This is a genomic window from Acinetobacter sp. UNC436CL71CviS28 (assembly GCF_000620525.1).
GTDB classification, from domain to species: domain Bacteria; phylum Pseudomonadota; class Gammaproteobacteria; order Pseudomonadales; family Moraxellaceae; genus Acinetobacter; species Acinetobacter radioresistens.
The window spans coordinates 115,001-163,237 of sequence record NZ_JIBB01000003.1 but is presented as its reverse complement, the minus strand read 5'-3'; the positions used below and the strand labels follow the sequence as shown (position 1 = coordinate 163,237).

General features: G+C 42.6%; 37 protein-coding genes and 1 tRNA gene (1 of these 38 running past the window's edge). 32 read left to right on the top strand and 6 right to left on the bottom strand.

What is annotated here, in order from left to right; genetic code table 11:
• On the top strand, positions 1-436 hold a 436-nt coding region (locus tag N518_RS0102860; protein WP_026443961.1), incomplete at its 5' end, for a diguanylate cyclase.
• Positions 437-497: 61 nt separating this feature from the next.
• Here N518_RS0102860 and argG read toward each other — a convergent pair.
• On the bottom strand, positions 498-1,841 hold the full coding sequence (gene argG / locus N518_RS0102855; protein ID WP_005027172.1) for an argininosuccinate synthase: 1,344 nt from the start codon (positions 1,839-1,841) through the stop codon (positions 498-500).
• A 583-nt stretch (positions 1,842-2,424) separates the two neighbouring features.
• On the opposite strand from argG, the gene lldP reads away from it, so the two are divergent.
• The 6 genes from lldP (at position 2,425) to N518_RS0102825 (ending at position 10,141) form a co-directional block, all read left to right on the top strand.
• The gene (lldP, locus tag N518_RS0102850) at positions 2,425-4,092 is read left to right on the top strand and encodes an L-lactate permease (protein ID WP_005027170.1); all 1,668 of its coding nucleotides are present in this window, start codon (positions 2,425-2,427) and stop codon (positions 4,090-4,092) included.
• Between the two features lie 21 nt (positions 4,093-4,113).
• A complete protein-coding gene (gene lldR, locus N518_RS0102845; protein ID WP_005019193.1) occupies positions 4,114-4,857 on the top strand; it encodes a transcriptional regulator LldR in 744 nt (247 codons plus the stop codon).
• Position 4,858: 1 nt separating this feature from the next.
• Complete coding sequence (gene lldD, locus N518_RS0102840) at positions 4,859-6,004, top strand: FMN-dependent L-lactate dehydrogenase LldD (RefSeq protein WP_005406852.1); 1,146 nt, start codon at positions 4,859-4,861, stop codon at positions 6,002-6,004.
• Between the two features lie 4 nt (positions 6,005-6,008).
• Positions 6,009-7,700: a D-lactate dehydrogenase gene (gene dld / locus N518_RS0102835; RefSeq protein ID WP_005027165.1), complete on the top strand. Its 1,692-nt coding sequence runs from the start codon at positions 6,009-6,011 to the stop codon at positions 7,698-7,700.
• A gap of 233 nt (positions 7,701-7,933) precedes the next feature.
• Positions 7,934-9,964: an NADPH-dependent 2,4-dienoyl-CoA reductase gene (locus tag N518_RS0102830; RefSeq protein ID WP_005027163.1), complete on the top strand. Its 2,031-nt coding sequence runs from the start codon at positions 7,934-7,936 to the stop codon at positions 9,962-9,964.
• An 87-nt stretch (positions 9,965-10,051) separates the two neighbouring features.
• Positions 10,052-10,141: transfer RNA gene (locus N518_RS0102825), tRNA-Ser, on the top strand.
• Between the two features lie 270 nt (positions 10,142-10,411).
• On the opposite strand, the gene N518_RS0102820 is transcribed toward N518_RS0102825, so the two are convergent.
• On the bottom strand, positions 10,412-10,834 hold the full coding sequence (locus N518_RS0102820; protein ID WP_005027161.1) for an Lrp/AsnC family transcriptional regulator: 423 nt from the start codon (positions 10,832-10,834) through the stop codon (positions 10,412-10,414).
• A 229-nt stretch (positions 10,835-11,063) separates the two neighbouring features.
• On the opposite strand from N518_RS0102820, the gene N518_RS0102815 reads away from it, so the two are divergent.
• From N518_RS0102815 to N518_RS0102750, 13 genes are all read left to right on the top strand, one after another.
• Positions 11,064-12,338 (top strand): Glu/Leu/Phe/Val family dehydrogenase, encoded by a 1,275-nt coding sequence (locus tag N518_RS0102815; protein WP_026055441.1) that lies wholly within the window; start codon positions 11,064-11,066, stop codon positions 12,336-12,338.
• A 52-nt stretch (positions 12,339-12,390) separates the two neighbouring features.
• Complete coding sequence (locus tag N518_RS0102810; RefSeq protein ID WP_026443960.1) at positions 12,391-13,596, top strand: aspartate aminotransferase family protein; 1,206 nt, start codon at positions 12,391-12,393, stop codon at positions 13,594-13,596.
• Between the two features lie 21 nt (positions 13,597-13,617).
• On the top strand, positions 13,618-14,661 hold the full coding sequence (gene astA / locus N518_RS0102805) for an arginine N-succinyltransferase (protein ID WP_017400829.1): 1,044 nt from the start codon (positions 13,618-13,620) through the stop codon (positions 14,659-14,661).
• A complete protein-coding gene (gene astD, locus N518_RS0102800) occupies positions 14,661-16,130 on the top strand; it encodes a succinylglutamate-semialdehyde dehydrogenase (RefSeq protein WP_005027151.1) in 1,470 nt (489 codons plus the stop codon). The genes astA and astD overlap by 1 nt, the downstream gene beginning before the upstream one ends.
• Before the next feature lie 32 nt (positions 16,131-16,162).
• Positions 16,163-17,503, top strand: coding sequence for an N-succinylarginine dihydrolase (gene astB / locus N518_RS0102795; protein ID WP_005027149.1), 1,341 nt, complete (start codon positions 16,163-16,165; stop codon positions 17,501-17,503).
• A gap of 32 nt (positions 17,504-17,535) precedes the next feature.
• Positions 17,536-18,510 (top strand): succinylglutamate desuccinylase, encoded by a 975-nt coding sequence (gene astE / locus N518_RS0102790; protein WP_005027147.1) that lies wholly within the window; start codon positions 17,536-17,538, stop codon positions 18,508-18,510.
• A 175-nt stretch (positions 18,511-18,685) separates the two neighbouring features.
• A complete protein-coding gene (locus N518_RS0102785; protein ID WP_005027143.1) occupies positions 18,686-20,173 on the top strand; it encodes an amino acid permease in 1,488 nt (495 codons plus the stop codon).
• Between the two features lie 380 nt (positions 20,174-20,553).
• Positions 20,554-21,342 carry a TorF family putative porin gene (locus N518_RS0102780; protein ID WP_005027141.1) on the top strand — a complete coding sequence of 263 codons (789 nt, stop codon included), beginning with the start codon at positions 20,554-20,556 and terminating at the stop codon, positions 21,340-21,342.
• A 414-nt stretch (positions 21,343-21,756) separates the two neighbouring features.
• The gene (kdpA, locus tag N518_RS0102770) at positions 21,757-23,469 is read left to right on the top strand and encodes a potassium-transporting ATPase subunit KdpA (RefSeq protein WP_005027140.1); all 1,713 of its coding nucleotides are present in this window, start codon (positions 21,757-21,759) and stop codon (positions 23,467-23,469) included.
• Between the two features lie 10 nt (positions 23,470-23,479).
• Positions 23,480-25,504 (top strand): potassium-transporting ATPase subunit KdpB, encoded by a 2,025-nt coding sequence (gene kdpB / locus N518_RS0102765; RefSeq protein ID WP_017400831.1) that lies wholly within the window; start codon positions 23,480-23,482, stop codon positions 25,502-25,504.
• Positions 25,505-25,514: 10 nt separating this feature from the next.
• Positions 25,515-26,120, top strand: a complete 606-nt coding sequence (gene kdpC, locus N518_RS0102760) for a potassium-transporting ATPase subunit KdpC (RefSeq protein ID WP_017400832.1) — start codon at positions 25,515-25,517, stop codon at positions 26,118-26,120.
• Positions 26,121-26,214: 94 nt separating this feature from the next.
• A complete protein-coding gene (locus tag N518_RS0102755) occupies positions 26,215-28,875 on the top strand; it encodes a sensor histidine kinase (RefSeq protein ID WP_017400833.1) in 2,661 nt (886 codons plus the stop codon).
• Between the two features lie 12 nt (positions 28,876-28,887).
• On the top strand, positions 28,888-29,583 hold the full coding sequence (locus N518_RS0102750) for a response regulator (RefSeq protein WP_017400834.1): 696 nt from the start codon (positions 28,888-28,890) through the stop codon (positions 29,581-29,583).
• A 112-nt stretch (positions 29,584-29,695) separates the two neighbouring features.
• Here the strand turns inward: N518_RS0102750 and N518_RS0102745 are convergent, their stop codons facing one another.
• The gene (locus N518_RS0102745) at positions 29,696-31,123 is read right to left on the bottom strand and encodes a glutamine synthetase family protein (RefSeq protein ID WP_017400835.1); all 1,428 of its coding nucleotides are present in this window, start codon (positions 31,121-31,123) and stop codon (positions 29,696-29,698) included.
• Between the two features lie 376 nt (positions 31,124-31,499).
• Here N518_RS0102745 and N518_RS0102740 point away from each other — a divergent pair, with 376 nt between their 5' ends.
• Complete coding sequence (locus N518_RS0102740; protein ID WP_017400836.1) at positions 31,500-32,570, top strand: 4-phosphoerythronate dehydrogenase; 1,071 nt, start codon at positions 31,500-31,502, stop codon at positions 32,568-32,570.
• Positions 32,567-33,541, top strand: a complete 975-nt coding sequence (gene epmA / locus N518_RS0102735; RefSeq protein ID WP_017400837.1) for an EF-P lysine aminoacylase EpmA — start codon at positions 32,567-32,569, stop codon at positions 33,539-33,541. Before N518_RS0102740 ends, epmA begins: the two co-directional genes overlap by 4 nt.
• 53 nt (positions 33,542-33,594) lie before the next feature.
• Here the strand turns inward: epmA and N518_RS0102730 are convergent, their stop codons facing one another.
• Entirely contained in the window at positions 33,595-34,596 is a 1,002-nt protein-coding gene (locus N518_RS0102730; protein WP_017400838.1) for a Tim44 domain-containing protein, read from the bottom strand.
• A gap of 106 nt (positions 34,597-34,702) precedes the next feature.
• Positions 34,703-36,094 carry a DNA repair protein RadA gene (radA, locus tag N518_RS0102725; RefSeq protein WP_017400839.1) on the bottom strand — a complete coding sequence of 464 codons (1,392 nt, stop codon included), beginning with the start codon at positions 36,092-36,094 and terminating at the stop codon, positions 34,703-34,705.
• A 499-nt stretch (positions 36,095-36,593) separates the two neighbouring features.
• Between radA and N518_RS0102720 the strand changes: the two genes are divergently transcribed.
• The 6 genes from N518_RS0102720 (at position 36,594) to N518_RS0102695 (ending at position 42,036) form a co-directional block, all read left to right on the top strand.
• Positions 36,594-37,997, top strand: a complete 1,404-nt coding sequence (locus N518_RS0102720) for an amino acid permease (protein WP_005019232.1) — start codon at positions 36,594-36,596, stop codon at positions 37,995-37,997.
• A gap of 137 nt (positions 37,998-38,134) precedes the next feature.
• Entirely contained in the window at positions 38,135-38,386 is a 252-nt protein-coding gene (lptM, locus tag N518_RS0102715; RefSeq protein WP_005027117.1) for an LPS translocon maturation chaperone LptM, read from the top strand.
• Between the two features lie 23 nt (positions 38,387-38,409).
• Complete coding sequence (lysA, locus tag N518_RS0102710; protein WP_026443959.1) at positions 38,410-39,660, top strand: diaminopimelate decarboxylase; 1,251 nt, start codon at positions 38,410-38,412, stop codon at positions 39,658-39,660.
• 9 nt (positions 39,661-39,669) lie between these two features.
• The gene (dapF, locus tag N518_RS0102705) at positions 39,670-40,515 is read left to right on the top strand and encodes a diaminopimelate epimerase (protein ID WP_026443958.1); all 846 of its coding nucleotides are present in this window, start codon (positions 39,670-39,672) and stop codon (positions 40,513-40,515) included.
• A gap of 80 nt (positions 40,516-40,595) precedes the next feature.
• Positions 40,596-41,486: a site-specific tyrosine recombinase/integron integrase gene (gene xerA / locus N518_RS0102700; RefSeq protein ID WP_169332038.1), complete on the top strand. Its 891-nt coding sequence runs from the start codon at positions 40,596-40,598 to the stop codon at positions 41,484-41,486.
• A 178-nt stretch (positions 41,487-41,664) separates the two neighbouring features.
• Complete coding sequence (locus N518_RS0102695) at positions 41,665-42,036, top strand: hypothetical protein (protein WP_005027111.1); 372 nt, start codon at positions 41,665-41,667, stop codon at positions 42,034-42,036.
• 324 nt (positions 42,037-42,360) lie between these two features.
• On the opposite strand, the gene N518_RS0102690 is transcribed toward N518_RS0102695, so the two are convergent.
• Positions 42,361-42,855 carry an Lrp/AsnC family transcriptional regulator gene (locus tag N518_RS0102690; RefSeq protein ID WP_005019243.1) on the bottom strand — a complete coding sequence of 165 codons (495 nt, stop codon included), beginning with the start codon at positions 42,853-42,855 and terminating at the stop codon, positions 42,361-42,363.
• A 115-nt stretch (positions 42,856-42,970) separates the two neighbouring features.
• On the opposite strand from N518_RS0102690, the gene N518_RS0102685 reads away from it, so the two are divergent.
• The 4 genes from N518_RS0102685 to gyrA all read left to right on the top strand — a co-directional run.
• A complete protein-coding gene (locus N518_RS0102685) occupies positions 42,971-43,576 on the top strand; it encodes a LysE family translocator (protein WP_005027109.1) in 606 nt (201 codons plus the stop codon).
• Between the two features lie 499 nt (positions 43,577-44,075).
• A complete protein-coding gene (locus tag N518_RS0102680) occupies positions 44,076-44,828 on the top strand; it encodes an electron transfer flavoprotein subunit beta/FixA family protein (RefSeq protein ID WP_005027106.1) in 753 nt (250 codons plus the stop codon).
• A gap of 18 nt (positions 44,829-44,846) precedes the next feature.
• Positions 44,847-45,779, top strand: coding sequence for an FAD-binding protein (locus N518_RS0102675; protein WP_005027104.1), 933 nt, complete (start codon positions 44,847-44,849; stop codon positions 45,777-45,779).
• Positions 45,780-46,153: 374 nt separating this feature from the next.
• Positions 46,154-48,237, top strand: partial view of a DNA gyrase subunit A gene (gyrA, locus tag N518_RS0102670; RefSeq protein ID WP_010699842.1) — the 5' portion only. Its footprint extends 874 nt past the window's final position; the window shows 2,084 of its 2,958 coding nt (coding positions 1-2,084); it begins with the start codon at positions 46,154-46,156; its stop codon lies beyond the right edge, outside the window.

Below are 48,237 nucleotides of genomic sequence, written 5' to 3'. Positions count from 1 at the left end.
TGACATTATTTCAATGAGTTATCTATTTTTGTCGTGTACAGAGAAAAATTATAATGATTTTTATGGTCACCAGATGGGCGATAAAGTGATTTATAGTATTGCCAGAGCAATTAAAAATTCGATTCGGCACAGGGATTTTGTGGCGCGTTATGGTGGAGAGGAGTTTGTAGTGCTTCTTCCTGAAACCGAGGCGCATGGTGCTTATGCGGTTGCGTCCAATATTTATAGGGAAATTGAGCGGCTTGCTATTCCTCATGAACGTTCATGTATTGCCAGCTATATCACTGTAAGCCTGGGTATTACAATTTATAGGGGAGAAGCGGCTGTAACACAGGAGGCTTTGCTTGAGTCTGCTGATCAGGCACTCTATCGAGCCAAACAGTTGGGCCGTAACCAGATTTTCTATCAGTCAGTCGGTTCAACAAAAGTTGCATAACCATTAATTCTTGTAAAAATAAAAGCCGCCAGAATCAGGCGGCTTTTAAACAGATTAAAAATTACTTCTTGTTATTTTTAAGCTGGGGTAAAGCTGAACCCTGGCCCAATGATAGCAGGCCAGAGTCAGTATAAAGACCCAGTTTGGCGCGTGTATCTGTAATATCCAGATTACGCATAGTCAGCTGTCCAATACGGTCCATTGGTGTAAACATTGAATCACCTTTTTCCATAGTCAAGCGTTCAGCTTCATAGGTCAGGTTCGGAGATTCAGTGTTCATGATGGTGTAGTCATTACCACGACGCAGCTCTAACGTGACTGTACCCGTAATTGCTTTAGCAACCCAACGTTGGGCAGTTTCACGCAACATCAGTGCCTGAGAGTCAAACCAGCGGCCTTGATAAAGAAGACGACCTAAACGCAGACCATTGATACGGTATTGTTCAATGGTATCTTCATTATGAATACCCGTTACCAGACGTTCATAAGTGATATGCAGCAACGCCATGCCAGGTGCTTCATAAATACCACGAGACTTGGCTTCAATAATACGGTTTTCAATCTGGTCGGACATTCCCAGACCATGACGTCCACCAATACGGTTCGCTTCAAGAATAAGTTCCACCGGATTATCAAAACGTTGGCCATTTAATGCAACTGGCATACCTTCTTCAAAAGTCACGGAAACTTCTTCAGCTTTAACTTCGACTTCATCTTTCCAGAACGCTACCCCCATAATTGGCTCGACAATCTTGATGCCGGCATTCAGGTATTCAAGATCTTTGGCTTCATGAGTTGCACCCAGCATATTTGAGTCGGTCGAGTAGGCCTTTTCTTTTGACATTTTGTAGTCAAAACCGTTATCGATGAGGAACTGTGACATTTCAGCACGGCCACCAAGTTCATCAATAAAGGTCTGGTCTAGCCAAGGTTTATAAATTTTCAGGTTAGGATTGGTAAGCAGACCATAACGATAAAAACGCTCAATATCGTTGCCTTTATAAGTTGAGCCATCACCCCAGATGTTGACATCATCTTCTTTCATGGCCGTTACCAGCATAGTACCGGTGACTGCACGACCTAATGGAGTGGTATTAAAATAAGGCATACCGCCTGTACTGATATGGAATGCGCCACATTGAATTGCAGCAATACCTTCAAGTGCAAGTTGCAGGCGGCAGTCGATCAAGCGAGCTTTTACCGCACCATAATTTTCAGCTTTCTTTGGAATGGCATCATAGTCATCTTCATCAGGCTGACCAAGATTTGCAGTATACGCATAAGGCTCTGCACCTTTTTGTTTCATCCACAATAAAGCAGCAGAAGTATCCAGGCCACCAGAGAAGGCAATTCCGACTTTTTTGCCTACTGGTACATGCTGCAAAATGGTTGCATTATCAGTCATTGCTAGTCCTAACTATAAAACAGGCACCACGAATTGGCTGCCATTGAAAAATCTATAAACATTTTATTGTAACACTTTTAAACGAACATGTTTTCTTAAAAAAAAGACAAACTTTAAAAATTATAGGGGCGCTAAATTTATAATTACGCTTTTATGAGTTAACTCAGTTCATAGAAATTAATAAGGAGGTTTTATTTAGAGCAGAAAATAATACGGGCTTTTCTTGACTCTATTTCATCATATTTTAAGTTTTAAAAAATCTATAAGACTAAAGTTTTACAAGAGCATTAAAAGTACAGTTTTTAATACTTTGAATTTAAATATTCTATTTATTAAACAATATATTAAGAAAAAATAGAGAATTTTTATTTTAAATTGACTTTGCCAGAAATTAAACATTTTCTAATTTAAATTGGTATGACCAATTTTATAGATAAAATTTTATATTGATCTTTAAATAAGCAAAATTTAGGATAATTAAAGTAATTAAAAGATTTATTGTTCTTTAAAGTAAATATTGGTCTGACCAATTATTGTAGGGTTAGACTAGTTAATATCTCGTGAGCATATCAAGGAGAAGAATGTGCTTTCACAATGGCAACAGATTTATGATCCGATGGGGAATTTATGGATTTCCAGCTTGGTCGCCCTGATTCCAATTATTTTCTTTTTTCTGGCATTGGCAGTTTTCCGTTTAAAAGGAAGTGTAGCGGGAACAATTACGGTGGTACTGGCTTTGCTGGTTTCACTTTTTGCTTATGGCATGCCGACCGATATGGCATTTGCCTCGGTAATTTATGGTTTCTTCTATGGTTTATGGCCAATATCCTGGATCATCATTGGTGCAGTATTCCTGTATAAAGTTTCTGTTAAAACAGGCCAGTTCGATGTAATCCGTTCTTCAATTTTATCTATTACTGAAGACCAGCGTTTGCAAATGCTGTTGGTCGGATTTGCTTTTGGTACCTTTCTTGAGGGAGCAGCAGGTTTTGGTGCACCGGTTGCGATTACTGCGGCATTACTGGTCGGTTTGGGCTTTAAGCCATTGTATGCTGCCGGTCTGTGCCTGATTGTGAATACCGCACCCGTTGCCTTTGGCGCAATGGGTATTCCAATTATCGTAGCGGGGCAGGTGTCTGGTGTAGATACCATGGAAATCAGCCAGATGGTAGGCCGCCAGTTACCGTTTATGGTGCCAATCGTACTGTTCTGGATTATGGCCATTATGGATGGCTGGCGCGGAATTAAAGAGACCTGGCCGGCTGTAATTGTAGCAGGCGGTGCATTTTCACTGGCACAGTATTTGACCTCAAACTTTGTAGGGCCTGAATTACCAGATATTACTGCGGCCATTGCGTCACTGGTGAGCCTGACAATCTTATTAAAATACTGGAAGCCTAAGCATATCTTTCGTTTTAAAGATGAAAATGACAGTCAGGTCGATGCCGAGCTGCTGGCTTCACAGAAGCAGAAATTCAGTATAGGCCAGATTGCCAAAGCCTGGTCACCATTTGTGATTTTGACAGCGATGGTAACTCTATGGAGTATCAAGCCTTTTAAAGATCTATTTGCTAAAGATGGTCCAATGCAGGATTGGGTGATTTCGATCAAGGTTCCTTATTTGCATCAGCTGGTTCAGAAAGTGCCTCCAGTGGTGCCCGAAGTTAAGGACTATGATGCTATCTTCAAATTTGACTGGCTCTCAGCAACCGGTACAGCAATTATTATTGCGGCGCTTATTACGATTGTTTATCTGAAAATGAAGCCACGTGAAGCACTGGTGACTTTTGGCGAGACAGTAAATGAACTAAAGACCCCGATTTACTCGATAGGCATGGTTCTGGCCTTTGCATTCATTGCGAATTACTCAGGAATGTCAGCAACATTGGCATTAGCCTTGGCGCATACTGGTAATGCTTTTACCTTCTTCTCGCCATTCTTGGGCTGGTTGGGCGTGTTCCTCACAGGTTCAGATACTTCTGCCAATGCACTGTTTGCAGCATTACAGGCAACTACTGCCCAGCAGATTGGTGTGCCAGAAGTTTTACTGGTAGCTGCCAATACCAGCGGTGGAGTCACCGGCAAGATGATTTCTCCGCAGTCGATTGCCATTGCCTGTGCAGCAGCAGGACTGGTAGGTAAAGAGTCCGATCTGTTCCGCTTTACGGTTAAACACAGTATAACCTTTACCGTAATGATTGGTATCATTATCACTCTACAGGCATATGTGTTCCCATGGATGATTCCATAGGATAGAAAGAGGAAGTGCAGGGTGAAGGTCTCCGATAAAGTTATACAAAGTTTGTATCAGCTGATTGAACAGCAAGGAATGAAAGTCGGAGATCGCCTCGCTTCTGAGCGTAAGCTATGTGAACAGCTTGGTGTATCGCGCTCCTCATTACGGGAGGCCCTACAGCAGTTAAATACTCAAGGTATAGTGCAGAGCCGGTTAGGAGATGGTACTTATATTTGCCAACTGCCTGTTACCTGGTCACAGCATAAAATTGTTCAGCCTCTAAGCGGCCTGATTGACCAGGATCCACTTTACCGCTTCGATGTGCAGGAAGCACGGTTGGTACTGGAAGGGGGAACAGCCTGGTATGCAGCTTTACGCTCTACTGCTGAGGACCGTGTCAAGATTCATCACTTTTATGACCAGATCAGCCATTTCCAGTCAATTGGTGATCCGGATCAGGCTTCGGTAGCAGACGCCAAGTTTCATCTGGCAATTGCTGAAGCATCTCATAACCTGGTCCTGATACAGACCATGCGTGGCCTGTTTGATCTGTTGCAATACAACGTGGTGCTGGGTCGCCGTAAAGTCTATTCAGAGTCAGACCGCTTTGACCAGTTGCATTTACAGCATTTCAAGGTCATGGATGCAATTGACCGTAAAGATCCGCAGGCAGCCCGCATGGCAGTTTGTGGCCATATCGAATTTGTTATACAACAGGTACGCTCGATTGATGAGGAAGAAGCCCGTCATCAGCGTGCCAGTCGCTTAAACAGGATTTAAAATGATTATTTCATCTTCTAATGATTATCGTGAAGCAGCGCGACGCCGTTTACCTCCATTTCTGTTTCATTATATTGATGGCGGGGCATATGCGGAATATACCCTGCAACGAAATGTAGAAGACCTTTCCAAAATCGCTTTGCGGCAGCGTGTCTTAAATGATATGTCCGAACTGAGTCTGGAAACCAAGCTGTTTAATGAAACCCTGTCGATGCCAGTTGCTCTGGCACCAGTTGGCCTGACCGGAATGTACGCTCGCCGTGGGGAGGTTCAGGCCGCGGTTGCTGCAGAGAAAAATGGCATACCTTTTACTCTGTCAACGGTATCAGTCTGCCCAATTGAAGAAGTTGCACCAGCCATCCAGCGCCCGATGTGGTTTCAGCTTTATGTATTGCGTGACCGGGGCTTTATGAAAAATGCATTGGAGCGTGCCAAGGCTGCAGGCTGTTCGACTCTGGTCTTCACCGTAGATATGCCGGTACCAGGTGCACGTTACCGTGATGTTCATTCAGGCATGAGCGGACCTAATGCTGCCATGCGCCGCTATATGCAGTCCTTTATGCATCCACACTGGGCATGGAATGTTGGACTGATGGGACGTCCACATGATCTGGGCAATATTTCTAAATACTTGGGTAAACCAACCGGCCTAGAAGATTATATTGGCTGGTTAGGGGCAAACTTTGACCCGTCCATTTCCTGGAAAGATCTGGAATGGATCCGTGAATACTGGGATGGTCCAATGGTCATTAAAGGTATTCTGGACCCTGAAGATGCCAAAGATGCGGTGCGTTTTGGCGCTGATGGAATTGTGGTATCTAATCATGGTGGACGTCAGCTAGATGGCGTATTGTCTACTACCCGTGCATTACCGGCTATTGCAGATGCTGTTAAAGGCGATCTGAAAATTATGGTCGATTCGGGAGTCCGTAACGGACTTGATGTAGTACGTATGATTGCGCTTGGGGCTGATTTATGTCTGTTGGGTCGTGCTTTTGTCTATGCATTAGGTGCTGCCGGCGGTGAAGGTGTAAATCACCTGCTTGAGCTGATTAACAAGGAAATGCGAGTTGCCATGACACTAACTGGCGCTAAAACTATTCAGGATATTTCTTCTGAATGTCTGGTCAAGCGCATCATGGAGTAAAACTGTGTCTATCACCGCCTCTAAAGTCATACAGCAGTTTCAGCAAGTGGTCGGAGAAAAATTTGTACTTACCGATGAGCAGGAAACCCGTCTTTACCGGCAGGGTCGACGTTTTGGTGAAGGACAGGTTCTAGCCGTAGTAGCTCCCGGTAGCCTGATTGAACAATGGCGTATTTTACAGATTGCAGTGGCTGCGGATTGTATTGTAATTATGCAGGCCGCCAATACTGGCCTGACTGGAGGCTCTACACCTTATGGTCATGATTATGACCGTCCAGTAGTACTGATCAGTACCCGTCGGTTAGCCGGTATACAGGTTATCAATTCAGGAAAGCAAGTTATATGCTTGCCGGGAGCAACTTTAGATGCATTAGAAAAAGCCCTGTTACCCTTTAACCGGGAACCGCATTCAGTGATTGGTTCCTCCTGTATAGGTGCCTCTGTATTAGGGGGAGTGTGTAATAACTCTGGCGGTGCACTGGTAAGACGTGGGCCGGCGTACACCGAACTGGCCTTATATGCTCAGGTTGATGAACAGGGACAACTGCATCTGGTTAATCACTTGGGAGTAAGTTTAGGTACCCAGCCAGAACAGATTCTGATACGTCTGCAAAATGGTGAGTATCAGGAAAAGGATATTGATTACAGTCCGCAGCACCGCGCTTCTGATCCTCATTATGGTCATGACGTGCGTCAGGTTGATCTTGATACACCGGCGCGTTTTAATGCTGACCCTAACCGGTTGTTTGAAACTTCAGGTTCTGCCGGCAAGGTCTGTGTTTTCGCAGTGCGGCTGGATACTTTTGAAAAATTACCAAGTCAGGTGTTTTATATTGGAACCAATAGTCAGGATGATCTGACTGCAATTCGACGCTATTTACTGACACAATTGCCGCGTCTGCCGATTGCAGGTGAGTATATTCATCGGGTAGCGTATGACATTGGCGAGAAATATGGAAAGGATACCTTTCTGTTTATCGAAAAATTTGGAACTGCGCGGGTCCCTAAAGCTTTTGCCATGAAAGACAAAATTGATGGCATGCTGGAAAAAGTCAAAATCAGAGGATTAACCGACAAGGTTTTACAGCTGTTAACCGGCGTTTTGCCACCCCATTTACCGCAGCGTATGGCCGAGTTCCGTAACCGCTATGAACATCATTTACTACTTCGTATCGAAGATCAGGATATAGCACAGGTAGAAAGTTACTTGCAGGAGTATTTTAAAATACACTCTACAGGTAACTATTTTCTGTGTAATGAAGAAGAAGGCCGTAAAGCTTTTTTACACCGATTTGCCATTGCAGGAGCAGCTATACGTTATCGTGATGTACATCGCCGGGAGGTCGAAGACATTGTGGCGCTCGATATTGCCCTAAAACGCAATGACCGGGAGTGGCTGGAAACCTTGCCTGAGTCAATGGAAGAGCAGATTATACATAAACTCTACTACGGTCATTTCTTGTGCCATGTTTTTCATCAGGATTACATCGTCAAGAAAGGGGTTGATCCATTGGCTATGGAGCATGCCATGTGGAAACTGCTAGATCAGCGTGGTGCCGAATATCCGGCCGAACATAATGTTGGACATTTATATGTAGCCAAGCCTGCTTTAAAACAACACTATCAAAAGCTTGATCCAACCAACAGTTTCAATGTGGGCATTGGTTATACTTCCAGAAAAAAATATTGGTCATAAACCAAATTCTTTTAACTGTGCTTTTAAGAACTATTTATTAAAAGCACAGTTAAATTCTTCCCCGCAATACTCTTAAAGCCACCCTATATTTATATTTAAATTTTTTAAATAGCCTAAGCTTAAAATTGACGTTCAAGTCTTTATCCTTCAAATAAACAGCCATAAACAATATAAAAAAATCAGTTAAAGTAGATGCAACAAATTGCAAAGCCCACTAATTACAAGGATATCCTATGACCAGCTATGCAAATATTTTAAAGCCATTAGATTTGGGATTTACTACAATTAAAAACCGGATAGTAATGGGGTCTATGCATACCGGGCTGGAAGACCGTTTTTATCATTATCCGAAGCTTGCGGCCTATTTTGCCGAGCGTGCCAAAGGTGGAGTTGGACTCATTATTACCGGAGGTATAGCACCTAATCGAGAGGGCTGGCTATCGCCAATGGGAGGCACCATGAACAGTCTGGCCGACATTCCCCATCACCGGTTGGTCACTCATGCTGTACACAAACATGGCGCTAAAATTTTGCTTCAGATTCTGCATTCTGGGCGTTACGGTTATCAGCCACTGGTCGTTTCTGCCAGTCCGGTTAAATCACCTATTTCCCTGTTTAAACCACGAGAAATGAGTGAGCGTAATATCCTGACTACTATTAAGGATTATGCACATGCTGCCAGCCTTTCAAAAAAGGCGGGCTATGATGGGGTTGAAATTATGGGCTCGGAAGGGTATCTGTTAAACCAGTTTATGAGTCGGCATGTCAACCAGCGTCAAGACCGATGGGGCGGCACACTGGAAAACCGGATGCGGTTTTCACTTGAAATTGTAAAAGCTATCCGTGAGGCAGTGGGGGAGAAATTTATTATCTGTTTTCGTTTATCAATGCTGGATCTGGTTGATAACGGTAATACCATGGATGAAGTCATCCAGATTGCCCAGGCGTTAGAAAAAGCAGGTGTAACTTTGCTAAATACCGGGATTGGCTGGCACGAAGCGCGTATTCCGACCATTGTTACCTCTGTACCGCGTGCTGCTTTCGTCGATTATACCGCTGAAGTGAAGCAGTATGTGAATATACCGGTCATTGCCTCAAACCGTATTAATATGCCGGAGACTGCCGAAATCATTCTGGCTGAAGGAAAAGCCGATATGGTACAAATGGCACGCCCATTTCTGGCTGACCCTTTTTGGGTAGATAAAACTGCTACAGACCGTGTCAATGAAATTAACACTTGTATCGCCTGTAATCAGGCCTGCTTGGACCATACATTTAAATGGCAGCGTGCAACCTGTCTGGTCAATCCGCGGGCAGCTTATGAAACAGAACTGGTCTACGTGCGTACAAAAAAACCTAAGCGGATTGCTGTAGTGGGGGCTGGGGTTGCCGGAATGTCTGCGGCTACAGTTGCTGCGGGACGAGGGCACCAAGTGACTTTATTTGAAGCAAGTGATGAAGTCGGGGGACAGTTTAATTTAGCCAAAGTTGTGCCAGGCAAAGAAGAGTTTCATGAAACCATTCGCTACTTTAAGGTTCAAATTGAGAAAACCGGCGTAGAGCTTCGCTTAAATACCCGCATTAATCGGGAGCAGTTAGAGCGTGAAGGATATGATGAAATTGTGGTTGCCACAGGTGTTATACCGCGTCAGCTTAAAATTGCTGGCAGTGAAGCGCCGCAGGTTTTGTCTTATGCAGAAGTGCTTAAGGGCGCAAAAGTGGGATACAGGGTTGCAGTGATAGGAGCAGGAGGAATTGGTTTTGATGTTTCTGAATTTTTACTCAAACCTGTCTCACAGCCTCAGCCACAACCTTTAACTGAATGGCAACGTGAGTGGGGCGTAGATTTAGAATCTCATTACCATACGGAAGGTGGAATGGTTTCGGCCGAATTGGAAACACCCGTTCGGGAAATTTATTTACTGCAGCGCAAACCTACGCCCTTAGGTGCAGGGCTTGGTAAGACAACAGGCTGGGTGCATCGTGCACAACTGAAAAAGCATCAGGTACGTATGTTGTGCGGTGTAAATTATAAAGCAATTACTGATGAAGGCTTATGGATTTCTCACGATGGGCATGACCAGCTGCTCCGTGTCGATACGATTGTAGTATGCGCTGGACAGGAATCCGTTAAAGATTTGATGCCACAGGGTGGAAAGAAAGTGCTGGCCAACTATCACATTATTGGAGGAGCAAAGCTGGCAGCAGAGCTTGATGCCAAGCGTGCTATTCGTGAAGGAGCTGAATTGGCTGCAAAGCTTTAACTAAATGATGAAACAATAGACATTTGACTATAAAGCACTAAAATTTTTCTTGAATAAAATGAAGAGGCTTTGTATTCTTAGCGGCATGGAAGCGTGGCAGAGCGGTTTAATGCACCGGTCTTGAAAACCGACGAGGGTTCACGCCCTCCGTGAGTTCGAATCTCACCGCTTCCGCCAGATATCTAAATAAGCCCTTGTATTTACAAGGGCTTATTTTTTTAACTATAGTTTCTTTACGTGTCTCTATAAAAAGTTAAAGCAGGCATACTTTTTTGCGTCATATTTGGAGCATAAAAGATGTGGTTTAAAAATTTTACCTAAAGCATTAACTTTTAAAGCTGATGCAATTTATAAAAGTTTCAACACTAAGCACTCTAATAAAGTTATTAAACTTTCTTTATAGATTTAAGAGTAAAAATAACGTAACTTTTTTAAATAAAGTCATATTTAGGTTTTATAGGTGGAGAGTAAAATACTCGTTTCACTATTATAGATACCTGAAATATTACGAATCCGTTCCAGTACTTTATCAAAATTCTCAAGAGTATCTGACTGTAATTCGACCAATATATCCCACTTTCCATTGGTTGTATGAAGACGTTGCACTGCTGACTCTAAACGTAATTCGCGAATGACCGCCTGAGCCTTAGTTCCTTCAACCATAATATTCATCCATGCACGGATCACATTTTTCTCTGCATTTGGGCGAAAACGTACCGTGTAGCCTGTGATAGTGCCTGAAGCCTCCATATATTCAATTCGCTTTTGAACAGTAGCTCTAGAAACACGCGCTTTTAGGGCTAAATCTGTAATAGACATTCTCGCATTATCTTTAAGTAAACCTAAAATAATATGGTCAATATTGTTCATTTTGATATTGGGTATTAGCAAATTGATAAAAATTAAATCATTTTAATATTTATAAATAATTTTTTGAATCAATTTGTTTATTAATAATAGTGCAAACATAAAGTCCCGAAGAGTTTTAGCTAGATCACTTGAAGTATTAAGCGTTCTTAAAAGGGTGCTGAATTACAAATAAGTTCTCAAGTACCGGGAATCTAGAGACAACAGGGACAATGGATTAATTAAGGAACAGATGATGTCTTTATCGTATACGGATCAGAATAATGGTGCTTGGCAAACTTACCTTACTCAAATTGACCGGGTAGCGCCCTATTTAGATGCTGATTTAAGTAATTTTATTAATACTCTTAAAAGACCAAAGCGTACTCTGATTGTTGATGTTCCAATTGTTATGGATGATGGGACAATTCGTCATTTTGAAGGTTACCGTGTACAGCACAATCTGTCACGTGGACCAGGTAAAGGTGGTATTCGTTATCATCAGGATGTTGAATTAAATGAAGTTATGGCCTTATCTGCCTGGATGACGATTAAAACTGCGGTATTGAATCTTCCATTTGGAGGTGCTAAAGGGGGAATTCGAGTCAATCCTAAAGAACTTTCACTACGTGAACTGGAACGTTTAACTCGTCGCTTCACCAGTGAGATCAGTTCAATTATTGGTCCTCAAATTGATATTCCTGCTCCAGATGTAGGTACGAATCCTAACATCATGGGCTGGATGATGGACACCTACTCAAGCATTAAAGGGCACACTGTAACAGGTGTCGTAACAGGCAAACCTGTACATTTAGGCGGTTCTCTCGGACGTGTACGGGCTACCGGTCGGGGCGTATTTGTAACGGGGCTGGAAGTAGCCAAGAAAATTCAGCTGCCTGTTGCAGGTAGCAAAGTCGCTGTGCAAGGCTTTGGTAATGTAGGAAATGAAGCAGCTTATCTGTTTAGTCATGCTCAAGCCAAAATTGTTTGTGTTCAAGACCATACAGGCACAATTTTTAATCCCGAAGGTTTAAGTGTTAAAGCATTACAAAAACATGTCACAGAGCATGGAGGCGTAATGGGCTTTGCTGAAGCTCAGGTGATTGCAGATGAAGATTTCTGGGATGTCGATATGGATATTCTTATTCCTGCGGCACTAGAAGGTCAGATTACAGTTGAACGGGCACAACGGCTTAAAGCTAAAATTGTTCTGGAAGGCGCTAATGGCCCGACCTATCCCGAAGCAGATGATGTTTTCGTGAGTCGTAATATTGTAGTGGTGCCAGATGTCATCTGTAATGCAGGTGGTGTAACGGTAAGCTATTTCGAATGGGTTCAGGATATGGCGAGTTACTTCTGGAGCGAGGAAGAGATTAACGAGCGTCTTGATAAATTAATGATTCAGGCCATCGCTGATGTCTGGAATACAGCAGAAAATAAAGCATGTAGCTTGCGTACAGCAGCTTATATTCTCGCATGTGAACGTATTTTAAAAGCACGTAAAGAACGCGGTATTTTCCCTGGATAAGTCAGTTTCATAAAGTCAGAGCCAAATATAAAACAGGAAGTGGGTAAATAAAATGAATGACGTAGCGATTACACGTAGCAACTTTAATGATTGGATGGTTCCAGTTTTTGCTCCAGCAAATTTTATTTTAGTTCGTGGGGAAGGTTCTCGTATTTGGGATCAAGACGATAAAGAATATATTGATTTTGCCGGTGGCATTGCAGTGAATGCTTTGGGGCATGCACATCCTGTTGCAGTAAATGCCCTGACTGAGCAGGCACAAAAACTTTGGCACATTGGCAATGGTTATACCAACGAGCCTGTTTTACGTCTCGCCAAGCAATTGGTAGAAAGTACTTTTGCCGACAAAGTGTTTTTCTGCAACTCGGGGGCAGAAGCGAATGAAGCTGCATTAAAACTGGCACGTAAGGTAGGCCTGCTAAGCGGTAATTCTGAAAAAAATCATATTGTAGCATTCAAAAATGCTTTTCATGGCCGTACTTTATTTACAGTGACAGCAGGTGGACAGCCAAAATATTCTCAAGATTTTGCACCATTACCAGGTGGGATTGAGCACACTGTATTCAACGATCTTGAAGCAGCTAAAGCGGTAATTACTGAAAATACCTGTGCTGTTATTGTAGAACCGATTCAGGGCGAAGGCGGTGTTCTGCCAGCAGATATCGAATTCCTGAAAGGCTTACGCGCACTATGTGATGAAAAAGGTGCTGTACTGATTTTTGATGAAGTACAAACGGGCGTTGGCCGTACCGGTTCGCTTTATGCTTATATGAATACAGGCGTAACGCCTGATATTCTCACCACAGCAAAAGCATTAGGCGGTGGTTTCCCGATTGGTGCCATGATCACCACAGATCATTATGCCAACATGTATGCAGTGGGTGATCACGGTACCACCTATGGCGGCAACCCATTGGCCTGTGCAGTGGCGGGTGCGGTATTTGAATTTATCAATACACCAGAAGTGTTAGACGGCGTAAAACAACGTCATCAATATTTCATTGATGCCTTAAATAAAATCAATGCGCAATATGGCCTGTTCAAAGAGATTCGTGGTCAAGGTTTATTAATTGGCTGCGTGCTGAAAGATGAACACGCAGGTAAAGCCAAAAATATTGTGACACTGGCCGGTGAGGAAGGATTACTGGCTTTGGTTGCTGGAGCAAATGTTGTACGTTTTACCCCTTCCTTAATTATTCCGCAAGAAGATATTGATGAAGGCCTGAACCGTTTCGCCCGTGCACTCGCACGTCTTTAAATCTTTTGTGAGCATCTAACCATGATGATTGTTAGACATGCAGCGCATCGGGATTTAGATGATATTTATCGTTTGGCGCAAAGAGCTGGTGAGACAGGGATTGGTCTGACTTCCTTACCACAAAATCGAGACATTCTAGCTGAACGTATTACACGTACCTCGCGTACTTTAGCGGGTCTGACCGAAAAGTGTGAGGCAAGTTATCTGTTTGTACTCGAAGATACTAGCCTGCAGAAAATTGTAGGTGTAAGTGCTATTGAAGTGGCAGTAGGGCTAAAGGAACCTTTTTATAATTTTCATGTGGCGAAGCAGGTCCATGCATCTAAAGCATTAAATGTTTATAAAACTTTAGATACCCTGTTTTTAAGTAATGACCATACAGGGTGTAGTGAGCTTTGCACCTTATTTCTTGATCCTGAATACCGTAAAAACCAGAATGGAAAATTTTTATCTAAAGTCCGTTTTCTGTTTATTGCGGCGTTTAGAACACATTTTGAAGAGCGGCTGATTGCAGAGATGCGAGGTTTTTCGGATGAAAAGGGTTACTCGCCATTCTGGGATGCATTAGGCCATCACTTTTTTGATATGGACTTCGCTGCTGCCGATTATTTAAGTGGGACCGGACAAAAAATATTTATTGCTGAATTAATGCCTAGATTTCCGGTCTATGTCGATTTACTTGGCGCAGAAGCTCGGAAAGTTATTGCAGAGGTCCATCCACATACTTTACCGGCTGCAAAGGTATTGATGTCAGAAGGGCTTAAATATCAAGGTTATGTTGATATTTTTGATGCAGGTCCTACTTTGGAAGCCAATATTGCTGACTTACGCGCAGTCAAAGAAAGTCGTGTATTGAAGATCAAAATTACTGAGCAGGTCGAAATATCAAATAAACAGTATCTGGTTGCAAATGATCAATATGCAGATTATCGCGTATTACTCATTAATAACCAGCTATTAGCTACCGATATCTTATTGGTGACGCCACAGCAGGCTCAAGCACTTAATGTCCAGGAACGGGATGAAGTGCGAGTTTTAGCATTAGAAAAAATGGAGAATAACTAATGTCACAAGGTGCATTATTCATTAATGATACCTGGATTCAGGGACAAGGGCCTGCGTTCAGTAAAAAAAATCCTGTCAGCAATGAGCAAATTTGGGCAGGGCATGAAGCCAGCCAGGCCGATGTTGAGCAAGCTTGTCATGCTGCTCGGCAGGCATTTCCAGCTTGGGCACGCTTAGCCTTAGAAGAACGAATTGCCATTATTGAGCGTTTTGCCGGCTTATTGGAACAACATAAAACCCAACTGGCTGAAGTGATTAGTCAGGAAACCAGTAAACCGCTATGGGAAACCTTAACCGAAGTACAATCAATGATCGGTAAAGTGGCGATTTCAATCCGCGCTTATCATCAACGGACTGGTTTTAGCGAAACTGAAATGCCAGATGGGGTGGCGTCGTTACGTCATCGTCCTCATGGCGTGCTGGCTGTATTTGGCCCGTATAACTTCCCGGGTCATTTACCAAATGGTCATATTGTTCCTGCACTGATTGCCGGCAATACCGTGGTGTTTAAACCAAGTGAACTCACCCCTTGGACTGCGGAAGAAACTGCAAAATTATGGCAACAGGCCGGTTTATCCAAAGGTGTACTGAACATCGTACAAGGTGGGCGTAGCACGGGTGAAGCACTTGCAGCAGCTGAACAAATAGATGGTTTACTGTTCACAGGCAGCGCCAACACAGGTTATCAATTGCATAAGCAAATGGCTGGTGCACCTGAAAAAATTCTTGCTTTGGAAATGGGCGGTAATAATGCCCTGATTATTGATGAAGCAACCGATATTGATGCGGTGGTGAATTTAGCCATTCAATCGGCTTTTGTTTCTGCGGGACAACGTTGTACCTGTGCACGCCGTATTATCGTTAAACAGGGTGCCAATGGGGATGCCTTCATTCAACGTTTTGTTGAAGTCGCTAAAAACTTGGTGGTTGGTGTCTGGAATGCTGAACCACAACCCTTTATGGGCGGGGTGATTTCTGCACATGCTGCGGAACAGATGCTGGCAGCACAAAGCAAACTGATTGCTCTAGGTGCAAAAGCATTGTTGGAAATGACGCGTCCACAAGCAGATAGTTCATTGCTCACCGCAGGCATTTTAGATGTAACCCAGGTTACCGATATTCCTGATGATGAATACTTTGGCCCGCTCACCACGATCTATCGCTATAACAGCTTCGATGAAGCCTTAAATATTGCCAATAACACCCGCTTTGGTTTGGCCGTAGGGCTGGTGTCACCTGACCGTGATTTATTTGATCGTGTATTGATTGAAGCGCGGGCAGGCATTGTGAACTGGAATAAGCCATTAACAGGTGCATCAAGTGCGGCACCGTTTGGTGGGGTGGGCGCATCGGGCAATCACCGTGCCAGTGCGTTCTATGCCGCAGATTATAGTGCATGGCCGATGGCTTCCCTGGAAAGTGACAGTGTGAGCTTACCCTCAAAATTGTCACCGGGCATTGTGCTGTAAGACGGACCACATCAGGACACATGGAGAAAAAAATGTCAGGTTATGAAATCAACTTTGATGGTCTGGTTGGGCCGACACATCATTATGCAGGTCTGTCTTTTGGCAATGTCGCATCAACTAAAAACCGTAATAATGCATCCAATCCGAAATTGGCCGCAAAACAAGGCTTGAAGAAAATGAAAGCGCTGGCGGATTTGGGACTCAAGCAAGGCGTGTTTGCCCCACAAGAGCGGCCACATGTGCCAACGCTACGCCGTCTGGGTTTTAGCGGCAGTGATATTGACGTGATTACCCAAGCCATGCGCACTGCGCCGGCACTGTTGTCGTCATTGAGCTCGGCTTCCTCCATGTGGACTGCGAATTCTTGTACGGTGTCGCCATCGGCAGATAGCGCGGACGGTCGCATGCATTTTACTGCGGCAAACCTGAACAATAAGTTCCATCGCTCAATTGAGCATCATACGACCACACGTATTCTGCAAGCAATGTTCAACAATGATGTATATTTTGCGCACCATGAAGCATTGCCTGAAGCCGCACTGTTTGGGGATGAAGGTGCAGCCAATCATAACCGCCTCGGTGGTGCTTATGATCAGGTTGGTGTACAGGTGTTTGTATATGGCCAGCAACAGATTGGCGGCGGGGTTGCTCCACAGAAATTTCCTGCACGTCAAACTCGTGAAGCAAGTGAGGCTATTGCCCGTTTGCACCGTCTCGATAATAATCGCACGATTTTTATCCAGCAAAATCCTGAAGTAATTGATCAGGGCGTTTTTCATAATGATGTTATTGCTGTCAGTAACCAGCAGGTTCTCTTTCATCATCAGCAGGCATTCTTAAATCAAACTGACGCATTGCAGGAAATCCGTCAGAAAATGGCAGGGATTGGGCAAGAGTTTGTGTCGATTGAAGTACCTGAAAGTCGAGTCAGTGTTGCTGATGCGGTATCGACCTATTTGTTCAATAGCCAGATTCTGACCCGTGCGGATGGCGGCATGAGTATTGTGGTACCGGAGGAATCTCGCCAGAACAAAGCAGTTTGGGACTATTTAAATGACATGATTCAAATGGGTACGCCAATTGATGACATCAAGGTGTTTGATCTGCGTGAAAGTATGCGAAATGGCGGTGGTCCTGCATGTTTACGCTTACGTGTGGCGGTGAATGAGGCGGAACTTGCTGCGATCAATCCAAACCTGTTTATGAATGATGCATTGTTCAAAACCCTGAATCAGTGGGTAGATCAATATTATCGTGACGAGTTAACCCAGGACGATTTGGCTGATCCGGATTTATTGATTGAGAGTCGCACCGCGCTGGATGAACTCACCAGGATTCTGGGTTTAGGTTCGGTTTATCACTTCCAGAGATAAATATTCAATAACGCTTTTAAGGATGAAAGTACATGGTTGATCTACTCGCGTTGACGTTGGCGCAACAGCCCCCTGAGCAGATACAGGGTGAAACGGCTGGATTTACATGGCAGTGGCTGGGTGAAGGGCTATTGCAATGTACGCCAAAAACGGCTTATCGAAAAACCATCGTGCTTTCGGCTGGTATTCATGGCAATGAAACGGCACCGATCGAATTGCTGGCACAGATCATTCAGGATTTGTTTTCCGGTCAGCTGGCTTTAGCGGTTCGTGTACTTTTCGTATTGGGCAATCCCGCTGCAATCCGACAAGGGGTTCGTTATCTTGAAAATGATATGAATCGCATGTTCTGCGGTGCTTACCAGCAATTGGCCCAAGATGGCGAAACTCAACGTGCAGCGTTATTGGAACAGGTTACTACACAGTTTTTTCAGCAAAGCCAGTCAAATGCACAACGCTATCATTATGATTTACATACCGCGATTCGTGAATCTTTACTTCCAGTTTTTGCCCTATTCCCTTACCAGATGCAGCCTTATGATGACTTTTTAATTCAAAGCTTAAAGGCTGCTGATCTGGATGCCTTGGTATACCACAATGCAGCTGGAAAAACTTTCACGCATTTCACCACTGAACGTTTTCAGGCCGCCAGCAGTACTTTGGAATTAGGTAAGGCCAAACCCTTTGGACAAAATGATTTGGCCGGGTTTTTCAGTACGGACCAGATGCTGCGTGCTGCACTTTCAGGTCAGGCCTTACCAAACAGACAGAAGCAGGATATTCGTCAGTTTAAGGTAATAGATTCAATCCTAAAAATAAATGATGACTTTAAACTGAACTTAAGTGCAGATGCACCTAATTTTTCTACCTTTCAACCAGGTGAGGTGATTGCTACACAGCAAGCGGGCAGCTATGTGGTACAGGATCAGCCGCTCTGGATTTTATTTCCTAATCCAGAAGTAAAAACGGGGCTTAGGGCAGGCCTGATTTTGAAAGAAATTAAATAGGTTAAAGCGATTAGAAACAGACGGGATGTCGGTAGAGAAGAATATACATGGAGTTTGAATATGGAAGCTCAGTAAAAATACAACAGGGATAAAAAATATCTTTTTGATATTAATTTTTTATGGAACTAAGCAGCAAGGACAGGTTGTCATAAGAAGACAGTTGGAGCAAGCGTGTATGAGTAACAACAATGAAAAAATATTTCCGTCAGGAGAAGTTCTGGGTGAGCAATATGTGGTTCAGCAAGACACATGTAGTAAGACAGAAGTTTCTGCAGCAGAGACAGATAAACCCCTAAAGCGTGCCATGACCAAGCGTCATTTAGTCATGATTTCACTGGGGGGCGCAATTGGAACAGGACTGTTTTTAGGCTCAGGTGATGTCATTTCTCAAGCTGGCCCAATAGGCGCCATTTTATCTTATCTGCTTGGGGGAGCGATTGCCTATATGGTGATGCTTTGTCTTGGGGAGCTTGCTGTACAAATGCCTGTATCGGGCTCATTTGGTGAATATGCAAGAATGTATATTGGTCCGGGTACAGGTTATATGATTACCTGGCTATACTGGTTAACTTGGACGGCTACTTTAGGCACTGAATTTACTGCGGCTGCACTGCTTATGCAGGAATGGTTTCCTTCCATTTCTATGTGGACATGGACATTGCTGTTTGCTGCTCTGGTTTTTGTACTCAATGTGAGCTCGACACGCTTATTTGCCGAATCTGAATTTTGGTTATCCTTGGTTAAGGTACTCACTATTTTATGTTTTATCGGATTAGGTTTGGCCGCTATTTTTGGTGTGATTTCCTATCATGGTCATGAATCTGCTCCGTTATTTAGCAAGCTGACAGAACATGGCTGGTTTCCAACCGGGATTTATCCCATTTTTGCCACCATGCTCATCGTTAATTTTGCTTTTTCTGGTACAGAATTAATTGGTGTAGCCGCCGGTGAAGCTGAAGAGCCAGCCAAGAATGTTCCCAAAGCCATTAATGCAGCTATCTGGCGTTTATTAATTTTCTTTGTTGGCACCATTGTGGTGATTTGTGCATTACTTCCATTTGAAATGGCGGGTATCAATTCAAACAGTGTTAGTAATAGCCCCTTTGTAACGGTCTTTAATTATATTGGAATACCTTATGCAGAAGATATTATCCGTTTTGTCATCATTACAGCATTATTATCTGCAGCAAACTCAGGGTTATTTGCTGCCTCTCGAATGATGTGGTCATTGTCCAGCAAAAATCAGTTGCCTAAAATCTTTGCCAAATTGACACGCTCTGGCACACCCATTGTTGCCATAATTGTAACTATGTTCGGGGCAATACCTGGTTTGTTATCTGAACAGTTTGCTCCTGAAACGATTTTCAAGAATCTGCTCGGTGTTGCTGCCTTTACCATGGTAGTAGTCTGGATTTCAATATGTGTATGCCAATTCAACTTTCGCAGACAGTGGATTAAATCAGGTAAAACGGTCAAGGATCTTAAATTCGCTGCACCACTATTTCCACTCACACCAATTTTAGGAGGGCTCTTCTGCGTCATTACATGTATCAGTATGGTTGCTGATCCTTCAATGCAAGTCGGTTTTATCTGTTGTATTCTATTTATGATTGCATGTTACTTGAGCTATAGCATTTTCTATAAAAATAGACCCTGCTCATAACAATAATGTAATATTTTACTCTACACAAAAGCTCTCTTTACTTGCTACACAGTATTTGGGTAAGTAAAGAAGAGTATATTAAATAGGTAGGTTTAATCTCATATCTAAATAATTATAAAAATAAAAACATCTTATTTTATATCTGATTTTTAATGATTATATAATTAATTGAATATTAATTAGAAATAGTATTTTATTAAATTTTTATTTAAATTGTAGGTATTATTTTTTTTGCTCTTTATTAATTAATTTTTATTTAATCTATTATTATTTTCTAAAATTTTTATATAAAATTTATGTTTTTCAAGTAATTTATGCTATAAATTTTACGCTCTGCCTAATTAATCTTATAACTTATTTTAGTATCTATGTGATGTATTATGCTTTTTAACTCCAATTTAATCTTTAAAAAGGTTATAGCTTTTTCAATTGTTGGTATATGTTCAAATCAGATTTTTGCTGCTTCTGAAACAGCTGAAAATACCCAAGACTTTGAACTCAGTGGTAATATTACTCTTACCAGCGATTACCGTTTCCGCGGGATTACCCAGACCCAAACTGATCCAGCTATTCAGGGAACCGCAACTCTGACACATAAAAGTGGATTATATTTTAGTGCTTTTGCCTCGAATGTAGATTATGGTACTGCAGACCCTCATATGGAACTTGATCCATCAATTGGCTATAGCACGCCTCTCAAATTATCAAGTTCAGTACCTGTAACTTTAGATATAGGTGCAAGTTACTATAACTATATTAGTGGTAATGAGGGTGATTATGCAGAGTTATATGCCAGACTTATTCTTGAACGTATATTAATAAATGATGACAGTCTATTAACAAGTCTGAGCTATACCAATGACTATGCAGGTCAAGACAAGAATAGCTGGAATGCTACGCTGGGGTATGCTGTACCGCTTGCCCAGACTAATTTCGGTGCGGTGGCCAGTATTGGCTATACTACTGTAGATGACTATGATTTTAATCAGCAAGGTGAAAATAGTTATTTCGACTATAAAGCTGGTCTGACTTATAATTTCGCTTCTTTCCCTGATGCAAGCGCAGAACTTGCTGTAGTGGGTACTAATCTGGATAAAGATGCGTTAGATCATGCTGGCAAGCGCGGTGTAGATACTGGCGCAGTATTTACCCTTACCAAAGCTTTTTAAGATGCGATAAGCTCAAAAGTATGACTGCGTACTTTTGAGCTTTATTTTTAGTAATCTGGCTATAAATATATTAATAAAAACAGTTTATATCAGTTAGATTATTCTCCAGGATATTCACTTTGATAAATATGAAATAGTTTTATGTCATTGTTTTTATTTTTTTAAAAAGTTTATATAGAAATTAGAATTTACGCAAAATTTACGCCCTTTAGTGCTTTATCAATAGAAAATTTACGGTGCCCTTTTTCATACTTGATAGTGGAATTTTCCAATGATCAAGGTTCGAAAAATGTTTACCCAATTTGCAGATGATGCGTACATGAGAATAAGTCATCATGGGGACGCGTTATTAAATAAGAAAAAATACCAGATGCTCCTTCTGTCTTCTAATTTATTGAAATAGGGGAAAGAGGCATGTTGGAATTCTTTTTATTGATCGCGCTGGTAGTAATTTTTGCTTTTCCTTTGGGGAAATATCTATCAGACGTGATGCAATATCACAAAATGAGAAGTGACATCCTGTTTAGCTGGATAGAAAAACCTGTTTACGCCGTACTGGGCACTCAGCCTCAACAGGAAATGAGTGCCAGAACCTATATATTGAGCTTTGTCTTAAGTTGTTTTGTAGTAGGCATGCTGGTCTGGATACTCTTTATGGTACAGGCATGGCTACCACTTAATCCAAACCATGCACCTAATATGTCATGGGACCTGGCTTTACACACCATGATTTCTTTCCTGACTAATACTAACCAGCAGCATTATTCTGGTCAGGCACAGCTATCTTATTTGTCACAAATGGTCGGTATTGTGGGCTTGCAGATAATTACGCCTATGATGGGGCTGGCTATGGTAGTTGCTACCTTGCGTGCGTTGTTTAATCTGAAACAGCCAGGACCTATCGAATGTGATAACAGTTCAGCGCTGGCCAGACTAAATGTAGGAAATTACTGGGCAGATGTAATTCGGCCAACATTCCGTTTTTTAATTCCACTTTGTCTACTCTGGTCGCTGCTACTGAACAGTCAGGGTGTACCTTCGACTTTTGAGGGCGGGCCAGAGGTTCAGGTAGTTCAACCTAATGCTGAACTTTCCACTCAGAAAATTCCATTAGGGCCTGTGGCACCGATGGTGGCAATTAAACAGCTTGGTAGTAATGGCGGCGGCTGGTATGGGCCAAACAGTAGTGTGCCCTTAGAAAATCCGACACCACTTTCCAATTTTCTGGAAATGTTGGCAATCTTGCTTATTCCAGTTTCTATTATTGTCATGCTGGGTTTTTTGACCAGACGTCCAAAATTTGCAGGCTTTGTATTTGGTTCAATGCTGCTGATGTCAGTCATCTCGGCGACTGGCGCAATCTGGTCAGAAAGCTTATCTGATACAGCCACAAATATCTCATCAATGGAAGGTAAAGAAGTCCGCTTTGCTGAGAGTTCTTCAGCACTCTGGGCTGCTGTGACAACGCAGGTGAATAATGGTTCTGTCAATATGATGCATGATTCATCCGCACCATTGACTGGACTGGTTGCATTGTCAAACATGTTGATCAATGCCATCTGGGGTGGAATTGGTTGTGGCTTGCAGCAGTTTTTGGTCTATCTGTTCCTGGCGGTATTTATTGCCGGGCTGATGACAGGTCGTACACCAGAGCTATTCGGCCGAAAAGTGGAAGCGCCTGAAATCAGATTACTGGCTGTGGTTATTCTTATTCAGCCAGTAATTATTTTACTGTTCACTGCAATAAGCCTGTTCTTTCCTGAACTTACTGGTAACAGTAATCCCGGGAGTCATGCAATCAGCCAGGTATTTTATGAATATGTTTCGGCCTTTGCCAATAATGGTTCTGGGTTTGAAGGACTGGCTGATAATACTGTCTGGTGGAATATCAGCTGTAGTATTGCACTGCTGGCAGGCTGCTTTCCGGCACTGATTATTCCTTTACTGATTGCTGCGCGTCTGGCAGTTAAACGGCAGGCACCTGAAAGTGCAGGCAGTCTGAAAGTAGAAACGCCAACGTTTGCCTTAACACTGATTGCTATTGTGGTCATGCTAACTCTTTTACAATTCATGCCCGTCTTGATCTTGGGACCCATTGCTGACCATTTACTACTGGTTCAGGGCTAAGGGGAAAATAATGAAATCTGTGAATCAAACACAAAAAGTTCCTGCTCTATACCAGAGCACTGCCTGGAAAAATGCCTTTATTAAACTGCTCCCACAGCACATGATTAAAAATCCGGTAATGGCAGTGGTATGGCTGGGAACCTTGATTACATTGTTCAGTACAGTGTTCGGACAGACCCAGCTGTTTTTTGGGATGACTGTTACTTTTATTCTTTTTATTACGGTCTTATTTGCCAATTATGCAGAAGCTGTAGCAGAGGCCAAAGGACGCGGGCAGGCAGCTTCCCTGCGGCAGGCTCGTCAGAACCTCACGGCCCGACGTTTAAAAACCTTGCAGGATAAGGAGGGCGAACAGATTGCTGCTACAGTACTGGCTCTAAATGATTTAATAGAAATCCGGGCAGGGGAGCTGATTCCTGCAGACGGTGAAATTGTGCATGGCTTTGCCACGATTAATGAAGCTGCGGTTACTGGCGAATCTGCACCCGTACTGCGTGAAGCAGGGACGGACCGTTCTGGTGTGATCGGAGGAACCAAAGTTCTGACTGACCGCATTATTGTACAGGTCACTGCTGAAACTGGACATAGTTTCCTGGACCGGATGATTGCACTGGTTGAGGGCTCAAACCGCCAGAAAACTCCCAATGAGATTGCTCTGGGGATTTTATTGACGGTTATGACCCTAACCTTTGTGCTGGTGGTAGCAACCCTGCCGGTCATAGCCAGATCTCTAGGTATTATTCTTGATCCGATTGTACTGGTGGCCTTACTGGTCTGCCTGATTCCGACAACGATTGGTGGTTTGTTGCCTGCTATTGGTATTGCTGGCATGAACCGCGCATTAAAAGCCAATCTGATTGCCAAATCTGGCAAGGCGGTTGAAGTAGCGGGAGATGTCGATGTGCTATTACTGGATAAAACCGGAACCATTACTTATGGAGACCGTCAGGCAACTGCATTTTATCCACTAACTGGCGTAACACCATCTGAGCTACGTCAGGCAGCAGTATTAACATCATTTGCTGACCCTACACCAGAAGGTAAATCTGTGGTGTCTCTGGCAAAAGAACTGGGCGAGCATGTGCACCAGCCAGAACAGGCCGAATTTATTGCTTTCAATGCCGCCAGCCGTATTTCTGGGATTAATCTGGAAACTGGCCAGCAAGTCCGCAAAGGAGCCATAGATGCAATCTTGAAATTTACCTCTCAGTCTCTTGAAAATAATCCTGAACTGAAAACACGGGTAGAGCAGGTAGCCTCCAAAGGTGCAACGCCACTGGTAGTCAGTTTAAACCAGAATATTCTTGGAGTGATTGAACTGTCTGATGTGGTCAAACCCAGCATTAAAGAAAAATTTGCACGCCTGAGAGAGATGGGAATCAGGACCGTTATGATTACCGGTGATAATCCTCTGACTGCGGCTGCAATTGCAGCTGAAGCTGGCGTAGATGACTATATCGCCGAGGCTAAACCAGAAGACAAACTAGCCTGTATTCGACGCGAGCAGCAAAATGGTCATCTTGTGGCAATGGTAGGGGATGGTACTAATGATGCACCGGCATTGGCACAAGCCGACATTGGTCTGGCTATGAATTCTGGAACTCAGGCTGCTAAAGAGGCCGGTAATATGGTAGATCTGGATTCAGATCCGACCAAACTGCTGGCAGTGGTTGAGATTGGGAAACAGCAGCTAATTACCCGCGGTGCATTGACAACTTTCTCGCTGGCAAATGACATCTCTAAATACTTTGCAATATTACCGGCTTTATTTGTATTGGCTATTCCACAAATGCAGGTACTCAATGTCATGCAACTCGCCAGTCCGGAAAGTGCCATTCTTTCTGCACTGATCTTTAATGCCATTATTATTCCATTACTGATTCCACTAGCATTGCGCGGTGTCAAATTTACGCCTTCCACTTCAACTCAGCTATTACGCCGAAATATGCTGATTTATGGCGTGGGGGGAGTCGTATTGCCTTTTGTTGCTATTAAGGGCATTGACCTGATTGTCAGCCTGATTATGGGTGTTTAAGGAGAATCATATGCAAATATTAACTCAGCCTGTTACACAGCCAGCCATGAGTACTTTAATCAGGCCCGCAATCGGTTTAAGTCTGATCGCCTTAATAGTATGTGGATTCGGTTATAGTGCGATTGCAACAAAGATCGGACAAGCAATTTTTCCAGAGCAGGCTCATGGTAGCCTGATTAAATATGAAGGCAAGGTTGTTGGTTCCAAACTGGTGGCGCAGCCTTTTACTGCTCCTTCTTATTTCCATTCACGGCCATCAGTGGCCAATTATGACCCCATGGCGCTGGCGGGAAGTAATCTGGCCAGAACCAATCCTGAACTTCAGAAAGTAATCGCTGAACGTATTGTTCAGGTTGCCAGCCTTGAAGCAATTCAGCCAGATCAGATCCCTAAAGATCTGGCCACTGCCTCAGGAAGCGGGATTGACCCTGAAATTAGCGTCCGGGCAGCTCTCATACAGGTAAAGCGTATTGCTGAACAGCGTAATATGCCTGAACAGCAGGTAAGGGAACTTGTCCTTAAATACGCCCAACAGCCAACATTTGGAGTGTTAGGTTCAAACCGGGTAAATGTGCTGGAGTTGAATCTTGCACTTGATCAGCTAAAACGAAAATAAGTTTTCAAGATTTCATTTATACTGAAATATGCACGTTCAGGATCATCAATACCTTGCTCAAGAGATTGATGATCCTCTGTTTTAAGAATGAAAAATGACAAATATACAAACAAATAAGGCCGATATACTGTTACAGCAGGTCAAGCGTCATCAGACGGGGCACATGACAATTTTTCTGGGTGCAGCACCAGGAGTCGGAAAAACTTTTGCCATGCTGTCACGTGCGCATGAGCTATATGGACAGGGCCAGAATGTAGCAATTGGTTATATTGAAACTCATGGGCGTCCGGAAACTGAGGAGCTGGTTGCCGGCCTGCCTGCGATTCCAAGAAAGATAGTTGAATACAAAAACCATAATCTTGAAGAGATGGATCTGGACAGTATTTTACAGATCCATCCAGACATTGTACTGGTAGATGAATTGGCGCACCAGAATATACCCGGGAGCCGCCATAAAAAACGCTGGCAGGATATTAATGAGCTTCTTGATGCCGGTATTGATGTTCTTACCACCATGAATATTCAGCATCTGGAAAGCTTGAACGACGTTATATTCCAGATTACGGGAATACGGGTAAAAGAAACAGTACCAGATCAGATTTTTGAGCGTATCCGTGATATACGCCTCATCGACTTGCCGGTAAATGAGCTGCTGGAGCGTTTAAATCAGGGTAAAGTTTATGTACCTGATCAGGCGGCGCATGCCTTAAAAAGCTTTTTTAATATTGCCAACCTGACAGCATTACGTGAACTGGCCATACAGACGGTGGCCCATCATATTGATATAGATGCACGGGAGCAGTTTGATGTAAAGGGTCTTTCGCTAACGCCCTTAAATAATCATGTGCTAATCATGATTCAGGGTAACCAGAACTCTGAAGCATTGGTACGGATAGGAAGCCGTATTGCCGAACGTCGTAATGCAAAATGGACTGTAGCCGCATTTTTAACTACAGCATCCGGTTATAATCCGATCTCATTTGAAACTCACAGTACAGGCAGGGAAATTGAGCGGGCGCTTCATCTGGCACGGCAGCTAGGGGGAATGACTGATATTTTATATGGAAAAAATTACGCAGGGTCACTGTACAATTTTGCCTGTGAACGGGGAATTTCAACACTGGTACTAGAACAGGAACGTCGGCCGCTATTTTACAGCTGGTTAAGGCCGCCCTTAGCCCATCAGCTGTTAAAATATCAACCCGCATTTGAACTGAGTATTGTTCCGGTTCAGCAAGGTAAGCAGCAAGCCTACCGTTTTAACAGGCAAAATTATGTCTTAAATTTAAAAGAACTGATTTTTGTACTGATCACAACGATAACTAGTATTCTGATTGCAAAACTAAGTGTACAATACTTAAAAGTTGAAGAGCTATCACTGATTTTTATTACTGCGGTTATTTTTGTTGCAGCCAATACCCGAATGACTGCTGCCATGCTTGCAGCTATTCTTTTTTTCTTTGCCTATAACTTTTTCTTTATTCCACCGACATTAACTTTCCAGATTTCGGCTCATAAAAGTGTGGTCACTGTAGTGGCGTTTCTGGCAGCAGCACTTATTGCGGGCCGTTTGGCATCACGCTTGCGTGAACAGGTGGTCGCCCTAAGATCAGCAAACAGCTATAACAGTATTATGCAGGATTTGGGACAGAAACTCTCTGTTGCGGTTGACCTGCAGCAGGTCATTGAAATCGGACAGAACAGTCTGGAAAAAAGTTTAAATGTTCAGGTCTGGTTTAAGCTGCGTGATGAAACAGCACTAAGCTCAGATGAAAATCTGCTGACTGAAAAAGAAAAAATTTCGGCAAACTGGACATTGAAGAATCACCAGCCTTCCGGGTGTTTTACCCAGACTTTGAGTGAAAGTGCTTGGTGGTTTCTGCCTTTATTGGCTTCGAAAGAATGTATAGGTGTTATCGGGCTCAATATTTCAGAAAATCAGAGAGAAATGAATATTGAACAAAGACGTCTGGCTGAAGCTATGGTGGAATATATTACCCAAGCTATTACCAGGACGCAGCTCAGCAAGGAACTGGAATATGCCAATATCAGCTCTGAAACTGAAAAACTTCGTTCAGCTTTACTTTCTTCGGTGTCTCACGACCTGCGCTCACCTTTGGCTGCTATGATAGGAGCAGCAGATACCATTGCTACTTACAAGTCTACTATGACCGAAGAAGACCAGCTTACTTTACTCGAGACCATAGGGCTGGAAGGAGAACGTCTAGACCGTTATATACAGAATCTGCTGGACATGACCCGACTGGGCTATCAGGGGTTGAAACTGACGCGTGACTGGATTGAGGTCAATGAACTGGTGGATACAGCAACCAGACGCTTAAAACGTTATAAACCTGTAGTTGAGTTTAATATTCAACGCCTGCCGCAAGAGCTGAAAATTTACGTACATCCTGCACTGATTGAACAGGCATTATTTAATGTGCTGGAAAATTCTGCCAAATTTAATCCTGAAGATCAGCCAATTGATATTATTCTTTCACAACCTGATACCGCACATATCCAGTTTGATATTAGTGACCAGGGTAAAGGTATCGATATTGCTGACCGAGAAAAAATTTTTGATATGTTCTATACCATGCATGGCGACCGTAATCCTACTGGGACAGGCTTGGGACTGGCGATTGTTAAAGCCATTATCTCCGCACATATAGGAAGTATTAAGGCGCAGATTGGTCTCAAAAATAAAGGTACCAATATTCAGATTGTTTTACCTGTCCATATTTCACAAGATTAAAAGGCAATAACTGTGAATATACACCCAGCAGAAACCAGAATCGTAGTGATTGATGATGAACCGCAAATCCGGAAATTTTTAGGAATCGCATTAAGGTCAGAAGGCTACCAGACTCAGCTATTTGGCACGGCTATGCAGGGACTGGAATATCTCTCTTCCCAAAGTGCGCAACTGGTTATTCTGGATTTGGGCCTGCCTGATCTGGATGGTCAGGACGTATTGAAAGAACTCAGGTCCTGGAGTGAAATTCCAGTTGTTGTGCTGTCGGTACGCTCAGATGAACAAGAAAAGGTGACCTTGCTGGATGCCGGAGCCAATGACTATGTAACCAAACCGTTTAGCGTTCAAGAGCTCATGGCCAGGATTCGTGTGGTCTTGAGGAGCAGGCTAAACCAGACTGAAACCCATGACTATGACGATGGTTATCTAAAAATCAATTTTGTACAGAGACAGACCTATATCAACAGCCAGGCGGTTGCTCTTACCCGAAAAGAATTTCATCTGCTCTCATTGCTGGCCAGAAATCGGGGGCAGTTACTGACTCAACCACAAATTTTAAAGGAGCTATGGGGACCTACCCATCAGGAAGATACACATTATCTTAGAATACTGGTGGCTAAGCTTAGAAATAAACTGGGCGAAGATGCAATTCATCCTCAATATATTATCACTGAACCTGGAGTTGGGCTGCGCTTTCTGGGCAAATAAAATTTCTCAGCACTTATTTTTTAATTAGCTGAATTTTATTTATATAAATAAAAAGCTAATAGGTATATTAGCTTTTTAAACTTGATATTTGGAGTATTAACTATAATTAAAATTAAATATCCCAGTTTTGTTCGGTTTCAGTAATCTGGTTATAAACATTATAATATTCAGCAGATTTTACTGTACACCATACCTCTATAAATTCTTTACCTAAATATTTTTTTAATACCGGATTGTTCTTAAGAAGATTTAATGCCTCGAGCTGATGCTTGGGTAAATTAATATGCTCATGTTTTGATTTTGCAAGATGGACTGGCTGCGGAGTATCTAACTGGTGTTCTAAACCATGTAAGGTAGCAATCAGTATGACAGCAATGGCCAGATAAGGATTACAGTCTGCGCCAGCTACACGGTATTCTAGACGCTGATTTTCCTGATCGGAGCAAGGTATACGGATGGCAACATTGCGGTTATTAATTCCCCAGTTTGCTTCCAGTGAAACATGATGACCAAGTGTAAATCTGCGGTAGGAATTAATGTTGGGGGCTAATATAGCCATTGATGCAGGCATTAGCTGAATCATGCCACTAATCGTTTTTAACAACATTTTTGATGGTGTGGACAGATCATTTGAGCTAAACAGATTTTGCATGGAAGCATTGCACAAGCTCATATGAAAGTGCATGCCGCTACCCGCTTTTAGCAGGGTGGGCTTGGCAAGAAAGCTGGCATGCAGCTGATGTTTTCTGGCCACCTGCTTGATAATACGTTTTAACGCCATAATCTGATCGCATAACCGTAAAATATTCGAAGTATGCTGAATATTGATTTCATACTGACCAGAGGCCGCTTCTGCAACAATACCGATCATTTCAATAGATTGTAAACGTGCAATCTGCTCTACTTCTTCAAGTACATACTGATAGTCGTCAGGCGTATTCAGGTCAAAACACTGACTTGATAAAACCTCATCTTCCCCATCTGCATTTTGCTTGTAGAGATAGAACTCGAGCTCAGCCGACATCACCGGATAATAGTCCTGCTGATGAAGCTGAGCGATAATATGGCTTAAAAGATTGCGGGGTTCATATTTACAGCCCTCACCATTTTCATCTTGCATGGTCAGATAAAGCTGTGCATGCGTCTCAGGCTGAATAGCGCAAGGTTGTAATGTGCCGGAAATCGGTATGCAGAGCATATCAGGCTCACCGATTGACTTTCCGAGACCTGTTTCCTCAACCACTTTGCCATCTAGATCCATGGCATAGACAGACAAGGGAAAATAGCAGCCTTTATAAATCTTCTTCAAACTTTGAACATCAATCTGTTTGCCGCGGACATGTCCGTTCAGATCATGCAGGCAGATATCAATATGTCGGGTAAGGGGGTATTGGCTTAAATATTCATTGACTTCGCTGGAAAATAAATCTTCTGGATGATCAATATTTAAATATTCTGGTCTCTTGTTGAGTAAACTCTCTTTAATTTTAATAAAAGGATTTAGATCTTTTTCTTGGGTTGGAACGCTAATACTACTCATGCTTAAAACCTTTTTTATAAGGATAAGAAAATAGTAGATGAGTACAAAAAATTATTACGTAAAGAGTTCGTAATTTTTTAGATTGTAAGCGTTTAAAAATAATAAATTCATTTTTTTATATAATTCTATTGATGTAATTAAATAATTTATTTATATAAGGAATTAAAGCGTAGATATTATTTTTACTATAAAACAGTGTATATTTTAATTAAATCAAATATAAAAATAATTACCTTAAAATACATTTAAGATCTGAAAATCGCTATTGGGATAACTAGAAGTTCTATCCTCACTACTGCCTAATAAAAAAACAGGATGGATTGAGATCCAGCTCATCTCGGTTGATAATAATATTTTAATGCCCGGATGACTGAAGATGAAGATCGTAGCAGATGAGAATCTTGCTTTTACAGACTACTTTTTTTCAGATTTTGCTGAAATTGACCATCGTGCTGGCCGTACCCTCATGCATGAGGATGTGAAGGATGCGGATGCTTTACTGGTACGTTCTGTAACACGTGTCAATCAGCAGTTCATTGAAAATACAAAGTTAAAATTTGTTGGTAGTGCTACGATCGGAACAGATCATCTGGATATTCCTGCTTTAGAAAAGCAGCAGATTAGCTGGTCAAATGCAGCGGGTTGTAATGCACAGGCCGTTGCTGAATATGTAATTACGGCATTACTGTATTTAAAACCAGAGTTACTGGATGCTGGAAAACAGTTTACCTTGGGGATTATTGGTCTGGGCAATGTCGGTTCACGGCTGGCTTATATGGCAGAACTGCTAGACTGGCAAGTAATCGGTTATGATCCTCTGGTTAATCACTTGGCGGTTACACAGGTTCCATTGCAGGAGTTGCTGGCTTCAGCGGACGCAATTTCTCTCCATGTACCATTGACTAAAACAGGGCATTATCCTACTCATCATTTAATTAATGCCGAAACTTTGGCTCTTATGAAAACTCAGGCAATTTTGGTGAACTCGGCAAGAGGACCAGTTATTGAAGAGCAGTCTTTAATCCATGATATACAAACCACACATCGTCTGGTGGTACTGGATGTATTTGAACATGAACCCGTGATCTCTGAAGAGCTCCTAAAATGGGTAAGACTGGTTACACCGCATATTGCTGGTTATAGTCTGGAAGGAAAGGCCAGAGGGACACAAATGATTTATGAAGCTTTCTGTGAAAAATTTGGTTTTATGGCCAGCAAGACTTTTATAAGCCAGTTACCCATATGCGAACAATATTTTACTGAACAGACAGATATTAAAACTGTTCTCAAAACTTGTCTCGGCAAAATTTATGATATAGCCCGAGATGACCAGAATTTACGTGCCTGTCTAAAGGACGGCAGGATTGATCAGCAGGCTTTTGACCACTTGCGTAAGACTTACCCACTGCGCCGTGAATGGTCTGCGCATGGGGGGCCTCAGGCATGAAACATAGTTATCAGCCCACCTGTACATTAGAAGTAATGCGGGCACGTGCTGCCATGTACACCCAGATTCGTCAGTTCTTCGCTGAACGGAATGTGCTGGAAGTTGAAACACCTATACTTTCACAGGCTGGAGTCACTGATGTACATCTTGCGTCTGTATCAGCGCAGCGCCATGTAGAAGGGAAGTTGCAGATACATTATTTGCAGACATCGCCCGAGTTTGCCATGAAGCGGCTGTTGGCGAGTGGAAGCGGTCCGATTTACCAGATCTGCAAGGTGTTTCGTGATGATGAGCATGGCCGCAAACACAATAGTGAATTTACCATGCTGGAATGGTACCGGCCAGGTTTTAGTCTTCTTGATTTGATGCATGAAACCACAGCGCTTTTAAATATATGTCTGGCGCAACGTTTTGGTGAAATGCGCCCGGTGGTAATAAGTTATAAACATGCATTTCAAGATCGTCTGGATATTAATCCATTACAAGCTTCTGTAAAACACCTGAAAGATACTGCCAACCGTTTAGGCATAAACTTGGATTTGAGTGATGACCGGCTTGCCTATATTGATCTGCTATTCTCACATTTCGTCGAGCCAAGTTTAGGCTTTGATGCACCCGTATTTCTTACCGATTTTCCACCAGAGCTAGCTTCTCTGGCCAAAGTGAAAACTGATGAGGATGGGGAACAGGTAGCGGCCCGTTTTGAGCTTTATATTGAAGGACTGGAATTGGCTAATGCCTATGATGAGCTAATTGATAGCAAAGTGTTGCGGGAACGCTTTGAAGCTGACAATACAGAACGAGGTACACTTGGCCTACCTATCATGCCAATAGATGAAAATTTATTGTCCGCTCTACAGTATATGCCGGAATGTTCAGGAATTGCCTTGGGAATTGATCGTTTATTAATGATAGCAACCCGACAGATGCGGCTGGAAAATGTCATTACATTTCCTGCACAGATTGCTTGAGTTTAAAATAAAAAAACCGCTCGAAAGAGCGGTTTTTTTATGAGCAAAGTCAATTAGTCTTGCTGAATGCCTGCAACTACCCAGTCTTGCTGAGAACCGGCAGGTTTAACAAAATGCCAGGTTTCAGAGAAAGGTTGTGGCAGACTGTTTAAGTCTTCACTCACTGTACCTGTAAACCGTACACTGACCACATACTGGCCATTCTCAGTTGCACTGTCGACTACCATAGCATTTAGGTTACTGAATTCGGCAACATCTTGGTCCTGATTGGCCATAATGTCACTACGCATTGCATTATAAAGTTCCGGAGTTAAATAACGACGGATCTCTTCAATATTACTCGCTGTATTCATTGACTGAATATGGTTGAAACGTTGACGCGCAATACGCAAGAATGCTGCTGGTTCAGTGCCATCTGGCAACTGTTGACCACTATTCGTGTAGGCCGTACCAAATGGCGCATTATTTGCCGTGTTCGCTGCAGTTGAACTGCCGCCAACTGACTGACCGAAAATATTGGTATTGTCTTGAGTACGCGGTGCTGCATTATGCTGGCCAAATGATGATGGATTTGGTCCAGCTGAGTTTGGTGCATACGGATTGTTAGTAGCTAGTTTTTTTTTTGCTCCGAATTTACGGAATACAAAAAATGCAACTGCGGCTGCAAGCAAAACCCAGAGCCAGCCAGGAATACCGCCTTTCTCTTGTTCAGCCTGTTGCTGTGCAGCCAGTTCCTGATCATTTGCCGCTGTCTGTGCATTTGGGTTGGTATTGTTGTCATCTGCTAAAGCATTCGCTGCTACTGCACCTACTGCAGCACCTGCTACACCTGCAGCAACCATTGAACCTACACCCGGACCAGAACGCTGAGGCGCAGTTGCAGGCTGTTGAACCGGAGCTGCCTGACGAGGCTGTTGATAAGACTGGGTAGGTGCCGCAGAACGTGACATACCCATACTCTTACCACCGCCGGCACGTTTTGCTTCAGCCAAAGGTGACATAACCAAGGCCGCCATTAAAATACCGGCCATCAAGCCACGCTGGTGTACTTCCATCAAAATTTCCTATATCTAAACGATTTCGATATGTTATTTATGCCGGCTTTTATATAGAAATTCAATGCTAGATCGGTATTTTTTCAAATTAAATGATTACCATATATTAAGACAGTTCATCACTCAGCTGTAGCGCTTCGCTTAAAGCCTCATGTAACCGGGCCACCGCAATCACCTGAACACCAGGTACCGGTTTCTGTGGTGCATTGGCTCGAGGTAAAATTACGTACTTAAACCCATGTTTGGCCGCTTCTTTAAGACGCTCCTGACCATTGGGAACTGGACGGATTTCCCCAGACAAGCCGACTTCGCCAAATACAGCCAGTTGTTGGGGGAGAGCTTTACCACGTAAACTCGACGCACATGCCAGAAGTACTGCCAGGTCAGAACCTGTTTCAGTAATTTTTAAACCGCCCACTACATTCACATAAACATCCTGTCCCGAAGTTTGTACACCGCCGTGCCTGTGCATTACTGCCAGCAGCATATTTAAACGGTTCTGCTCGAGACCTAGAGCAACCCGCCGTGGCTGCCCATGAGCGTCATCGACCAAAGCCTGTACCTCGACCAATAAAGGTCGGGTGCCCTCACGGCTAATCATAACAATTGATCCAGGAATAGCTTCATCGTAACGGCTCAAGAAAATTGCAGAGGGGTTGGCTACTTCCCGCAGACCTTTATCTGTCATCCCGAATACGCCCAGCTCATTGACAGCACCGAAACGGTTTTTGACTGCACGAATCATGCGGTAACGTGAATCTGACTGACCTTCAAAATACAGGACGCAGTCGACCATATGTTCAAGTACACGAGGCCCGGCCAATGCGCCTTCTTTAGTCACATGACCAACCAAAAATAATGCTGTTCCACTATTTTTAGCAAAACGGGTCAATAAGGCAGCTGATTCACGGATTTGCGAGACACCGCCTGGGGCAGACTGCAAGGTCTCAGTGTATAAAGTTTGGATAGAATCAAGAATGGCAACCGCCGGGCGCTCATGGGCAAGAACTTCACAAATTCTTTCAACACATGTTTCAGCCATAACCTTTAACCGGTCAGTCGGCAGGTCTAGACGCTGAGCGCGTAACGCAACCTGCGAAAGTGATTCTTCACCTGTAACGTAGAGCGCAGCGCTGTTCGCACTTGCCATGTGCGTCGCAGTCTGTAGCAAAATAGTGGATTTTCCAATACCCGGATCACCACCGATCAGGACGACAGAGCCTGTAACCAGACCCCCACCAAGGACTCGGTCGAACTCACCAATACCAGTCGGCAGGCGCGTTTCATGAGAGACCGAGACCTTGTTTAAAGTCGTGATATTGGCAGCTTGTCCGGCATAGCCGCCTCCTAAATTCGGTTTGGCACGGTGACTCACGGCAGGTTCTACCACAACTTCTGTCAGGCTGTTCCATTCGCCACATTCTGAGCATTGACCTGCCCATTTTGAATGGTCTGCTCCACACTGTTCGCAGCGATAAACCGTTTTTGCTTTAGCCATAATCGAAATATATAACCTTTGGAAAAGGGTTCTATTGTAGAGATAAAGCTGCTGAAACGGAAAGCTTCGTACATATAGAACGTTAGATCATGTCGTCAGAAAGCAATTTATATATTCTCCAGAACTATAAGGATTCTACCCAAGTGGGGCACAAAGAAGTTGTTTTATAGGATGTCTGGCAATAGGAGTGTTTGATATACGAAATAGCAGTAAATTTTTCCAATCATTATGTTAGGAAAAACACAATAATTAGTCGAAGTAATTTAAAGTTATTTTTTAATAAAAATACAAGGATAATTTATATATAACTATTTAATTAATATATTAAATTTTAAAAAAGACTATTAAATATTATATGAAATTTAAACTATATGAAAAAATAAAATCAATTCTTTGGTTAATTAATGTTCAAAAGAATGTTGCCGAGTGAAAAATAATTTTTGTTTTAGATGAGTTTTGAGCTAAGTTTGTTGCAAAATGTTTTAAGAAGAAATCAAAAATGTCTAACCAAATGCATAGCTCTATTCCAGAAGAGGAGGGAGAGCTAAAACGGAGTTTATCGAACCGTCACCTGCAGCTGATCGCCATTGGCGGTGCTATTGGTACCGGTTTATTCATGGGATCAGGGAAAACGATCAGTTTGGCAGGACCATCCATTTTATTCATTTATATGATCATCGGGGTAATGGTCTTTTTAGTGATGCGTGCATTAGGAGAACTGCTACTTTCTAATCTGCACTATAAATCATTTATTGATTTTTCTGCTGATCTGATCGGTCCTTGGGCAGGTTATTTTGTTGGCTGGACTTACTGGCTATGCTGGATCACTATAGGGATTGCTGATTTATCCGCAATCATTTACTACCTGCAATTCTTTAATAATGGCCTACCTTTTACACCATTAGAGGGTGTATTGATCAGTATTGCGTCAATTGTCTTTATTATGGGGCTGAATCTGGTTACCGTAAAACTGTTTGGCGAGATGGAATTCTGGTTTGCCCTGATCAAGATTATTGCCATTGTAGTACTGATTGCCGTAGGCCTGTGGATGATCTTTACTGGCTTTACTTCAACAGCAGGTGAAGTAGCTTCTTTTACTAACTTGTGGTCACATGATGGTCTATTCCCCACAGGAATGAGCGGTTTCTTGGCAGGCTTCCAGATTGCAATTTTTGCCTTTGTTGGCGTGGAGCTGGTCGGTACAACAGCTGCTGAAACTAAAGACCCGGAGCGTAATTTACCTAAAGCGGTTAATTCAATTCCAATACGGATTATTATTTTCTATGTGCTGGCGCTATTGATTGTCATGTCAGTTACCCCTTGGAATAAGATTGATCCTAATATCAGCCCGTTTGTAAACCTGTTCAGTCAAGCAGGCGTAGCAGCAGCTGCAATTATTATGAACCTCGTAGTGCTGTCTTCGGTCATGTCATCAATGAACAGTGGTGTATTTTCAACCAGCCGGATGCTATTTGGCCTGTCCCGTGAAGCTCAGGCACCACGCTGGTTTGGTAAACTGACATCACGCGCTATTCCGGCAAATGCCTTGTATTTCTCAGCTGTCTGTCTGTTGTTGGGAGCTGCTCTACAGTATTTTGTTCCAAACGCAGTTCAGGCATTTACATTGGCAACAACCTTGTCAACTATTCTGTTCATCTGTGTCTGGATCATCATTATGTGGAGTTATATTAACTACCGCAAACAGCGTCCGGAATTGCATGCTAAGTCAATTTTCAAATTGCCAGGTGGAGTATTTACCTGCTGGGTGGTCATTATTTTCTTTATTGGGATGGTTTATGTATTGTCCTTGGAAGCAGATACATTCCAGGCGCTCAAGGTTAGCCCGTTGTGGCTGATTATTCTGGCCATTGGCTACTTCTTTACTAAAAGCAAGAAATCATAATTTGCAGTAACTGTTAAAAAACGTCAGTTTAGAACTGGCGTTTTTTTTCATCTCGCTTTAATCTCTATAGCCTGAAACACTATGGTCAAAATATTGATCACAGTATACTTTATGGAAATTATCGAATAGGTGGCCAGATGCGTCTTGTCGTTTGCTACATCAGTGTATTGGTTACGGCGACTCTACTTGCCGGTTGCGGTCAGTCAGGGGCTTTACAGCTACCCAATGATCCCAATTATGATAAACGTGCAAGATATCTGCTTTATCCAAATACCGCGCCCGAGCAAAGCAAGCCCAGCGATACCCATCAAGCCCAGCAATCTGACGAGCCAGTAAGCGAGACTTTTGCAGCACCTGATGCTGAACCAGCTACTCAACCTACACCATAAGCAGAACAGATAAGGATACATTCATGAGTTTTACCCGCATCAATGGGGTGTTGCATGCAGAGCAATGTTCACTGAAGCAGCTTGCACAGCAGTTTGGTACACCTTTGTATGTTTATTCAAAACAGGCTTTTGAAAAACACTATACAGATATGGACCGTGCATTTGACTTCATTGATCATCAGATCTGTTTTGCCGTGAAATCTAACTCCAATCTTGCGGTTCTGGGTGTGTTGGCCAAACTGGGCGCCGGTTTTGACATTGTCACTGGTGGTGAGCTGGCTCGTGTTCTGGCTGTTGGCGGTGATCCGGCTAAAGTAGTATTTTCAGGTCTTGGAAAAACTGAAGCAGATATTGAAAAAGCCTTAAATGTTGGAATTGCCTGTTTTAATGTTGAATCTCATGCCGAGCTTGACCGTATTCAGAAAGTTGCTGAAAAATTGGGTCAGAAGGCGCCTGTTTCCCTACGGGTAAATCCGGATGTCGATGCAAAAACTCATCCTTATATCTCAACGGGCTTAAAAGAAAATAAGTTTGGTATACCTTCAGATAGCGTATTTGAAACCTATCAGTATGCAGCTTCACTGCCTAATTTGAATATCGTGGGGATTGACTGTCATATTGGCTCACAGCTGACTGAAACCAAACCGTTTGTAGACGCCTTGGAGCGCGTCATGTTGATGATTGAACAGCTTAATGGGTTGGGGATACAGCTCAAGCACATCGATATTGGAGGTGGATTGGGCGTAACTTATAAAGATGAAGTGCCACCGACTGTACAGGAATATGCAAATGCCCTGAAACCGGCTTTGCAAAAGCTAGGGCTGAAAGTTTATATGGAGCCGGGCCGCAGTATTTCAGCCAATGCAGGTATACTGCTTACCAGAGTAGATCTACTCAAGCCAACCAATTACCGTAATTTTGCTATCATTGATGCTGCAATGAATGATTTGATTCGACCTGCACTCTATGAAGCATGGATGGATATACAACCAGTAGAACCACATCAGGATATTCAGGAAAAAGAATGGGATATCGTGGGTGCTATTTGTGAAACAGGCGATTTTCTAGGGAAAGAGCGTAAACTGGCGCTGGCAGAGAATGACCTTCTGGCCGTTCTGGGTGCTGGCGCTTACGGCTTTGTGATGAGTTCTAATTACAATACACGAGCACGGGCAGCAGAAGTTATGGTAAATAATCATCAGGCATATCTGGTGCGTGAACGTGAGACTATTGAGTCGCTGTGGGAACGTGAACATCTGTTACCAGAAGTGTGAGTAAAAAACATGCTGGAATTTACTAAAATGCATGGGCTGGGTAATGATTTTATGGTCGTGGACCTGATTACCCAGCGTGCCTATTTCGATACGCTTACTATTCAGCGCCTGGCAGATCGTCACTTTGGTATCGGTTTTGACCAGCTCCTGATTGTTGAGCCACCAGACATACCTACTGCTGATTTTAAATACCGTATTTTTAATGCAGATGGGTCAGAAGTAGAGCAGTGTGGTAATGGAGTGCGCTGCTTTGCACGTTTTGTGCATGAGCGCCAGTTAACCACGAAAACCAAAATTAAAGTACAGACCAAATCCGGTATTGTCGAGCCGGAACTGGGGCCAAACGGCTGGGTTCGGGTTAATATGGGCTATCCGAAATTTGCTCCAGAGCTCATTCCGTTTGTAACAGAAGAAACTGATCCTTTATATGCACTAGAGCTGAACAACAACCAACTGCTTAAAATTGATGTGGTGAATATGGGGAATCCCCATGCAGTAACTATTGTGCCAGATGTACTGACTGCTGAGGTCGCAGCTATTGGTCCACAAGTAGAATCACATGTACGCTTCCCTGAACGTGTGAATGTCGGCTTCATGCAGATCCTGAATGAAAAACAGGTGCGCTTACGTGTTTTTGAACGTGGCTCTGGAGAAACACTGGCCTGTGGTACAGGTGCTTGTGCTGCTGCGGTAAGTGGCATGCGCCGTGGTCTGCTTGCCCCAGAAGTGGAAGTCGAGCTGGCAGGCGGTAAGTTACAGATTGGCTGGCGTGAGGGTGATGTGGTATGGATGACAGGTCCTACAGCAAATGTTTATGAAGGCCGTTTGGATTTGCGTTATTTTCAAAGTAATTAAAACCGAATTAAATAGTATTAAAAGTTCTATTCAATCCCAGAGAGGGCAGGATGCAGCCTGAGGCATTACACTTGCTTTCTATGTGGCTCAAAGAGCGGGAGATCCAGAATCAATCTGCCCATACTTTAAGTGCCTATGCACGTGATGTAAAAGATTTTCTGGATTTCTGTGCTGTTAAGAAGTTACCGCTGAACAGTATTGAAGCTTCAGATTTGCGTGAATACTTGGCTTTAAAGGTAGAACGAGAGCAGTTAAGCTCCAGCAGCCTGCAACGCCATTTATCTGCCATACGGCAGTTCATGAAATGGGCTGAGCAGGGTCAATATCTTGGTTTTAATCCTGCAGATGACTTTCAGCTTAAACGGCAGCCACGGCCATTGCCCGGCATGGTAGATATTGAAACGGTGCAGCAGATTCTGGACCAGCCGGCGCCTGAAAAACTTCAGGACCGGCATTTATGGCTGCGTGACAAAGCCATGCTGGAGCTACTTTACTCTAGCGGATTACGCCTAACAGAATTACAAAGTCTGTGTATGAAAGATATCGATTTTAATCGACGACTATTGCGTATTACAGGTAAAGGTAACAAGACCCGAATTGTACCATTTGGTACTCAAGCTTATGAGAGTCTGCTGAAGTGGCTCGAAGTCTATCGGCTCTGGCAAGGCCAATTTAATGCAGATTCGGCAGTTTTTATCAGTCAAAAAGGCGGCCAGCTGGGACCCCGGCAAATTGAGAACCGGGTCAAGTTACAAGCACTGCGGGCTGGAGTAAATATTGATCTGCATCCACATTTACTCCGGCATTGTTTTGCAAGTCATATGCTCTCTAATAGTGGTGACCTTCGAGCAGTTCAGGAAATGTTGGGCCATAGTAATTTGAGTACCACCCAGATTTATACCCATATTGACTTTGACCATCTGGCTAAAATTTATGATCAGGCCCATCCCAGAGCTGTTAAAATTAAATAAATAGTTTCTAAAAAGAATAACTAAAATCCATCTGACCTAAAACTAGAACTATTGTAGAATAATCAAAACTTAATTTTTCAAGTATAAAAACAGCTTAATTTTATAGTGATCGAGATAGGAAAATGAACCGGTTTCTCTTCTCATCACTGGAATATTTTAATAGAAATGGGGACCTAAAATGATAGTCAATATTCAACAGAAATATGATGAGCTAAGTTCGGCACAGAAAGATATATTTGCTGGGTATGGCTTACGTCAGGTCAAACATTTTGTAGAAATCAGTTTACCTACTATTGAAGCGGCGCTGCCTGCTCATACCCTGGTTCAGGGAATCAATGTCGAGGGTAAAATTCAGGCTATGCATTCTGATACCTTGCAAACTTATCTCTGGATTTCAGATCAAAAGTGGCAAGAAACTGCTCATGCTCTAATGCCTATAGACTTAAAAGAAGACTTTATAGAAGTATGGAGAATATTTGGGCTGTCTCAATATGAATTGATTGCTTTGAGTCATGTACATCGCGATTTTTTAGAAAATTATATTACTTGAAATTATAGACATTGGATTTGAACAGTAAGCTATAAGGAAAAAAGTAGTTAAGCTTATTAATGAAACTTCCAACTGAGCATCGGGCAAGGATGCTACTTAAGGATACCCCTATACAAAACATGCCCCATATTTTGACTAAAATAATTATTTAAAAGAGCAGTTTCTGATTGTCTCTTAAGAGAAAGAGTGGCTGATTTATATACTCACAAAACAGAATTCCTTCAATAATGTAAGAGGAAAATATTGCTTCAAGGAACAGTCATTAGATGAAGCAAAATAAATACTGCCATATGCCATCATTCAGGAATCTAAGTCGAGCTAAAATCAAAGGTCATCAAGAGGCAACTGAAAACTTTGTTTAATAATTTGACTAGGTAAATCTGTTTTTACGCTTGTAATACCATTCTTTTTAGTCAGATGTGTAGATTGAAATTTTCGGTAACTCTCCAGATCAGGTACTACAACTTTAAGCATTGCATCACATTCACCCAAAATAATATAGCACTCCATTACTTGGGGCAGTTCTTTCATTGCACAAATAAAAGTATCGATAGTTTCAGCATCCTGCCCAACCAGCCAGATTCGTGAAAATAAAATCAGTTGAAAACCGATTTTCTGCATATCTACGACAGTAGTGTAATGCTGAATAATGCCAGCTTCTTCAAGCAGTTTGACTCGTCGTAAACACGAAGAGGGGGATAGTCCAATGACTGTGGCCAGATCATTATTTTGGATACGGGCATTCTTTTGTAATGCCTGAATGATATTTCTGTCGATGCGATCTAGCTTTATTCGAATTAATTTAGAATCTTGTTTCATAAATTAGAATTTTATTCGAAAATTAATTCTTATTATAAAATATTTGAAATCCTATTTTACAGCTTTTTGTAGATACTTATTTTCCTGATTCAGGACATTCAACAGGAAAAAGAAAATGTCTGTATTTGTACTCTTTGCATTGACTGTGCTTCCCCTGATTTTCACACCTGGACCAGATATGCTGTTTATCTTGTCACAAGTCATGGGTAAAGATGCAAAAGCAGGCATGATGGCAACTTTTGGTATATGTTTTGGCTATCTGATTCATTCAGTTCTGGTTGCTTTAGGAATCGCAGCAATTATTGTATCTTCACCCTTGCTGTTTGATACGATCCGCTATATAGGAATTGCCTATCTGTTGTATCTGGCTTTTAATTTGCTGAAGTCTGTGTTTAATCAGAAAAAAGTGACAGTTGAAGAGATACCTCATACAAATTCGGTCAGGAAGGGGTTCTTTACGGCTTTACTGAACCCAAAAGGAATGCTGATCTATTTTGCTATTCTTCCCCAGTTCATTGATAAAACACAAAATACAGTAAGTCAGGGCTTAATTTTATCCTTTATCTTTATTGGGCTCATTTTTATTGTATATTGCAGTTTAAGTATGGTCTTTGCCAAAATTACACAAAAAACTTCCATTGATGCAAAAAAACAGAAATGGATTGATGGAACCTCGGGTGGATTGCTTGCAATGGCGGCCACTTGGCTTCTAGTGAACTGATGAATATAAAAAGCATGCTATCTAGGCATGCTTTTTAGATTTAAAGTACATTAGAAAATTTGATTGTGTTAAAGCGTTTTAAGGCCAGAATGCTGGTTTCTTGTAAGCTAAAAGCTGAATAAGCTGTTCTGGTTGTGTCTTAAATGACATTTTTGATCTGTACAGTCATACTTTAAAACTTAAGCTACCAGCCTTTAAATCACTTCAGTACCGGTTCAGGTTTTCTGACTTTAATACCCGAATTTGAATCATAAAATTTTAATAAAAATAAATATATAAATATCAGTTAACTAGTAGAGTAATTACCCTAAGATCCCTGTTACATTTTTTTATGAACTCTGCATTTCACGGTTTTTACGCTTTTTTACGTCTCCAAAGGTAATTGTGACTTGACCCAAATGCCATACCCATTGCAAGATAAGGCACCTAAAAAATTTTAATTGAAGAGTTATCATAGCTTTTCTCAACATTTACTTTTGCTAAAACAGCCGAGGATTACATGAAGGCTCTTGTTGCTGTAAAACGTGTGGTTGATGCCAACGTTAAAGTTCGCGTTAAGCCGGACCATAGTGGGGTAGACCTTACTAACGTTAAAATGTCAATTAACCCATTTTGTGAAATCGCAGTGGAAGAAGCGGTTCGCTTAAAAGAAAAAGGAACAGTATCAGAAATCGTAGTGGTTTCTATTGGTCCTAAAGAAGCACAGGAACAAATTCGTTCTGCTATGGCTCTAGGCGCTGATCGCGGAATTTTAGTAGAAACTGCGACTGATGAAATTGGGGCACTCGAAGTTGCCAAAATTTTAAAAGGGATCGTGGAGCAGGAACAACCAGAAATTATCCTTTTGGGTAAACAGGCTATTGATGACGACAGTAATCAGGTCGGTCAGATGCTGGGTGCACTGCTTGGTGCGGGCCAAGGTACCTTTGCTTCAGAAGTTAAAGTTGAAGGTGGCAAGGTTCAGGTAACCCGTGAAATTGATGGCGGTCTGCAAACTGTTGAGCTATCACTTCCTGCAATTATTACCACTGACTTGCGTTTGAATGAACCTCGTTATGCGGCTCTGCCAAACATTATGAAAGCACGTAAAAAACCGCTTGAAACCAAGTCTCCAGCAGATTATGGCGTAACAGCAGCTTCTAAGCTGAAAACTGTTAAGGTTGAATCTCCGGCTGAACGTCAGGCAGGGGTGCAAGTGAAGTCTGTTGATGAACTGATCAACAAACTTAAAAATGAAGCGAAAGTGATCTAATACAGAAGGATAAAAATCATGAGTATTTTAGTTATCGCTGAGCACGACAATAACACCCTGAATGCTGCGACTCTAAATGTTGTTGCTGCGGCTCAAGAAATCGGTGGTGATATCACTGTATTGGTTGCAGGTTCTGGTGCTCAGGCAGTTGCTGATGCTGCTGCTAAAGTTGCTGGTGTAAGTAAAGTCTTACTTGCTGATAATGTAGCTTATGCCAACCAGCTGGCTGAAAATGTTGCTGCTTTAATTGCAGAAATTGGCAAGAACTATTCGCATATTCTTGCTGCTGCTACAACTTCCGGTAAAAATATTTTACCACGTGCGGCAGCTCTGCTTGATGTCAGCATGGTAACTGATATCGTGGCTGTGGTAGGTCCTAAAACCTTCCGTCGCCCGATTTATGCAGGAAACGCGATCGCGACTGTTGAATCTTCAGAAGATGTTATTGTAGGTACAGTTCGTGGTACAGCATTTGATGCAGTAGCTGCTGAAGGCGGTTCTGCAACAGTTGAAACGATTGGTGAAGTGAAAGATGCTGGTGTTTCGTCATTCGTAAATGAAGAGATCGTCAAATCTGAACGTCCTGAACTGGCTGGTGCACGTATTGTGGTATCCGGTGGTCGTGGTGTAGGTTCAGGCGAGAACTATCATAAAATCCTTGATCCGCTCGCTGACAAGCTTGGTGCTGCACAAGGTGCTTCACGTGCCGCAGTTGATGCTGGCTTTGTACCAAATGATATGCAGGTGGGTCAAACTGGCAAGATCGTTGCACCTGAGCTTTATATCGCTGTAGGTATCTCTGGAGCGATTCAGCATTTGGCTGGTATGAAAGATTCTAAAGTGATCGTAGCGATCAATAAAGATGAAGAAGCTCCAATCAATGCTATTGCTGACTACTGGCTGGTAGGTGACTTGAACCAGGTCATTCCTGAGTTGGTTTCTAAGCTTTAAGCATTTATATATCAAAAAACGTCCGTTTTCGGGCGTTTTTTATTTTTAAGTCAGGGCACTCTAAATTAAATACAAGAATTGCTAAGCCTAATAAAAAAATGAAAAATAAAGTAAATTTAACTTGGAAATTTTGAGCCAACTATAAAAAATAAAATAGCGTCAAGCCATCTTGCAAAACGCTCCTTATTTGAACAGTAAATAGCTGAAATAACTCAATAGAACTCGATGTTCAAACAAACAAAACCAAGCAGTTTTATGCTATACTCATTCGCTAATTTTTAATTTTGGCCTGAAGTTTTTTTAGGCTAATTTTTCGCAAGATTAATATATAAATATCTGTGGTTTTTAGGCCGCCGGTATGAAGAGGAGTATGCATGAGCGTATCGGAAATCCGCCCGATTGCCATTGAGGATGAACTCAAGCACTCGTATCTAGATTATGCAATGAGCGTGATTGTATCGCGTGCCTTGCCAGATGTGAGAGATGGTCTGAAACCTGTTCATCGTCGTGTGCTATATGCTATGCACGAGCTGGGTAACGACTACAATAAAGCTTATAAAAAGTCTGCCCGTGTGGTCGGTGATGTTATCGGTAAATATCACCCGCATGGTGATTCTGCCGTTTATGAAACTATCGTACGTATGGCGCAGGATTTCAGTCTGCGCTATCAACTGGTTGATGGCCAGGGTAACTTCGGTTCTGTCGATGGCGATAGTGCCGCCGCAATGCGTTATACCGAAGTACGTATGCGCAAACTCACCCATGAGATTCTGGCTGATCTTGAAAAAGATACCGTTGACTGGGAAGACAACTACGATGGTTCTGAGCGTATTCCTCAGGTCATGCCAACCCGTATTCCTAACCTGTTGATTAATGGTGCAGCCGGTATTGCAGTCGGTATGGCGACCAATATGGCGCCACACAACATGACTGAGGTGGTAAATGCCTGTCTGGCCTATGCAGACAATACCAATATCAGTGTTGAAGGGTTAATGGAGTATATCTCTGGTCCAGACTTCCCTACAGGTGGCATTATCTATGGTAAGTCAGGTATTGTAGACGCTTACCGTACAGGTAAGGGGCGCTTGCATATACGTGGTAAATATCATTTTGAAGAAGATGAAAAAACTGGCCGTACCACCATTGTATTTACCGAGATTCCTTATCAGGTTAACAAGGCAAGAGTAATCGAACGTATTGCTGAGCTGGTTAAAGAGAAAAAGCTGGAAGGTATTTCTGAGCTGCGTGATGAATCCGATAAAGACGGTATGCGTATCGCGATTGATTTAAAACGTGGCGAAAATGCTGAAGTTGTCGTAAATAACCTGTTTTTAAATACTCAGCTCGAAAATTCTTTTAGCATTAACATGGTTTGTCTGGACAATGGCCAGCCAAAACTGATGAACCTGAAAGATATTATTGCAGCGTTTATTCGCCACCGTCAGGAAGTGGTCACGCGTCGTACCATGTATGAGCTACGTAAGGCACGTGAACGTGGTCACATCTTGGAAGGCCTGACTGTCGCATTGGCGAATATCGACGATATTATCGATGCGATTAAAACTTCTGCGAATCCGGCAGAAGCACGTGAGCGTTTGCTTGCCGCAGATTGGGCCGCAGGTGGGGTTGGAGCAATGCTTGAAAGAGCAGGTTCGGTTTCAATTCGTCCAGATGAAATTGAAGGTGAAGATCCGAGTCGTCCATTCGGGCTAGATCGCGACATTTATCGCCTGTCTCCAACACAGGTTGCAGCTATTCTTGAACTTCGCCTGAACCGTTTAACCGGTTTGGAACAAGATAAATTACATGCTGAATATTCAGAAATTCTGGGGCAGATTACTGAACTGACCGCGATTCTAAATGATTTCAACCTGTTAATGGCTGTAATTAAAGAAGAGCTGGCTTTAGTATTGCAACAGTATGGTGACGCACGGCGCACAGAAATTGTAGAATCACGGGTCGATTTTTCACGTGAAGACCTGATACCTGAGGAACAGGTTGTATTGACGGTCTCCCAGTCTGGCTATGCCAAGACTCAGCCATTGTCTGATTATGCAGCTCAGCGTCGTGGTGGACGGGGTAAGTCAGCTACCTCAATGAAAGAAGATGATTTCATTCAGCATCTGATTGTGACTTCAAATCATGCCACCGTACTGTGCTTTACCAATGTTGGTAAGGTTTATCGTCTGAGAGTTTTTGAAGTACCGCAGGCATCACGTGGTTCGCGTGGTCGTCCAATGATTAACTTGTTGCCGCTCGATGCAAATGAGACCATTACTGCCATTTTACCTGTCATTGATGCGCCGAAGAAATTTACTGAACGCTTGGCAGCCTTTAAAAACTTTGTAAAAACGAATACTGTAAAACTTCAGGATAATCCGGTCATTTCCGTGCATTTGCCAGAACTTGAGACAGCATTGGCAACGCTTGATGATAATGCTGACGAGCTCTCAGCTGA

What these genes read in the sequence shown, in the direction of transcription:
- kdpC (WP_017400832.1), top strand. Translation starts at nt 25,515, where the DNA reads ATGCAAATATTAACTCAGCCTGTTACACAGCCAGCCATGAGTACTTTA.
- astB (WP_005027149.1), top strand. Translation starts at nt 16,163, where the DNA reads ATGTCAGGTTATGAAATCAACTTTGATGGTCTGGTTGGGCCGACACAT.
- N518_RS0102675 (WP_005027104.1), top strand. Translation starts at nt 44,847, where the DNA reads ATGAGTATTTTAGTTATCGCTGAGCACGACAATAACACCCTGAATGCT.
- N518_RS0102810 (WP_026443960.1), top strand. Translation starts at nt 12,391, where the DNA reads ATGAATGACGTAGCGATTACACGTAGCAACTTTAATGATTGGATGGTT.
- N518_RS0102815 (WP_026055441.1), top strand. Translation starts at nt 11,064, where the DNA reads ATGATGTCTTTATCGTATACGGATCAGAATAATGGTGCTTGGCAAACT.
- lptM (WP_005027117.1), top strand. Translation starts at nt 38,135, where the DNA reads ATGCGTCTTGTCGTTTGCTACATCAGTGTATTGGTTACGGCGACTCTA.
- N518_RS0102695 (WP_005027111.1), top strand. Translation starts at nt 41,665, where the DNA reads ATGATAGTCAATATTCAACAGAAATATGATGAGCTAAGTTCGGCACAG.
- N518_RS0102680 (WP_005027106.1), top strand. Translation starts at nt 44,076, where the DNA reads ATGAAGGCTCTTGTTGCTGTAAAACGTGTGGTTGATGCCAACGTTAAA.
- kdpB (WP_017400831.1), top strand. Translation starts at nt 23,480, where the DNA reads ATGAAATCTGTGAATCAAACACAAAAAGTTCCTGCTCTATACCAGAGC.
- lldD (WP_005406852.1), top strand. Translation starts at nt 4,859, where the DNA reads ATGATTATTTCATCTTCTAATGATTATCGTGAAGCAGCGCGACGCCGT.
- N518_RS0102820 (WP_005027161.1), bottom strand. Translation starts at nt 10,834, where the DNA reads ATGAACAATATTGACCATATTATTTTAGGTTTACTTAAAGATAATGCG.
- kdpA (WP_005027140.1), top strand. Translation starts at nt 21,757, where the DNA reads ATGTTGGAATTCTTTTTATTGATCGCGCTGGTAGTAATTTTTGCTTTT.
- N518_RS0102740 (WP_017400836.1), top strand. Translation starts at nt 31,500, where the DNA reads ATGAAGATCGTAGCAGATGAGAATCTTGCTTTTACAGACTACTTTTTT.
- N518_RS0102690 (WP_005019243.1), bottom strand. Translation starts at nt 42,855, where the DNA reads ATGAAACAAGATTCTAAATTAATTCGAATAAAGCTAGATCGCATCGAC.
- radA (WP_017400839.1), bottom strand. Translation starts at nt 36,094, where the DNA reads ATGGCTAAAGCAAAAACGGTTTATCGCTGCGAACAGTGTGGAGCAGAC.
- argG (WP_005027172.1), bottom strand. Translation starts at nt 1,841, where the DNA reads ATGACTGATAATGCAACCATTTTGCAGCATGTACCAGTAGGCAAAAAA.
- astD (WP_005027151.1), top strand. Translation starts at nt 14,661, where the DNA reads ATGTCACAAGGTGCATTATTCATTAATGATACCTGGATTCAGGGACAA.
- N518_RS0102780 (WP_005027141.1), top strand. Translation starts at nt 20,554, where the DNA reads ATGCTTTTTAACTCCAATTTAATCTTTAAAAAGGTTATAGCTTTTTCA.
- lysA (WP_026443959.1), top strand. Translation starts at nt 38,410, where the DNA reads ATGAGTTTTACCCGCATCAATGGGGTGTTGCATGCAGAGCAATGTTCA.
- N518_RS0102745 (WP_017400835.1), bottom strand. Translation starts at nt 31,123, where the DNA reads ATGAGTAGTATTAGCGTTCCAACCCAAGAAAAAGATCTAAATCCTTTT.
- N518_RS0102755 (WP_017400833.1), top strand. Translation starts at nt 26,215, where the DNA reads ATGACAAATATACAAACAAATAAGGCCGATATACTGTTACAGCAGGTC.
- N518_RS0102720 (WP_005019232.1), top strand. Translation starts at nt 36,594, where the DNA reads ATGTCTAACCAAATGCATAGCTCTATTCCAGAAGAGGAGGGAGAGCTA.
- dapF (WP_026443958.1), top strand. Translation starts at nt 39,670, where the DNA reads ATGCTGGAATTTACTAAAATGCATGGGCTGGGTAATGATTTTATGGTC.
- N518_RS0102785 (WP_005027143.1), top strand. Translation starts at nt 18,686, where the DNA reads ATGAGTAACAACAATGAAAAAATATTTCCGTCAGGAGAAGTTCTGGGT.
- astE (WP_005027147.1), top strand. Translation starts at nt 17,536, where the DNA reads ATGGTTGATCTACTCGCGTTGACGTTGGCGCAACAGCCCCCTGAGCAG.
- epmA (WP_017400837.1), top strand. Translation starts at nt 32,567, where the DNA reads ATGAAACATAGTTATCAGCCCACCTGTACATTAGAAGTAATGCGGGCA.
- N518_RS0102830 (WP_005027163.1), top strand. Translation starts at nt 7,934, where the DNA reads ATGACCAGCTATGCAAATATTTTAAAGCCATTAGATTTGGGATTTACT.
- N518_RS0102685 (WP_005027109.1), top strand. Translation starts at nt 42,971, where the DNA reads ATGTCTGTATTTGTACTCTTTGCATTGACTGTGCTTCCCCTGATTTTC.
- astA (WP_017400829.1), top strand. Translation starts at nt 13,618, where the DNA reads ATGATGATTGTTAGACATGCAGCGCATCGGGATTTAGATGATATTTAT.
- xerA (WP_169332038.1), top strand. Translation starts at nt 40,596, where the DNA reads ATGTGGCTCAAAGAGCGGGAGATCCAGAATCAATCTGCCCATACTTTA.
- N518_RS0102730 (WP_017400838.1), bottom strand. Translation starts at nt 34,596, where the DNA reads ATGGAAGTACACCAGCGTGGCTTGATGGCCGGTATTTTAATGGCGGCC.